66 protein-coding genes (1 of these 66 cut by a window edge) are annotated in these 54,555 nt (G+C 38.5%); 43 read left to right on the forward strand and 23 right to left on the reverse strand.

Translation table 11 applies throughout. From position 1 onward, the window contains the following. From ACRPLQ_RS05145 to ACRPLQ_RS05155, 3 genes are all read left to right on the forward strand, one after another. A protein-coding gene (locus tag ACRPLQ_RS05145; protein WP_013058211.1) for a FadR/GntR family transcriptional regulator crosses the window boundary here: on the forward strand, nt 1-36 show its end. 660 nt of this gene lie to the left of the window's left edge; only the last 36 of its 696 coding nucleotides appear in the window; the start codon falls outside the window, past its left edge; its stop codon occupies nt 34-36. 278 nt (nt 37-314) lie between these two features. Further along, on the forward strand, nt 315-1,874 hold the full coding sequence (locus ACRPLQ_RS05150) for a sodium:solute symporter family protein (RefSeq protein ID WP_154991918.1): 1,560 nt from the start codon (nt 315-317) through the stop codon (nt 1,872-1,874). Continuing rightward, nucleotides 1,849-2,094, forward strand: coding sequence for a hypothetical protein (locus ACRPLQ_RS05155; protein WP_050690391.1), 246 nt, complete (start codon nt 1,849-1,851; stop codon nt 2,092-2,094). The genes ACRPLQ_RS05150 and ACRPLQ_RS05155 overlap by 26 nt, the downstream gene beginning before the upstream one ends. 58 nt (nt 2,095-2,152) lie before the next feature. Here the strand turns inward: ACRPLQ_RS05155 and ACRPLQ_RS05160 are convergent, their stop codons facing one another. Both ACRPLQ_RS05160 and ACRPLQ_RS05165 read right to left on the reverse strand, forming a co-directional pair. After that, on the reverse strand, nt 2,153-2,623 hold the full coding sequence (locus tag ACRPLQ_RS05160; RefSeq protein WP_165636364.1) for a hypothetical protein: 471 nt from the start codon (nt 2,621-2,623) through the stop codon (nt 2,153-2,155). Between the two features lie 74 nt (nt 2,624-2,697). After that, nucleotides 2,698-3,828 carry a GerAB/ArcD/ProY family transporter gene (locus ACRPLQ_RS05165; RefSeq protein WP_367076967.1) on the reverse strand — a complete coding sequence of 377 codons (1,131 nt, stop codon included), beginning with the start codon at nt 3,826-3,828 and terminating at the stop codon, nt 2,698-2,700. Nucleotides 3,829-4,155: 327 nt separating this feature from the next. Between ACRPLQ_RS05165 and ACRPLQ_RS05170 the strand changes: the two genes are divergently transcribed. From ACRPLQ_RS05170 to ACRPLQ_RS05185, 4 genes are all read left to right on the forward strand, one after another. Beyond that, the gene (locus ACRPLQ_RS05170; protein ID WP_098113644.1) at nt 4,156-4,638 is read left to right on the forward strand and encodes a GNAT family N-acetyltransferase; all 483 of its coding nucleotides are present in this window, start codon (nt 4,156-4,158) and stop codon (nt 4,636-4,638) included. A 2-nt stretch (nt 4,639-4,640) separates the two neighbouring features. Then, complete coding sequence (locus tag ACRPLQ_RS05175) at nt 4,641-5,720, forward strand: DNA alkylation repair protein (protein ID WP_224980381.1); 1,080 nt, start codon at nt 4,641-4,643, stop codon at nt 5,718-5,720. Nucleotides 5,721-5,876: 156 nt separating this feature from the next. Beyond that, nucleotides 5,877-6,461, forward strand: a complete 585-nt coding sequence (locus tag ACRPLQ_RS05180; protein WP_165636367.1) for a hypothetical protein — start codon at nt 5,877-5,879, stop codon at nt 6,459-6,461. A 583-nt stretch (nt 6,462-7,044) separates the two neighbouring features. Further along, entirely contained in the window at nt 7,045-8,700 is a 1,656-nt protein-coding gene (locus ACRPLQ_RS05185; RefSeq protein WP_325077069.1) for a M14 family metallopeptidase, read from the forward strand. A 22-nt stretch (nt 8,701-8,722) separates the two neighbouring features. On the opposite strand, the gene ACRPLQ_RS05190 is transcribed toward ACRPLQ_RS05185, so the two are convergent. Together ACRPLQ_RS05190 and ACRPLQ_RS05195 are read right to left on the reverse strand one after the other, a co-directional pair. Then, entirely contained in the window at nt 8,723-8,878 is a 156-nt protein-coding gene (locus ACRPLQ_RS05190) for a hypothetical protein (protein WP_168761077.1), read from the reverse strand. Nucleotides 8,879-8,959: 81 nt separating this feature from the next. Next, nucleotides 8,960-9,298, reverse strand: coding sequence for a general stress protein (locus ACRPLQ_RS05195; RefSeq protein ID WP_033580172.1), 339 nt, complete (start codon nt 9,296-9,298; stop codon nt 8,960-8,962). Between the two features lie 222 nt (nt 9,299-9,520). Here ACRPLQ_RS05195 and ACRPLQ_RS05200 point away from each other — a divergent pair, with 222 nt between their 5' ends. Together ACRPLQ_RS05200 and ACRPLQ_RS05205 are read left to right on the forward strand one after the other, a co-directional pair. After that, nucleotides 9,521-10,390, forward strand: coding sequence for an SDR family oxidoreductase (locus ACRPLQ_RS05200; RefSeq protein WP_028414695.1), 870 nt, complete (start codon nt 9,521-9,523; stop codon nt 10,388-10,390). Between the two features lie 32 nt (nt 10,391-10,422). Beyond that, nucleotides 10,423-10,647 carry a hypothetical protein gene (locus tag ACRPLQ_RS05205; protein WP_028414694.1) on the forward strand — a complete coding sequence of 75 codons (225 nt, stop codon included), beginning with the start codon at nt 10,423-10,425 and terminating at the stop codon, nt 10,645-10,647. Between the two features lie 42 nt (nt 10,648-10,689). On the opposite strand, the gene ACRPLQ_RS05210 is transcribed toward ACRPLQ_RS05205, so the two are convergent. Next, nucleotides 10,690-11,547, reverse strand: coding sequence for an STAS domain-containing protein (locus ACRPLQ_RS05210; RefSeq protein WP_165636369.1), 858 nt, complete (start codon nt 11,545-11,547; stop codon nt 10,690-10,692). A 165-nt stretch (nt 11,548-11,712) separates the two neighbouring features. Between ACRPLQ_RS05210 and ACRPLQ_RS05215 the strand changes: the two genes are divergently transcribed. Beyond that, on the forward strand, nt 11,713-12,654 hold the full coding sequence (locus tag ACRPLQ_RS05215; protein WP_165636370.1) for a magnesium transporter CorA family protein: 942 nt from the start codon (nt 11,713-11,715) through the stop codon (nt 12,652-12,654). A gap of 177 nt (nt 12,655-12,831) precedes the next feature. Here the strand turns inward: ACRPLQ_RS05215 and ACRPLQ_RS05220 are convergent, their stop codons facing one another. The 3 genes from ACRPLQ_RS05220 to ACRPLQ_RS05230 all read right to left on the reverse strand — a co-directional run bounded on the left by ACRPLQ_RS05220 (nt 12,832) and on the right by ACRPLQ_RS05230 (nt 14,799). Continuing rightward, entirely contained in the window at nt 12,832-13,134 is a 303-nt protein-coding gene (locus tag ACRPLQ_RS05220) for a hypothetical protein (protein ID WP_016764991.1), read from the reverse strand. Between the two features lie 17 nt (nt 13,135-13,151). Beyond that, complete coding sequence (locus tag ACRPLQ_RS05225) at nt 13,152-13,454, reverse strand: hypothetical protein (protein ID WP_048019436.1); 303 nt, start codon at nt 13,452-13,454, stop codon at nt 13,152-13,154. A 133-nt stretch (nt 13,455-13,587) separates the two neighbouring features. Continuing rightward, complete coding sequence (locus ACRPLQ_RS05230; RefSeq protein ID WP_034264455.1) at nt 13,588-14,799, reverse strand: AGE family epimerase/isomerase; 1,212 nt, start codon at nt 14,797-14,799, stop codon at nt 13,588-13,590. A 347-nt stretch (nt 14,800-15,146) separates the two neighbouring features. Between ACRPLQ_RS05230 and ACRPLQ_RS05235 the strand changes: the two genes are divergently transcribed. The 3 genes from ACRPLQ_RS05235 to ACRPLQ_RS05245 all read left to right on the forward strand — a co-directional run bounded on the left by ACRPLQ_RS05235 (nt 15,147) and on the right by ACRPLQ_RS05245 (nt 19,991). Then, nucleotides 15,147-16,481 carry an SH3 domain-containing protein gene (locus tag ACRPLQ_RS05235; RefSeq protein ID WP_165636372.1) on the forward strand — a complete coding sequence of 445 codons (1,335 nt, stop codon included), beginning with the start codon at nt 15,147-15,149 and terminating at the stop codon, nt 16,479-16,481. A gap of 338 nt (nt 16,482-16,819) precedes the next feature. Further along, nucleotides 16,820-18,463, forward strand: a complete 1,644-nt coding sequence (locus ACRPLQ_RS05240) for a sensor domain-containing diguanylate cyclase (RefSeq protein ID WP_165636373.1) — start codon at nt 16,820-16,822, stop codon at nt 18,461-18,463. Between the two features lie 16 nt (nt 18,464-18,479). After that, nucleotides 18,480-19,991, forward strand: a complete 1,512-nt coding sequence (locus ACRPLQ_RS05245; RefSeq protein ID WP_432235753.1) for a methyl-accepting chemotaxis protein — start codon at nt 18,480-18,482, stop codon at nt 19,989-19,991. A 208-nt stretch (nt 19,992-20,199) separates the two neighbouring features. Here ACRPLQ_RS05245 and ACRPLQ_RS05250 read toward each other — a convergent pair whose 3' ends face one another. Continuing rightward, nucleotides 20,200-20,922: a hypothetical protein gene (locus tag ACRPLQ_RS05250; RefSeq protein ID WP_154992123.1), complete on the reverse strand. Its 723-nt coding sequence runs from the start codon at nt 20,920-20,922 to the stop codon at nt 20,200-20,202. A gap of 231 nt (nt 20,923-21,153) precedes the next feature. Further along, complete coding sequence (locus tag ACRPLQ_RS05255; RefSeq protein WP_432235754.1) at nt 21,154-21,366, reverse strand: cold-shock protein; 213 nt, start codon at nt 21,364-21,366, stop codon at nt 21,154-21,156. A gap of 231 nt (nt 21,367-21,597) precedes the next feature. On the opposite strand from ACRPLQ_RS05255, the gene ACRPLQ_RS05260 reads away from it, so the two are divergent. The 4 genes from ACRPLQ_RS05260 (at nt 21,598) to ACRPLQ_RS05275 (ending at nt 24,965) form a co-directional block, all read left to right on the forward strand. Then, nucleotides 21,598-22,470: an STAS domain-containing protein gene (locus ACRPLQ_RS05260; RefSeq protein WP_432235755.1), complete on the forward strand. Its 873-nt coding sequence runs from the start codon at nt 21,598-21,600 to the stop codon at nt 22,468-22,470. Nucleotides 22,471-22,614: 144 nt separating this feature from the next. Next, nucleotides 22,615-22,749, forward strand: a complete 135-nt coding sequence (locus tag ACRPLQ_RS05265; RefSeq protein ID WP_255256570.1) for a hypothetical protein — start codon at nt 22,615-22,617, stop codon at nt 22,747-22,749. A 338-nt stretch (nt 22,750-23,087) separates the two neighbouring features. Then, complete coding sequence (locus ACRPLQ_RS05270) at nt 23,088-24,245, forward strand: ParM/StbA family protein (RefSeq protein WP_033580180.1); 1,158 nt, start codon at nt 23,088-23,090, stop codon at nt 24,243-24,245. A 15-nt stretch (nt 24,246-24,260) separates the two neighbouring features. Continuing rightward, nucleotides 24,261-24,965 carry a hypothetical protein gene (locus tag ACRPLQ_RS05275; protein WP_430077894.1) on the forward strand — a complete coding sequence of 235 codons (705 nt, stop codon included), beginning with the start codon at nt 24,261-24,263 and terminating at the stop codon, nt 24,963-24,965. A 172-nt stretch (nt 24,966-25,137) separates the two neighbouring features. On the opposite strand, the gene ACRPLQ_RS05280 is transcribed toward ACRPLQ_RS05275, so the two are convergent. Beyond that, complete coding sequence (locus ACRPLQ_RS05280; RefSeq protein ID WP_028414682.1) at nt 25,138-25,449, reverse strand: hypothetical protein; 312 nt, start codon at nt 25,447-25,449, stop codon at nt 25,138-25,140. 152 nt (nt 25,450-25,601) lie between these two features. Continuing rightward, nucleotides 25,602-26,129: a cupin domain-containing protein gene (locus tag ACRPLQ_RS05285; RefSeq protein WP_049165744.1), complete on the reverse strand. Its 528-nt coding sequence runs from the start codon at nt 26,127-26,129 to the stop codon at nt 25,602-25,604. A 275-nt stretch (nt 26,130-26,404) separates the two neighbouring features. Here ACRPLQ_RS05285 and ACRPLQ_RS05290 point away from each other — a divergent pair, with 275 nt between their 5' ends. The 3 genes from ACRPLQ_RS05290 to ACRPLQ_RS05300 all read left to right on the forward strand — a co-directional run bounded on the left by ACRPLQ_RS05290 (nt 26,405) and on the right by ACRPLQ_RS05300 (nt 27,650). Then, nucleotides 26,405-26,593, forward strand: coding sequence for a hypothetical protein (locus tag ACRPLQ_RS05290; protein ID WP_028414680.1), 189 nt, complete (start codon nt 26,405-26,407; stop codon nt 26,591-26,593). Between the two features lie 242 nt (nt 26,594-26,835). Continuing rightward, nucleotides 26,836-27,012, forward strand: a complete 177-nt coding sequence (locus ACRPLQ_RS05295) for an aspartyl-phosphate phosphatase Spo0E family protein (protein ID WP_223260221.1) — start codon at nt 26,836-26,838, stop codon at nt 27,010-27,012. A 248-nt stretch (nt 27,013-27,260) separates the two neighbouring features. Then, on the forward strand, nt 27,261-27,650 hold the full coding sequence (locus tag ACRPLQ_RS05300; RefSeq protein WP_033580184.1) for a MerR family transcriptional regulator: 390 nt from the start codon (nt 27,261-27,263) through the stop codon (nt 27,648-27,650). A gap of 77 nt (nt 27,651-27,727) precedes the next feature. Here ACRPLQ_RS05300 and ACRPLQ_RS05305 read toward each other — a convergent pair whose 3' ends face one another. Together ACRPLQ_RS05305 and ACRPLQ_RS05310 are read right to left on the reverse strand one after the other, a co-directional pair. Next, on the reverse strand, nt 27,728-28,789 hold the full coding sequence (locus tag ACRPLQ_RS05305) for an NAD(P)-dependent alcohol dehydrogenase (RefSeq protein WP_028414678.1): 1,062 nt from the start codon (nt 28,787-28,789) through the stop codon (nt 27,728-27,730). A 197-nt stretch (nt 28,790-28,986) separates the two neighbouring features. Next, complete coding sequence (locus ACRPLQ_RS05310) at nt 28,987-29,247, reverse strand: HPr family phosphocarrier protein (RefSeq protein WP_028414677.1); 261 nt, start codon at nt 29,245-29,247, stop codon at nt 28,987-28,989. 222 nt (nt 29,248-29,469) lie between these two features. Between ACRPLQ_RS05310 and ACRPLQ_RS05315 the strand changes: the two genes are divergently transcribed. After that, nucleotides 29,470-30,201 (forward strand): nucleotidyltransferase domain-containing protein, encoded by a 732-nt coding sequence (locus ACRPLQ_RS05315; protein WP_432235756.1) that lies wholly within the window; start codon nt 29,470-29,472, stop codon nt 30,199-30,201. A 75-nt stretch (nt 30,202-30,276) separates the two neighbouring features. Here ACRPLQ_RS05315 and ACRPLQ_RS05320 read toward each other — a convergent pair whose 3' ends face one another. Then, the gene (locus tag ACRPLQ_RS05320) at nt 30,277-31,020 is read right to left on the reverse strand and encodes an SDR family NAD(P)-dependent oxidoreductase (RefSeq protein WP_432235757.1); all 744 of its coding nucleotides are present in this window, start codon (nt 31,018-31,020) and stop codon (nt 30,277-30,279) included. Between the two features lie 117 nt (nt 31,021-31,137). On the opposite strand from ACRPLQ_RS05320, the gene ACRPLQ_RS05325 reads away from it, so the two are divergent. Beyond that, the gene (locus tag ACRPLQ_RS05325) at nt 31,138-31,974 is read left to right on the forward strand and encodes a LysR family transcriptional regulator (protein ID WP_432235758.1); all 837 of its coding nucleotides are present in this window, start codon (nt 31,138-31,140) and stop codon (nt 31,972-31,974) included. A gap of 83 nt (nt 31,975-32,057) precedes the next feature. Here ACRPLQ_RS05325 and ACRPLQ_RS05330 read toward each other — a convergent pair whose 3' ends face one another. Next, a complete protein-coding gene (locus ACRPLQ_RS05330) occupies nt 32,058-32,387 on the reverse strand; it encodes a four-helix bundle copper-binding protein (protein WP_165636383.1) in 330 nt (109 codons plus the stop codon). Between the two features lie 184 nt (nt 32,388-32,571). Here ACRPLQ_RS05330 and ACRPLQ_RS05335 point away from each other — a divergent pair, with 184 nt between their 5' ends. From ACRPLQ_RS05335 to ACRPLQ_RS05345, 3 genes are all read left to right on the forward strand, one after another. Beyond that, a complete protein-coding gene (locus ACRPLQ_RS05335; RefSeq protein ID WP_165636384.1) occupies nt 32,572-33,288 on the forward strand; it encodes a DUF4396 domain-containing protein in 717 nt (238 codons plus the stop codon). 125 nt (nt 33,289-33,413) lie between these two features. Further along, a complete protein-coding gene (locus ACRPLQ_RS05340; RefSeq protein ID WP_028414671.1) occupies nt 33,414-33,797 on the forward strand; it encodes a DUF302 domain-containing protein in 384 nt (127 codons plus the stop codon). A gap of 175 nt (nt 33,798-33,972) precedes the next feature. Next, nucleotides 33,973-34,584, forward strand: coding sequence for a DUF421 domain-containing protein (locus ACRPLQ_RS05345; RefSeq protein ID WP_301862249.1), 612 nt, complete (start codon nt 33,973-33,975; stop codon nt 34,582-34,584). A gap of 62 nt (nt 34,585-34,646) precedes the next feature. Here ACRPLQ_RS05345 and ACRPLQ_RS05350 read toward each other — a convergent pair whose 3' ends face one another. Next, nucleotides 34,647-35,189, reverse strand: a complete 543-nt coding sequence (locus ACRPLQ_RS05350; RefSeq protein ID WP_165636386.1) for a recombinase family protein — start codon at nt 35,187-35,189, stop codon at nt 34,647-34,649. A 232-nt stretch (nt 35,190-35,421) separates the two neighbouring features. Here ACRPLQ_RS05350 and ACRPLQ_RS05355 point away from each other — a divergent pair, with 232 nt between their 5' ends. The 13 genes from ACRPLQ_RS05355 (at nt 35,422) to ACRPLQ_RS05415 (ending at nt 44,591) form a co-directional block, all read left to right on the forward strand. Then, a complete protein-coding gene (locus ACRPLQ_RS05355; RefSeq protein ID WP_028414668.1) occupies nt 35,422-35,625 on the forward strand; it encodes a helix-turn-helix domain-containing protein in 204 nt (67 codons plus the stop codon). A 208-nt stretch (nt 35,626-35,833) separates the two neighbouring features. Next, nucleotides 35,834-37,300, forward strand: a complete 1,467-nt coding sequence (locus ACRPLQ_RS05360) for a SulP family inorganic anion transporter (protein ID WP_432235759.1) — start codon at nt 35,834-35,836, stop codon at nt 37,298-37,300. Nucleotides 37,301-37,314: 14 nt separating this feature from the next. Further along, nucleotides 37,315-37,722, forward strand: coding sequence for a universal stress protein (locus ACRPLQ_RS05365; protein WP_028409472.1), 408 nt, complete (start codon nt 37,315-37,317; stop codon nt 37,720-37,722). A 196-nt stretch (nt 37,723-37,918) separates the two neighbouring features. After that, entirely contained in the window at nt 37,919-38,338 is a 420-nt protein-coding gene (locus ACRPLQ_RS05370; RefSeq protein ID WP_165636388.1) for a GNAT family N-acetyltransferase, read from the forward strand. Nucleotides 38,339-38,529: 191 nt separating this feature from the next. Beyond that, nucleotides 38,530-39,087 (forward strand): DUF2975 domain-containing protein, encoded by a 558-nt coding sequence (locus ACRPLQ_RS05375; RefSeq protein WP_432235760.1) that lies wholly within the window; start codon nt 38,530-38,532, stop codon nt 39,085-39,087. A gap of 10 nt (nt 39,088-39,097) precedes the next feature. Next, nucleotides 39,098-39,304 (forward strand): helix-turn-helix domain-containing protein, encoded by a 207-nt coding sequence (locus ACRPLQ_RS05380; protein WP_045290861.1) that lies wholly within the window; start codon nt 39,098-39,100, stop codon nt 39,302-39,304. Between the two features lie 122 nt (nt 39,305-39,426). Beyond that, entirely contained in the window at nt 39,427-39,738 is a 312-nt protein-coding gene (locus ACRPLQ_RS05385) for a hypothetical protein (protein WP_301862261.1), read from the forward strand. A gap of 53 nt (nt 39,739-39,791) precedes the next feature. Then, nucleotides 39,792-40,055: a YesK family protein gene (locus tag ACRPLQ_RS05390; protein ID WP_154991944.1), complete on the forward strand. Its 264-nt coding sequence runs from the start codon at nt 39,792-39,794 to the stop codon at nt 40,053-40,055. 63 nt (nt 40,056-40,118) lie between these two features. After that, complete coding sequence (locus ACRPLQ_RS05395) at nt 40,119-40,844, forward strand: ABC transporter ATP-binding protein (protein WP_432235761.1); 726 nt, start codon at nt 40,119-40,121, stop codon at nt 40,842-40,844. Further along, entirely contained in the window at nt 40,841-41,668 is an 828-nt protein-coding gene (locus ACRPLQ_RS05400; protein ID WP_432235762.1) for an ABC transporter permease subunit, read from the forward strand. The genes ACRPLQ_RS05395 and ACRPLQ_RS05400 overlap by 4 nt, the downstream gene beginning before the upstream one ends. Nucleotides 41,669-41,681: 13 nt before the next feature. After that, entirely contained in the window at nt 41,682-42,455 is a 774-nt protein-coding gene (locus tag ACRPLQ_RS05405) for an ABC transporter permease (RefSeq protein WP_376185361.1), read from the forward strand. A gap of 7 nt (nt 42,456-42,462) precedes the next feature. Then, entirely contained in the window at nt 42,463-43,140 is a 678-nt protein-coding gene (locus ACRPLQ_RS05410) for a response regulator transcription factor (protein ID WP_432235763.1), read from the forward strand. Then, complete coding sequence (locus ACRPLQ_RS05415; RefSeq protein ID WP_165636395.1) at nt 43,128-44,591, forward strand: sensor histidine kinase; 1,464 nt, start codon at nt 43,128-43,130, stop codon at nt 44,589-44,591. Before ACRPLQ_RS05410 ends, ACRPLQ_RS05415 begins: the two co-directional genes overlap by 13 nt. A gap of 234 nt (nt 44,592-44,825) precedes the next feature. On the opposite strand, the gene ACRPLQ_RS05420 is transcribed toward ACRPLQ_RS05415, so the two are convergent. After that, on the reverse strand, nt 44,826-45,692 hold the full coding sequence (locus ACRPLQ_RS05420; protein ID WP_432235764.1) for an alpha/beta fold hydrolase: 867 nt from the start codon (nt 45,690-45,692) through the stop codon (nt 44,826-44,828). Between the two features lie 257 nt (nt 45,693-45,949). Between ACRPLQ_RS05420 and ACRPLQ_RS05425 the strand changes: the two genes are divergently transcribed. After that, nucleotides 45,950-47,407, forward strand: coding sequence for a S8 family serine peptidase (locus ACRPLQ_RS05425; protein ID WP_432235765.1), 1,458 nt, complete (start codon nt 45,950-45,952; stop codon nt 47,405-47,407). 92 nt (nt 47,408-47,499) lie between these two features. Here the strand turns inward: ACRPLQ_RS05425 and ACRPLQ_RS05430 are convergent, their stop codons facing one another. Beyond that, nucleotides 47,500-48,324 (reverse strand): hypothetical protein, encoded by an 825-nt coding sequence (locus ACRPLQ_RS05430; protein WP_325078087.1) that lies wholly within the window; start codon nt 48,322-48,324, stop codon nt 47,500-47,502. A 232-nt stretch (nt 48,325-48,556) separates the two neighbouring features. On the opposite strand from ACRPLQ_RS05430, the gene ACRPLQ_RS05435 reads away from it, so the two are divergent. Further along, nucleotides 48,557-48,883 (forward strand): antibiotic biosynthesis monooxygenase family protein, encoded by a 327-nt coding sequence (locus ACRPLQ_RS05435; RefSeq protein WP_432235766.1) that lies wholly within the window; start codon nt 48,557-48,559, stop codon nt 48,881-48,883. Between the two features lie 431 nt (nt 48,884-49,314). On the opposite strand, the gene ACRPLQ_RS05440 is transcribed toward ACRPLQ_RS05435, so the two are convergent. Continuing rightward, nucleotides 49,315-49,617 carry a hypothetical protein gene (locus ACRPLQ_RS05440; protein ID WP_432235767.1) on the reverse strand — a complete coding sequence of 101 codons (303 nt, stop codon included), beginning with the start codon at nt 49,615-49,617 and terminating at the stop codon, nt 49,315-49,317. 189 nt (nt 49,618-49,806) lie between these two features. Between ACRPLQ_RS05440 and ACRPLQ_RS05445 the strand changes: the two genes are divergently transcribed. Then, nucleotides 49,807-50,871 carry a beta-carotene 15,15'-monooxygenase gene (locus ACRPLQ_RS05445; protein WP_165636400.1) on the forward strand — a complete coding sequence of 355 codons (1,065 nt, stop codon included), beginning with the start codon at nt 49,807-49,809 and terminating at the stop codon, nt 50,869-50,871. A 152-nt stretch (nt 50,872-51,023) separates the two neighbouring features. Here ACRPLQ_RS05445 and ACRPLQ_RS05450 read toward each other — a convergent pair whose 3' ends face one another. After that, on the reverse strand, nt 51,024-51,407 hold the full coding sequence (locus tag ACRPLQ_RS05450) for a hypothetical protein (protein WP_432235768.1): 384 nt from the start codon (nt 51,405-51,407) through the stop codon (nt 51,024-51,026). 93 nt (nt 51,408-51,500) lie between these two features. Here ACRPLQ_RS05450 and ACRPLQ_RS05455 point away from each other — a divergent pair, with 93 nt between their 5' ends. Together ACRPLQ_RS05455 and ACRPLQ_RS05460 are read left to right on the forward strand one after the other, a co-directional pair. Further along, on the forward strand, nt 51,501-52,595 hold the full coding sequence (locus tag ACRPLQ_RS05455; RefSeq protein WP_165636401.1) for a hypothetical protein: 1,095 nt from the start codon (nt 51,501-51,503) through the stop codon (nt 52,593-52,595). A gap of 510 nt (nt 52,596-53,105) precedes the next feature. Continuing rightward, the gene (locus tag ACRPLQ_RS05460; protein ID WP_432235769.1) at nt 53,106-53,471 is read left to right on the forward strand and encodes a cupin domain-containing protein; all 366 of its coding nucleotides are present in this window, start codon (nt 53,106-53,108) and stop codon (nt 53,469-53,471) included. 27 nt (nt 53,472-53,498) lie between these two features. On the opposite strand, the gene ACRPLQ_RS05465 is transcribed toward ACRPLQ_RS05460, so the two are convergent. Next, nucleotides 53,499-54,272: a Cof-type HAD-IIB family hydrolase gene (locus tag ACRPLQ_RS05465; protein WP_165636402.1), complete on the reverse strand. Its 774-nt coding sequence runs from the start codon at nt 54,270-54,272 to the stop codon at nt 53,499-53,501. A gap of 14 nt (nt 54,273-54,286) precedes the next feature. Then, nucleotides 54,287-54,457, reverse strand: a complete 171-nt coding sequence (locus ACRPLQ_RS05470) for a hypothetical protein (protein WP_165636403.1) — start codon at nt 54,455-54,457, stop codon at nt 54,287-54,289. Nucleotides 54,458-54,555: the final 98 nt, after the last annotated feature.

The raw sequence follows: 54,555 nt of genomic DNA on the forward strand, positions 1-54,555 counted from the left end.
GAGCACGTTCGCCAAAAAGTAATGGTATCTCAATAATAAAAAAACGACAGCCCGAGTGGCTGTCGTTTTTTATTAATCAGACCATTCATGTGAGGAAATAGCACACGATGAAAACGGAAATTTATGCTTAAGCCGGTGCAAATGTGCCGGCTTTTTTGTGTGTGAAAGGAGAAAATATCTAATTATACTCTTTAATCATCAGAAAATACAGTATTGTTAATAATTTTACGACGTGGTATTTTATTAACAAATGTTACTTTTATTTACATACTTATGTTAGTAAATCTAACATTTATAGAAAGAGGAGGGATAAGATGCTTTCATCAAGCGTCGGATATTTGATTTTACTGATTTTTGGAGGAGGATTTACGGCCGTTACAATTATGATGCAGCGCCGTCAAGGAAAGGAAATGACGGCTGAGCAGTTTAGTACAGCCGGAAGAAATGTAGGCGTTGGGCTGGCGAGTGCGTCCATTATTGCCGCGTGGACATGGGCCGCTACGTTAATGATGTCTTCTTCCACAGGGTATCAGTACGGCATTAGCGGACCGTATTGGTACGCAGCGGGAGCAAGCATTCAAATTTTGCTGTTTGCCATTGTAGCGATTAACCTGAAGAAAAAAGCACCGAACGCTCATACGTTTTTAGAATTTATTGCACAGCGTTTCGACGTGAAAAATCATCGTTTAATGCTTGGCTTTGCTCTTATGACAAATATTATTGTGACCGCCATGGTTATTTTAGGAGGAGCCATTGCTTTAAACTCTCTTACTGGGATGAATATTTTTGTTGCCGCTTTTTTAATTCCTCTTACGTTTACCATCTACACCATGATTGGCGGTTTAAAAGCCTCATTTGTTGCTGATTATTTTAACACTGTTTTTATTTTCATTATTTTATTTATTTTTGCTGCTGCCGTCTATTATAAGTTCGGCGTAACAAGCGTGTACGAAGGGCTGAAAAATCTGCCTTCGTCACAGCATATGCTTACGATGGCATCGGTGCCGGGCCTTTTGTTTGGGATGATTAATATTATCGGGAACTTCGGTACGGTCTTTGTGGATCAAGCTTACTGGCAGCGTGCCATCGCAAGTAAAAACAGCGCTGCTTCAAAAGCGTATATTTACGGCGGAATTGCCTGGTTTTCGATTCCCTTTGCCGTTGCCACTTTCCTTGGCGTAAGTGCCGCTGGTCTTGGAATTGCGGTTGATTCACCAGATTCCATTGCACCCGTTATGGCGTCACACGTGCTTGGAAATCTAGGTTCTATTTTGTTTTTAACGATGCTGTTTATGGCAGTAATGTCGACAGGAGCGGCTGAATTAACGGCAATCACGAATATTATCGTAACGGACATTTACCTGCGTTCTATCAACCCGAAAGCAAGCAGTAAAAAAATCTTAAGCACGTCGCGAAAAGTGACGCTTGGCTTTGGGCTGGCGATGGGCGTGTTTTCCATTTTACTGTTTTACTTAGGAATTAGCCTTGGGTTTGTGTATATGGCCATGGGTATTTTCGTCAGCGGAGCCGTTATTCCCGTCACGCTTGGACTGATGTGGAAAAAAGCGACGAACACAGGTGCATTTTACGGCGCGCTGTTAGGAATGATCGGAGGCGTTATCGCATGGAACACATCTGCTTACGTGATTAATGGTCACATTAATGTGGAAGCCCTTGGCGGACTGTATCCAATGCTTATTGGAAATTCTACCGTTTTTATCATCAGTGGGGTCATATCAATTGGACACGGCTTGCTTGCTAAAAAAGAATTTGACTTTGATGAACTAAAAGACAAATTCAAAAGCTTTGATGAACATGGAGATGAACCATTAAGGGAGGAAGTGGCGTATGGATCCACAACAACAGTTAAATAAAGACGCAAAGCTATGTACGCGCTGGGCGCTGGGACTTACATTCTTATTTGTCCTCTTGTTTCCAGGCGTGATGTTTTTAACGGGCTATCAATATACGCTTTCCTTTTTTAAAGGTTGGACGTATCTGGCGTTTGGCTGGCTGATTATCGCAGGGATTTGTATTATTGTCGGGCCTGTGGTGGAGTTCGTGAGGGAGAAGAAGGATAGCGCTTTAAAATAATAGATTTCATCAAAGAACAGCTTTTCTTTTGCAGAAAAGCTGTTCTTTCATTAATTACTTATATTGGTCTAGAATTCCTCTCCAACTTACACACCCACCGGTAATACTGCACCACCATCCAAAACAACAGTGGATTTAGCAGAAGCGAATACCACCACGTCCACCATCCGTAGTGAAAATAACCCCAAGGAGCAGGGAGAAGAGCCACTACTTCATAAAGTAAAACAGCAACCGACCAAAATAAAATATAGGCGGCTTTTTTTGTGAGTTTCCCGGCAAGGGGATAGTAGGTAAGAAAAAGCATGTTTACAGGCGGAATGAGAACAGTATAGGCAAAAATACCTTGCCAGTCCGTCTCTTGTGTAAAATACCAGTAGCCGTGAAATTTGAAATTAATGAAGACGTCAAAGATATGCTGAGCAGCAATGGTGAACATCCAAATGTGTACAATTTGATTTGCTGTGAAGCGCTTGTTTGTTTTAAAAGCAAGAACGTTAAATACTAAAATAGAAAGAATTAATCCAATCATATTGGTTCTCCTTTTGGCTTCTTGACTATATTGTATAATTTTAGGAGATTAAATCCAATAGAGAAATGGACATACTACGAATTTTCTGCGGTCTTTTTCACAGTGACGGACTGTACTTTTTTTCGATTTCTTAAAAATGCGATCACTAGTAAAAAAGCAGGAATGACAATTTGAAACGGAAGGTGTAAAGTGAACGGAATGATGTTTAACCCTTCATATATATGTTCGAAATAGTTTTGAGCAAGAGACAATGAATAAAACAAAATGACCAAGCCGATTGGAAATACAAGCGGTGACGGGTTTTTAAGCTCAAACACGTGAGAAAGACCTAGCACGGTGGCGTAGAAAAACAGACCGATTTTAAAGAAGCCGCCAGTAATTAAAGCCACCATGAAAAATACATCAAGCCGCTCTAAAAACCCTGCAAATTGAATGCTTTGAACGGTGCTTAAAAGTGGAAAAGCAGACCTCGACGTTAAGGTAACGCCCAGCACACCTATATTCACAATCATTGTGATCATAAGATTAATACCGTTTAACGTGATTGCGCTGAATACAATCAGAGCGGTCTTTTTCACATTTTTTGTATACGGGAAAATCATGGAAAATACAATCACTTCACCAAAAGGAAAATAAAGCGTTTGGCTGTAGGCAACTTTCAGTACCGGCACAATGCCGTTTTCAAGCATGGGCTTTAAGTTTGAAAAATCAAGAAGGCCAGAAACAAAGATAAGAATAAAGCCAGCGACGGCGAGTATATAAATGAAGAAAAACAGCAGTTCTGCCGAACGTGCCATTACTTCAATTCCTTTATGAATCGTATAGATAATTCCGAGCATCAGTAAAGCGTTCACCATAAAAAGCGGCGTATCGGGATAGACGAAAGTGAGAAGCATCGCACCGAAATCGCGCAGCACCCGCGCGGCTCCATTCGCAAAATATAATACATAAAGAAAAGCAAGTATGCGTCCCGGCACTTTTCCAATAATTTTTTCGATATACTCCGTCAGCGCTAAATGCGGATAATAGCGGTGCAAGCGATAATACATAAAAATGAGTGCGTAGCTGCTGATCATACCAACTAAAATAGCAATCCAAGCATCTTGCTTAGCGTCCATAGCTAAGCCGACTAAAAAGGCACTGCCAATCTCAAAGAGCGTAATTAACACAAACAGCTGCCATCCGCTGATTCGAGCTTTTTCCACTATCCATCCGCCTCCTTTTCTACAGCTAGTATGCGCTTTTTAACGTGGAGCATATGCATCATGTAAGTAAAGAGTTGGAAAGAAAATAGGGATATTTTGTTAAAAAATAAGTACGCTAGCCGAAGATATAAGAGAAAAGTGCGTAAAAGGAGAGAGAGCGTTGGATTTATTTGCAGTCCGCTTATTTACATAGTGGGAAGACGCTATCGAAAAAATCCTTCGGTTTCCAAAAAAATATCATACTAACGAAAAAAGCCTTTTCTCTGCAAAAGGCTTTTTTCTATAGCGAACATTTGTGCTATGATAGAGAAGCAAGGAGGATACAGCATGAAAGAAAATCATCAGTTTACCATACATACAGATAAAGAAAAGCTTGATATAGATGTCATCTACTCGTACCTTCATCATGAATCATACTGGGCAAAAGGAATTCCGCTTCATCTTGTTCAAACATCTATTGAACATTCCGTTTGTTTTGGCGTCTATGATGAGTGCGATAAACAAGTAGGGTTTGGACGGATTATTTCAGATTTTGCGACGTTTGCTTACTTGGCGGATGTGTTTATTCTTCCGCACGCGCGAGGCAACGGCCTTGGAAAAGCATTGGTACAAGAAATGATTCGCTATCAGCCGATTCAACACGTACGAAAAATTTTACTAGCGACAAAAGATGCTCACGGTTTGTACAGTCAGTACGGATTCAAAGAAGTCAAAAACAAACAGCTGTTTATGCAAATTTTTAAAAAAGGCATGTACGAGCGGGCGCTTTATTCAAAAGAAAATAAAATACTGCCTGGAAAAGAGGGATAGGTATGGCTGAAGAGTTACGTAAAAGCGTATTTAATGAAGAATTGATTACCCACTTAGGCGACGCTTTTTCACGTGAAATGAGTTCATTTGATAAAAAAGCGTTTCATGAGCTGGTTTTTCAACAGGACTGGGAAAACTTAGCGCTGAAAGAGCGCATGAGAAGAATTACGCTTTCCATGCATGAAGTGCTGCCGGATGATTATGAAGAAGCGCTTCATATTTTATATAAAGCGGCTCCAACGGTAGGAGGGCTTCAAGGCACGATTTTTCCAGATTACGTGGAACTTTACGGATTGAACGCTTGGGAAGCTTCCATAAAAGCACTTGCGTTTTTTACACCGTTTTCCACCTCAGAATTTGCGGTGCGTCCATTTTTGATTCAAGATCAAAAACGAATGCTCCAGCAAATGATTGAGTGGGCAGGAGATGAAAACCATCATATTCGCAGATTAGCAAGCGAAGGGAGCCGACCTAGACTTCCGTGGGGACAATCAGTACCTGCGTTAAAGCAGGATCCAAAACAAACGCTGCCGATTTTAGAGCAGTTAAAACGCGATGAATCGCTCTATGTCCGCAAAAGCGTAGCCAATCATTTAAACGATATTTCGTACATAGAAAAAGATTGGATGCTTGATGTGATGAAAAGCTGGTACGGAAAAGACGCTAAAACCGACTGGATTGTTAAACACGCGTGCCGTTCACTGCTGAAAAAAGGCGATTCTGAAGCTCTGTCTCTTTTTGGCTATGGAGATGACCCAGGCGTAACTGTCACAGGTCTTGGCTTACATCCACATACGATTACAATCGGTGATAGCATTGACTTTTCATTTGAGCTATCCGTGGAAAAAACCATGCCGCTTCGCATAGAGTATGGAATTCATTACGTAAAAGCAAAAGGAAACCGCACTCAAAAAGTGTTTATGCTAAAAAATGTTCAAGCAAAAGCAGGCCAAACGCTTACCGTCACAAAAAAGCATGCATTTAAAGATTTAAGTACAAGAAAACATTACAGCGGTACGCATACGCTTTCTGTTATTGTAAACGGAGTGGTAAAAGCAGAAGCGGACTTTGTGATCGAGTAGCTCTTTCCTTATGGAGAGAGTTTTTTTATGTTTCTATAGAGTTGATAAGGAAACTTAAATCAATAGGTTGCTGCCTCTTTACTTATTTACAAAATCGACCGAGAAACATCCATTTAAATTCCTTTTATGGTATATTAATCCTCGAGGAGTGGTAAAGTGAAGAAATTTATGGTGGGCACATTGAGTGCTTTTTTGGCAATGTCATTGGTAGCGTGCTCAAACTCTGCTAGCAAAGAAGAGAGCGGCTATAGCATTCAAAAAGTGAAAGTCAAGATAACAGATGATGCCAATTTAATTGGAAAAGTTGGTATACAAGATAGCAAAGGAAAAATGGTCGATGTAAAACCAAAAGCGCTGTATTACGAGTTTAAAATGAAGCAGCAAGGCAAGCATAAATTCTATCAAAATGATAAAGACGAAATAGAAGCTAAAATTATCCCGAATGAAGATTTAAAGAAGGCATCTATCAATACAGTGGGTGTTAATGTATTTGATGAAGGGCATGAGCAGTTCGGTACAGGTATGGGAATTGAAGAGTTTAACTATATGAAAAAAGGGAAGGTCGATGTGCACTACGATCTGGGTGCGACTGTTAAAAACAAAGAAATGCCTCTCGCTCCTTCCGATCAGAAATTAAAAAACCTCCAAAAAGTTGCGAGGCATGGAAAGCTCGTCATTACAAGAAATAACAAAGAAATTGGTCGATATGATTTAGAGACGTTAGAATCTGTAAAGAAATGATCGATAGCTGCATGGAGTATGGCAGCTAAATTACGGACAGTGGGGGCTCAATGAAGGGCTAAAGTTTATAGCAGTTCATACATAAAAGAGAGGCTGGACCAAATGTATTTTAGCCGAAGGGAAAAATGAACCATTGATCAACATGTTTGATTAGGGGTTCGTTGTTTTGTTAGGGTGAATGAACGTATATTTCATGTGTTTCATTCTTTCTAGCAGTTGATTGGAGGGTAAGGCGAAGACTCCTGCGGGAAAAGCGGGACAGGTGAGACCCCGCAGGAACGCAAGCGACGAGGAGGCTCATCGGCCGCCCGCGGAAAGCGAAGCCTTGCACGGAAATCAACTGCGGTTGAACAAGAAGTCCGAATTGTTAATCCAGATTATTTGTCTTCAGATTGAATTGATTCTGCTATGTCTCAATCCTTTTTTATATAAATGCACTCATTTGATACATTAAAAATAGTCAAAAAGGTTCAGCTCCCTTATCTTGAAGTTATTTCCTTAAACGGTATAATTATTTATGTAACATTTTAAATATTTTAAAAATTTAAAATGTCTAATCAAGGGGATGGGGAGGAGTAAATGAATGAAAAAAACTGTAAAACGAACGGCCGTGCCGACGATTTTGTCAATTGGATTATTGCTGTCGCCGCTTGCGGTACAAGCTGAGATGCCTTACTACGGAAAAGACTACAGTCAGCCGGAAAAAATTAAAGCGCTTTATCCAGAAATAAAGGTGGATGAAGCAACGCCGGCATTTCTGAAAGGGCAAGACGCATTTACGACTCAAGAAGAAATGATGAGGTATGTTCAAACGCTTGCTCGTAAAAGTCCGTACGTAAAGCTAAAGATTATCGGTAAATCACAGCAAGGGCGAGACATTCCAGCTCTATATTTTTCGAAGGAAAAGAAGTTTGCTGATGGAAAGACATCTAAAAAGCCAACGATTTGGCTTCAAAGTCAAATTCATGGTAATGAACCGGCAAGCGGTGAATCCGTACTCGCCGTTGCAACGCGTTTGACACAAGACTTTGGAAAAGATGTGTTAAATAAAGTCAACATTGTCATTGTGCCACGCATTAATCCTGACGGATCTTATGCATTTAAACGTCAGCTAGCAAATAATTTAGACGGAAACCGCGACTACATAAAGCTTGAAAGCCCGGAAGTACAGAGCGTACGAGCTGAATTTAACCGTTTTTCACCAGAAGTCGTCATCGACGCTCATGAATATACGCCTTACAGCAGCGGATTTAAAAATATCGGTAAAGAAGGCGTGTGGAAGTATCACGACATTTTACTGCAGTCCGGTCGAAACTTAAATATTCCGCAGAACATTCGCGACGTGTCGGATGAGCTGTTTGTGAACAGTACGCTTACAGCCATTGAAAAGCAGGGCTATTCAGGAGAAGTATACTATACGTCTCAAGTGAATAAACAAGGGCAGCTGGAAGTAGAAGAAGGCTCAGTTGAACCGCGAATCGGCCGAAACTCACTAGGCTTGTATCCATCGTTTTCATTTTTAGTCGAAAGCAGAGGAATCGGCATTGGTCGAGAAGATTTTCCGCGGCGAGTGAGTGCGCAAATTGCTACACAAGAAAAGCTGATTACACAAACAGCCAATCACGCCAAACAAATTAAAGCGCTGATTGCCAAAGAAAAAGCGGCGCTTGTCAAAAAAGGCAAAAATGCAAATGATCATGATCCAATTGTGGTGAACAGCGAAAATAAAAAAATACCAAACTCGACGTTAGAAATGGTTGATGTGGAAAGCGCGTCTGTTAAAGAGATTCCTGTGACGTACTACAGTGCAAAGAAAGCAACGCCGACGCTTGTACGCGAACGTCCGACTGCTTACCTTTTAAAACCGGGACATGAAGAGTTAGCAGAAAAACTGCAGGGACAAGGCGTAAAAGGCTTCAAGTTAACGAAAGAAACGGCTCTTTCAGTAGAAGCATATAATGTCAGCAGCCGCATTGAAAATGAAGTCTACGAAAATAAACCAAATGTGGACGTGCAAACAATCGTCAAGTCAAAAACGGTGACGTTCCCAAAAGGAAGCTACGTCTTTTTAACGTCTCAGCCGCAAAACAATTTATTGTCTCTATCGCTTGAGCCAGAATCTGTGGACAGCTTCACAACGTTTGGTTATTTGCCTTCAGAAGTAGGACAAGAACTTGATGTTTACCGGTTTACGCGTTCCATTGAAAAATCGCCTTTGCAAAAAGAATCCCGTAAATAATGAAAAAGCGTGGAGCTTGGCTTCACGCTTTTTCATTATGATCACGTGACTGCTGTCGTTTTTTTCTTCTTCTAGAAAAGAAATAAATAAAAAAGCCGGCTAATACAAGAAGTGTAATAAGAAGAATACTAGTAGGAAAGTAAAGAGAGCCTATCTGAATGCCTAAGTAGTTTAACATTATCATAACTTCCTTTCTTGATAAAAAATGGTTTATTTTACTAAATACCCTTATGAGCTAATAGAAAACGTTTCAGCTGTTTTAGTAGGGAATGGATTGACTCTGTGCGCCAACAACCACGACATGACCTTGTCTCATCTCTTCTATATACCGGTTTGCCTCCCTGTTAGATAAGCCGAGTGAAGCCATCTTTGAAAGAAGCTCATCTTCTCTTGAAAGAAGCATATTGACCGCCGTTTCAAAAATACCTTGCTCTGCCATTCTGTACTTTTTTGTATGTGTTGCCTCCGTTAAATGCTGAGCCCATTCTTTATCGTAGGCCAGCAGATAAATCTCTTTGCTTGTAAATCCTTTCTTTAAAAAAGAACGGATGACGCAGACTGCCTCCTCTTGGTTTTCTGCTACTTGAATGTGTTTCATACACGAACCAAACCTCCTGATAAAAGATATTTCCGAAATACATCTTCTACTCATCATGTAGCCTTTGTTTCCAACTTTAAACTTGTTTTCTATGAATTTTCTCAGATAGTAAAAGAGAATAGAAACATCATAAATTTTCAAAAAAAGATGTTTGAACTTCAAAACAGAAGGCTAAACCTAGACTATATTAAAAAGTTCCATCAAAAATAGGAGGAGATTAAAATGAATTTACAAGATCAACAAACACAAGGCCAGCCCGAGCAAACGCAAGACCGCCAGCCGGGTATCGAAAGTGAGATGAATCCTCTCCCTATTTATGAGGATGACAATTACATTGGTACAGGAAAATTAAAAGGAAAAGTAGCGCTGGTTACCGGGGGAGACAGCGGAATTGGACGAGCTGTATCCATTGCTTATGCGAAAGAAGGAGCGGACGTAGCCATCGTTTACTTAAACGAACATAGCGACGCCGAGGAAACAAAAGCCCGCATTGAAGAAGAAGGTGTAAGATGCTTGCTAATTGCAGGAGACGTAGGAGACGAATCATTCTGTAACGAAGCGGTAGAAAAAACGGTGAGTGAGCTTGGAAAGCTTGATATCCTTGTGAACAATGCAGGAGAGCAACATCCAAAAGAAAGCATTAAAGAAATTACGAGTGAACAGCTTGAACGAACGTTCAAAACGAACTTTTATTCATACTTTTATTTTACGAAAAAAGCGCTTGATTATTTAGGAAAAGGCAGTGCCATCATTAATACAACGTCCATTAATCCTTACCGCGGGAATCCTCAGCTGATCGATTATACGGCGACAAAAGGTGCAATCAACGGCTTTACGCGCAGTATGGCGCAAGCGCTTGTCAAAGACGGTATTCGTGTGAACGGCGTAGCGCCGGGACCAATCTGGACACCGCTTATCCCGTCTACTTTCTCAAGTGATAAAGTAGGAGAATTCGGTACAGATACACCAATGGGCAGACCTGGACATCCTGTAGAACACGTGGGCTGTTATGTGCTGCTAGCTTCAAATGATTCATCTTATATGACGGGTCAAACGCTTCATGTCAACGGCGGAGATTTCATGAACACATAATTGCTTCACCTATTATAGAGGAGGAGAAAACGATGGGAGAGCGCCAGAAAAGATCTATTTCAAATACACCAAAAAAACGAGATGAAACGGAGCAGCGTGTAACAGATCAAGACGAAACGTTGTTTGAACGTTTCAAAGAAGAAGAAACAGTGGATCCTATGCCAATGGAAGATATAAGACTTGAACAAAAAGAAGAGAAAAATAAAACGAAAACAAAGGATGAATCGGGTTCTGAAAACATTCATCATCGAAAATAAAAAACAGCCTTCTAAGGCTGTTTTTTTATCTGTGTTTCTATATTAATGAGCATTAGAAGCAATGACAATTTTTGAATCATCTTCTAATGCCTGAGCAAGATTCGATTTAATTCGTATATGGTCAAAATTTAAACCAAGCTGCATCGCAGTAGTGGCTAATTCAGGACGAATGCCCGATAAAATCGATTTAACGCCAATTAAATCAAGCGCATTTATCAGCTGAAACAGCTCGTGCGCGACCATTGTATCGATCATCACCACGCCTGACAAATCAATATACAAATGAGAGATTTGCTTCTCGGCACACTGTTTTAACGTGCTTTCTAGGATCATTCTAGCCCTTGCCGTATCAATATCTCCGACTAACGGTAAAAGAGCCACGTCTTTTTTAATCACAATAACAGGTGAACTTAATTCATGAATCATTTCCTGCTGAGAGCGAAGGCGGTTTGAGGCATATTCCTGCGCTTCTGTGATGAATTTCAAAATAATAATATCAAATACCCGTACTACTTTTTCATTCCACATATCGATATGCTGCTGAGTGATGTCATCATGAAGTTCTGCAAATCGGCGAATATACTCACAGTATTGTTTGCGGACGTTCATAAATTCTTTAATAATACTTTGAATGGGGGTTCTGAGATGCTGTTGGTCTTTGGCAACTTTATTTAGCCACGTGTTAAAAGAGTCAAAAAAGCTTTTTTCATCTTCTATAAAGACGTTGCTAATATATAAATGAAATTCATAGTTTTGCGCTTTTAAGCGTTGAATGACGTCAGGATCATTAGAGGTATATACGCCTTCAGAAGATGTTTTATCCAAAGATTCATACCATTCTTCCGTCATAGTTGGTGCGCTTTCTAGCAGATAAGAACGTAAAGCGATATCTTTCTTCACTGTTATTCTCCTCTCAAACTGATAAAACATGCGCAGGTGCGCAACGTATTTATTATAGCATCTTTTTTATAAAGATGGATATGAAATGTATGTTTATTTTGCGTGTGAGGTTTTAAGTGATTGTATATAGGGAAAAATTTTAATAAAAGGGGAAAGAGGGAAAGTATGAATACCGTGACGAGCGATCAGTGGAAATGGTATCAGTTTGATTTAGAAGAAGCCGATGGAATAGCTGATATAATCAAAGACTATCAGTATCCAAGAGATGAATGGTTTTGCCATCAGCTTCAAAAGAAAAACTCTAATCATATTCAAGTAGATGTAATAGGAGAAAGTGAGCTCATTTATGGTTCACTCATTTATCATAAGAAGTCATTTGATCAAAGGGATTACGATTCGTTTCATTTTTATATTACCGAGGAGTTTATTATAACGGCAGGAATCGATTTGAAAATCCTTGAGGACACCAAACATGAACGAATGATTGAACGCATGAAGCAGTCTGCTAATACGGCGGAAAGTTTTTTTATTCTTTTAGGTGAAATTATGAAAAAGCACTTAAATGGGTTTGATCAGTTTGAAAGTCATTTCAGAGAGCTTCTGTGGGAAGTGCGCCATAATAATAACATCGACGTGTTAGATGACATTCATAAAGCGCGCTATGACCTGCTTATATGGACAAATTTAATCAGTTCTGTTCGAGAAGTTACCATGGGAATCGAAGAAGCGTTTCATAAAAAAATTAACCAAACGATTCAATATCAGCGGATGTGTAAAAAAATAGAAATTGGCCTCACGCTAATTGAACAATATCAAAAAGAATTTGACGCGTTAATTAAATTAGAAGAAGTTGTGTCTACTCACAGAGGAAATGAGATTATGAAAGCTTTAACGCTGCTGACAGCAATTAGTACGCCTTTAACGGCTTTTGGAGCCCTTTGGGGAATGAACTTTAAAGGGATGCCGGAGCTTGATTGGAAGTTTGGCTATATCTATGCACTCATTTTAATCGTTCTTTCGACCATTGCCATTTATCTCTATTTACGAATGAAAGGGTGGACGGGCGATCTGTTAAAAGGAAGAAAAAAGAACTCATTTTTTAAATAAGCTTTAATAAAAGAGGTTGAGACATAACGAAATGAATCCAATCAACTGCTAGAAGGAACAAAATAGATCAAACTATATTCACCATCACAAAAAACGAACCACTCATCAAACATGTTGATTAATGGTTCGTTTTTCACTTTGGCTAAACTATTTTTGTTCCAGCCTCTTTGTTGTTTGTTATCCTCGCCTCCACGTCGTAGGCTCACCTGAACGAAGGCATCTTGGGAATAAATCGTTTTCTTTTAGCTTTACTTGATTGCCGTTTTCGTCGGTATAGCGACCGGTTTGCGGAACCAATTCTCCGGTTGAAAAGGCATCATCTACGGGCTTCCACGTCGTTGATTCACGTGTGTGCGGGCAAGGTGTAAAAAGATCATCTTTTTGAAAAAGTTTAATTTCACCTTCCGCACAAATGTAAGCGCCCGATTCTGGTACAGCTTCACTCGTTCGATAAATGTTCTGTACAGTCTTCACACGCATCCAACCTTTCTTTTTGATTAGTTGTATTTTAATGTTCCTGTCGTGGCGTCCATGTACGTGCGGTCTTCTATAATATCCGAGTCATCTAGCTTTCTAAAAGGAGCGCAGTAGCAGACAACACCCGTCTCGATTTCAATTTCTTGAAATCCGTATGCACGGCAAAGGTATTCGCCGACCTCGCTTGGAGCTGGATGGGTATCAAGCTCATCTAACGCTTCATTAAACATCTCTAAAAATTCTTTTTTTGAAAATTTTTTCTCATGATGCAGTGTTACTGGATCTCCAGAATCTGTTCCTTGTGCTAACGCGTAAAAATACATCGCCCTCACTCCTTACATATATATAGTCGTGCTTTTGCTGAAATGTAGAAACATTGATTGTTAGTAAGTAAATTCCCTTAAATAAACAAAATAAACGCATCTGGAAGAAAACGGTTTCTTTATGGTTGTGATCTTAGAGAGAATTCAGCGCTATCAGCGTTTGATAGCAAGCTGCCACAGGGTGATAATCGGCTTTAGGAGCCGGGCTTTTTTTCGAGCTGTAGCGTTCGTTTTGCTGATTTAACAGCTGATACCAGCCTCCATATGTGTGATCGATAAAGTGTTTCTGACAGTAGGAGAACAGGGCGTCGTATGCTTTCCAATATCCGCTGTCTCCGGTTTTTACCCCGAGCAGTGAAGCCGCAGAAATGGCTTCGGCCATCACCCAGTAGTTTTTATCGGGGTCAATGACCTCTTCTTGAGGAGACAGCGCAAAGTAAAGACCTCCGTACTTAGCATCCCAGCCTCTGTTCCAGCCCTTATCAAACAAATATTTTGCACGTTCTGTCATCCAGTTTTCCGAACGGTGCCGATCAAGCCATAAAAGCAGCTTGCTCCATTCAAACTGATGTCCTGGTATAAAGCCGTACGGACGAAATTCATCTTTTGTATTGTTTTTATTGTAGTCCCAATCCGGCTGCCAGTCTGTATCATAATGCTCCCAAATCATGCCGCCAGATCGTTCAGCAAGCTGCTGAGTAACGCCTTTTGCAAGCGTGTACGCTCGGTCTACGTATTTTTTATCTCTTGTTGCTTCAAAGGCAGAAAGCATCGCTTCACACATATGCATATTTGCATTTTGGCCGCGGTACAAAGAAGAAGCTGACCACGATGCGTCCCATTCGTCTCGGTAAAAGCCGTGCGCATCTTCCCAAAAGTACTTTTCCATCACGTCATATACCTGTTCAATTGTTTCTTTTGCTTCTAAAATTCCGGCTTGGTATGCGATGGAAGAAGCTAAAAGAGCAAAAGCGTGGCCATATGCTTGTTTAGAATCATCTTTGACTTCTCCGTCATCGGCTATTTCAAAAAAATACCCGCCGTTCTCTCTATCATAATGGTTGTTTTGTAGAAAACGAATGCCGTGCTGAGCTGCTTCTTTGCACCAATCCGGTCCGTCTAAAAGAGCCCCTACACTGAAGATATAAATAAAGCGCGCCGTACTTACTAAGTGCTTTGAATGCGTGTTGTTGACGGTGCCGTCGTCGTAGTATTCATGGATATACCCGCCGTTTTTTTGGTCAATACAAGCGGGGTAGTAGAAATGAAGCGTATCAAAAATATGCTGTTTTAATGTGTGAGGTTTTCGAAACGCAGTTGAGGAAAAATCCGTTGCCGTGTTCATTTTATCACCATCTCAATCTTTGTTTTTAATTGTTTTTTACCCTAAGCCATTGGTAGTAAACGTAAGGGTTTTTTTGCTGTTTTTGCTCTATTATTCTATTTTTGTTGAAAATGTATCAGTTTGGAAACAAGTTTGAAATATTTTGATATACTTTTGACACGATTATCCGGTATTCTAAAAGTACGTGCTAGCTGGAACGAACAAATGTACAGAGCCTCTAGACGTCAAATGATTTTATTTAGTGTGGCTAGTTTAAGATTGAGCTTAAACATCGGATCCTGTTTTCACTTAATCTATTAAACTGGCAACATGTATTTCTATTATATTTTGCAAATGAGGTATAAAAAATGACAGAAGTGAACAAACAAAGATTTTACAAAAAATTAGCGGTAACAGGTCTTGCTTTTACACTTGTAGGAGCTGGAACTCTAGGTCTTCATTCCTTACATTTTACGGGTGAGCCAACTGTCGCAAGCGCAGCAGCGGAAACATATACAACCACGGCGAATTTAAATATTCGAAGCGGTCCATCGACGTCCAACGCGATTATTGCGACAGTTAAACAAGGCACACAGCTAACGGTAGTTGGACAAGCAGCAAGCGGCTGGCTGAAAGTAAGCTATCAAGGCAAAACGGGCTACGTAAGCAGTGAGTATGTTAAAAAGTCAGCGAGTTCAACAACTAAAACTTATGTAACAACGGCAAATTTAAATATTCGAAGCGCTCCATCGACGTCAAGCGCGATTGTTGTAACGGTCAAACAAGGCACGCAGCTAACGTCGACAGCACAAGCAGCGAACGGCTGGCTAAAAGTAAGCTATCAAGGCAAAACGGGTTACGTGAGCACGCAGTACGTAAAAGAATCAACGGGTTCTTCTGAACCGGCTCCAGCTCCAGCTCCGGAGGCTTCTGTCTATGTGGCAACGGCGAATTTAAATGTTCGAACAACAGCTTCAACTTCTGGTGCGGTTATGGCAACACTGAAAGCCGGCACACAGCTCGACGTAACGGCTAAAGCAGCAAACGGCTGGCTGAAAATTACGTATCAAGGGAAGGTTGGCTATGTAAGCGGTCAATACGTACGAGCATTAGCTGGGATGAAAGTGGTTTCGAACCCTGAAAGTATACAAGTTGTTGTGAATAAACAAAACAAGCTTCCGGAAAACTACGTTCCGAAAGATTTAGTATATACAACGATTCCGTTTACATTCAAAGAACAAACAGAAAAGAAAAAAATGCGCAGTGAAGCAGCCGCTGCTATTGCACAGTTATTTGCGGGTGCGAAAAAACAAGGCGTTACGCTTCTTGGCGTATCAGCTTACCGTTCACATGCAACGCAAAGCGCGCTTTTTAGTTCGTATGTTCAACGAGACGGTTATGATAAAGCGGCAACTTATAGCGCACTGCCAGGCACGAGTGAACATGAAACGGGTCTTGGAATTGATGTAACAAAAGGAGACGGCACATGTGCTGCTCAAGACTGCTTTGGCGGAACAAAAGAAGCAGCTTGGCTCGATGCCTACGCAGCCGAATATGGATTTATTATTCGTTATCCAAAAGGGAAAGACGCGGTAACCGGCTATAAATATGAGCCGTGGCATTTACGCTATGTAGGCAAACCAGTGGCGCAGGCGATTAAGAGTAAAGGCATTACGCTTGAAGAATATTACGGAATTAAGTAGGTTTAAAAAAGAGGCTGGAATAAAAGTAGCTTAGTTGACGGAAGATCCGAACGCGTTTGATTTAGAATCAAACGCGTTCGGATCTTTTTATTGTTGTGGTAAAGATAGCTTTCATGTATGTAGGTGTTTCTAGTGGTTTGTTATGCCTCAATCTCTTTTATTTTTGTTCATCATGTTTACCTTTCTTGTGAAGGAGGGTAGGTAGTGATACAAAAGAACTACTGTTTGTACATTTAAAGTTGATTTTGTGTGAGAAAAGATCTAGTGTATATTTCATACAGAAGTGTAAAGTACAGGGGGCGTTCATCTGTGAAAAAACGAAGGAGATGCATCCTATCATGTTGAAAGATCATATGTTTGAATTTTATTTTGATCAAATGAATGAGCTGGTTTTTTTGGCGGAAGTAAAGAACCAGCATCTTTATTATAAAAAAATGAATAAAGCGGCTGCTAAGCTTGTACGGTACCAAGGAGAAGCGGGCATGCGGCTAGAAAGCGTACTCCCTGAGCGGGCGTATCACTCCCTTTACCCTTACTATATAAAAGCGATGGAAACAAAAAAGCCAGTTACCTACCATGACATAAATACCTTCTCAGATGCAGCTGAAGCGTTTGAAACAACGCTTACCCCCATTTTTGATGATACCGACAATAGTACGCACTTATTAGTGATGAGTAAAAATATCCAAAAGTTAAAAAAAGATTTAGCCCAAAGTATGGAGCGGTATAAGTCGCTTTTTATGAACCATGAAAACGCCATATGTATGATGGATTTAAGCGGTAAAATTGTTCAAGCAAATCCTGCCTGTGAGCAAATGTTCGGCTACGATACGCAAGAGATCATCAATAGTTCTTACATGCAGCTTCTAAAAGAGCTGAAGATTGATGTCCGTGCTTTGCCTTTGCATCACATCATATACGACCAAAGCTACAGCAAAGAAATCCAAGCGTGGCACAAAGAAAAAGGAATGATTTATTTATATGTTACAAACGTGCCCATCATCGTGGAAAATGAATGGATGGGTATTTACTTGATTGCTCAGGACGTTACGAAAGAAAAGGTAGCTGAAATAAAGCTGGAAAACACGGTGAAAGATTTAGCAAACATGAAGTATGCCCTTGATGAGTCCGCAATCGTAAGCGTCCTGGATCCATATGGAACGATTAGGTATGTCAATGATATGTTCTGTACAATATTTGGCTATGAAAAAGAAGAGCTAATCGGACAATCATACGAGTTATTTGATGTAAGCTATGACCTTCGTGTTCTTGAAAGTATTGGCCAAGGAAAGGTTTGGAGAGGGCAAGTCAAAAGCATAACAAAAGAAGGCGTCATCGTGTGGAGCCATAAGACCATTGTTCCGCTGACCGATATTCATCACCGAATCTCAAGCTACGTGCTGATTCAAACTGATATTACTGCGCAAAAAAACCTAGAAAATCAGCTGAAGTTTAAGGCGTTTCATGACAGTTTGACGGGGGTGCCGAATCGAATGATGCTGCAAAAACAAGTGCAGGCTGCGATCGAGCAAAAGGAAAGATTTGGCCTGCTGTTTTTAGACTGTGATAATTTTAAAGAAGTGAACGATCAATTTGGTCATGATATCGGCGATGCATTTTTAATCCAGTACGCACATCGCTTAACGTCTTGCATTCGCACATGTGACGAAGCTTATCGCCTCGGAGGGGATGAATTTGTTATCTTGCTTCGGCACATTGAAAGGCGCGAGGAAATCCAGCAGATCATGGAACGAATTCACCGAGAGCTTCAAAAAGAATGGAGTATTGAATCCTGCATTTTTACAGCTACATCGACCATTGGAGCCGCTTATTATCCAGAAAACGGAGAGTCGTTTCAAGAACTGCTAAAACAGGCGGATCAAGCGCTGTACGAAGGAAAACGACAGGGGAAAAATAACGTGAATTTCTATAAAAAAAACCAATCTGTAGCCGATTCTATAGATAAAGAAAGTATTGTTTAATATAGAAAGGATAAATATGAATAAACATAAATTAATGGTTGTTTTATCAAGCGGAGCAGTGATACTTTCTCTGCTCATACATATCATTCATCGTATTTGGCCGATAGAGATGTCCGGCATGTCGATGGAACATAATTCAGCGCCAGGCGAAGTGTCATTGATCTTTTTGATGCTTCCTATTGTTTTTCTTGGTGTGCTGCTTGTACTGTATGTTAAAAAGCATGAGCTAGTACCTGCGTTTGTGACGCTAACGCTCACGTTTTCAAGCATCAGCACGGTTATAGGCGGAGGAGGAATGGTTGAGTATCACTTTTCAATTTTTATGGTGATAGCCATTCTTTCCTACTATGAAAATGTAAAGCTTTTATTGTTAATGACGGGTATTTTTGTCATCGAGCATCTAGTGGGATTTTTTGTTCCATTTTTCACGCCGATTATTTTCGGAACGTCTTCTTATTCCTTTTCGATGGTGTGCCTTCACGCGGCGTATTTGCTTTTTACATCAGGGGCGACCGCTTGGCAAATTACTTCAAAGAAAAATTATACAAAACAGCTTCAGCAGCAAAATAAACAAAAGCAGCATATCATTTATGACATGATGAAAAAACTGCATGAAACGAATGGTCAGGTAAGACAAACGGTTGCTGACTTAAAGGAAAGCTTAGAAGAGTCGCAAGCAGCGAGTCATCATACGACGGCTTCAATGCAAGAGCTAGCGGCAGGAGCGGACCAGCAGGTAATAATGGCTCAAAAAAGCAGTGAGTTTCTAGAAGAGATGACGCAAGGCGTAACCAAAATAGCCGAGGCTTCAGCGGCAGTCAGCGAAGCTTCTGATCAAACAGCAAATGAAGCCGTGCAGGGAAAAGAAAAAATTCAAGAAGCCATTCAACAAATTCATACAATCGATTCTTCTGTTCAGCATGCAGCTAGCGTTATTCATCAGTTAAAAGAACGTTCTGCAGAAATCAACGATATTATGAGTGTGATTTCAGGCATTGCTGCACAAACAAATCTACTGGCGCTAAATGCTGCAATTGAAGCAGCGCGCGCAGGCGAACATGGTAAAGGGTTTGCGGTCGTAGCAGCGGAGGTTCGCAAACTTGCAGAACAATCCAATCAGTCAGCCGAACAAGTAGCAAGACTCATTCAGCATATTCAGCAAGAAACGTCTCAAGCCGTAGCATTCATTCAATCAGGAACTTCTGATGTAAAAAACGGTATTTTACTAGCCAACGAAGCGGAAAATGTTTTTAATCGAATCGCCGACGCATCTACGTACGTTCACGAACAAATTCAGCAAACGGCTGCTTCCGCACAGCAAATAGCAGCCGGATCTACGCAGGTGCTCCATGCCGTCAGCGATATGACCGCTTTTGCCAACCAATCGGCTGCAAGCAGTACCAGCATTTCTTCTGCTTCCGTCCGTCAGCTGCAATCGCTGCAGGTCATTGACCAAACGGCGGAATTTTTAAGCGGGTTAGTTGAAGAGCTTGGCAGCGTAACGGAAAAGTTAGCGAAGCAAGCGTGAGTGAAGCAGAGTAGTGGACTACTACATAGAAGTACATGGTTTTATACACTGGATTAATGTTATAAATCTACTAAAGAATTATGTACATACAAACGCTTAAAAAGTTTCTACGGACCTTTAGACCACTAATATTCATATCAATCCCCTCCTTTAGAGAAATGAAGCGATCTAAAAAGAGGGGATTGATGCTTTTGTCTAAAAGCTAGTGTTAGTTATTTGTTGGAGAAGGAAATCTTGCTGCTTCAAAATGTGAGCCATCTTCGGATGTGACGATTGTACCGGCTATGCTGCTTTGAACAAAAACTTCAACGCGGTCTCCAGCTTCTAAATTATAAATAGTAGACACGGATACCGCATTAACAAACGGTGTGTTCCCGCCAAAGAAATCGTTATCGATAGCGATAGCGGTTGTCCCATTTACACGTATTTCAATGCGAGTTCTATAATCTAGCATCTGGTCGTTAGGAGAGAATCCAATTGTAGCAATGATAGAATATACGCCATCTTTTTTGGGGCGGAAGGTAGAAGTAATCGGGTTATATTCATTTGCTAAATCAAATTGTTCAGTTGGGAAAACGGCTTTTACAAACGTATTTGCAGGAACATTTTGAGGCATCGTTAAATTGAGCGCTCTAAATGCTGACTCCCGCGTGCTTCCTTTTTTGTCTTTATCTTCTTTACATTTAGAAGCACAATCATGTGATTCCTCATAGAAATCTTCTGCGCGTCCATAAGTCCAAACTTGTGATTCTTCAGAGCTATCTTCTTCGAGACCATAAGCCCAGCCGCGTGCTTCCTCAGGAGCATCTTCTTGATGTTGCTCTTTCTTATTGTTAAGGGAAGCTTTCTTCTTGTGAGGATAAGATTTTTCTACATAATATTTATCATCTTTATCATTGTAATGGAAATAATACTTTTTTATAATAATCACCCTTTCTTTGCAGTACTCTATACTATATTCACTCATAGAGGAAATGTTTGGATACTTGTCCGACAACTTTAGAACTGTTTTTTTAATAGCTACTAGTAACTAATTTTGAATGTAGAATTAGTTGCATTATATAAAAAACACCTCGTTCGAACGAAAGTCGAAGAGGTGTTTTTATTCGAAGAGTATTCGATTCGAGAGTCTACTCATAACCTGTATGTAAACATCACTCTATCAGTCAACTGGGTGTACTTTTGTAGCGCTGGGTCCTTTAGCTCCTTCTTGGATTTCAAACTCTACTTTTTGTCCTTCTGACAGATTTTTATATTCCTCACGGTCGATTGCATTAGAGTGAACGAACACTTCTTTTGATCCGTCCTCGGGTTTGATAAATCCAGATCCTTTTGATTCGTTGAACGATTTAACGGTTCCTTTATGTTTGCTCATTGATAAATCCCCCTTATAAGTATAGAAATAATTTCTTAATAGGTTTTTACCCAAACGCTGAAATCTCAATCATTTTTATGGTCGTTATACCGATTAGAAGAGTAGGGAAGAGCAAATAGGGAGGGCTTAACAATTTTTTCATTTCGGTTATATTTTTATATTGTCTGTGACATAACTATTGTTATAAAATGTAATCGTTAATTCTGCTAACTAAAGGAGATAAAGAAAAAAATGAGGGATGAGTTGTTATATATAGGGAAGAAAATTATCGATAATAAACAGGAATTAGCGATACAATTTTCTGATCTGATGGACTCTGAATATAAGCGGAAGCTTGTTTACCATGAAGAAAGCGACGTTTTAAAATGGAGAGCAGAACTCATTGAGTATTTAGGCGAGTCGCTATTCGAAGAGCACTCGGTCGTTTTAAAGAAAATCATTCAGTGGGGTACAGATATAGGAAAAGTGGCTGTGGAAAACGGACTTTCGTTGAGTCAAACGTTAAAATCACTCGCGCTGTTTCGAACAGTGATATGGGGCGTTTTTACAGAAGAGCTGCAGCAGAAGCAGTTTGCTCCTATTACGATGCTTGATGTAAGTAAAAAAATTGATCCGATGCTTGATCAGCTTAATCATATATTTGTCGAAATTTACGAAGAACATAATACCGAAACCATAAAACGCGCTTATGCAGCGCTAGAAGAATTATCAGTTCCCATCGTTCCTCTTTCTGAAGGAATCGCTGTGATGCCAATCGTTGGACAAATTGATACGCATCGTTCGCAGCTTATTATGGAAACGGCTTTAGAAAAAAGTGCTCAGCTGCAGCTGAGTTATTTAATATTTGATATTTCAGGTGTTTTGATCGTCGATACGATGGTAGCGGACAATATTTTTCAAATTGTAAAAGCTTTACAGCTTATCGGTACTAAAACGATGATTACCGGAATACGTCCGGAAATCGCGCAAACCGTTGTTGATTTAGGCGTCGATTTTGGAACAATCAAAACAAGAGCGACGTTAGAAAAAGGTCTTGAAGAAATAGGCTTCAGTAAACTGCCAGAAAATCCGCAAAGAAAACCAAACAAATGGCCTTTTCAATAAATAAAAAAAGTAAGAAGCTTAGACAAAGTATGTTAGTTGAAGTCAAACCCGAACCATTAATTTGATTGATGGTTCGGTTTTTTTTGTTGTTATGGTTGTTGTTATGGTGAACGTAGGTTTCATGTATGTAACTGCTTCTAGCTGGTGATTGGAGGGCAAGACGAAGACTCCTGCGGGAAAAGCGGAACAGGTGAGACCCCGCAGGAGCATAAGCGACGAGGAGGCTCACCGGCCGCCCGCGGAAAGCGAAGTCCTGCACGGAAATCACCAGCGGTGTAAAAAGCAGTCCAACTCATTTATCTCATTTGTTCGTCTTTCGATTGGGTTGATTTAATTATGTTTCCACCTCTTTATTTTCTCGTGTCTCTAAAAAATAAAAGAACGGCTTATATTACGAAAAATTTAAGGGGAAGTCACAGCGTCACATGTTACATTCTTTGTAAAAAGGGGTACTGGTAAAAAGAAGCATTTCAAGCGCTTTTCAATTACAGTAGCCGTCTAAAATTAATTAATTGTCAATTTCGAATAACATAAATTATTTAAATACTTAGACAAACAAATGAGGAAAATATATACTTATTAGTGTTGTCACGAAAAGATAAAGGGGAGAAACAAGGATGGATATCAAACGTCAAAACGTTGATTTTGGTAACTCAATTTTTCAAACGCTAGTGGATGGTTATTACTATGAAATTCCTACAAACGTAGTAGAAATCACAAAAGATCAGGCAGAGGGGCATTTTCCTTCAAGTGTAAATGAACCGGAATTACTTCTTCAAAATTTACTGATTTCTACCACAATTGAAGGAGTAGAAAAGTATTATTTAGTAGGAGACGCCGCTGAGAAACACGTGCTAGGCAATATCCATATTAATAAGTTACATAATAAAACTGAATCTGATATTCCTTATGTGATGTTTTTAGCTTCAGTTGCTTATTACAACATACTTAAAGGAAAAGACAAAGAGGATAATCATGTGACGATTAATTTTTTCTCGACTATGCTTCCGATTTGGCTGCTTAAGAAAACAAATAAATTCAGTGAAATGCAGCAGAAGATGGCCGAACGTTTTCAAGGAGAGCATACGGTTACAGTATTGACTCCTGGATTAGAAAAAACGCTCACTGTGAACATTGAAACGAGCAAATGCCGTATTGAAAGCGAAGTGGCTCGCTGGGCGATCAAAAAAGATTTTGAATTACAAGATAGAGAAGAAGCAAATGCATTCAAACATTTTGAAACACTAATTGTAGATTTGGGCGGAGGTACGGTTGACCTGGCACTGCTTCCTGCAGGACTTCAAGCTCCTAAAAGCAGAAATTCGTTGAAGTGTCTTACGGATATTTCATATTTGAAGCATATTGAAAAGCTAAGAAATGAAAAGCTGCTTGAGTATTTTGATGATGTTCGTTCATTAGAAGAATTTATTATTGCCAATATCCATAAAGCAAAAATGGAGCAAAGAGACGGCAACAGCGGGAAAAAAGTAGATCTCACGGAGCCTATTCACGCTTCGCTTAGAGAATACACGCAAATTTTATTAACAAAAGTTGAAAATCTATTTCCATCGCCAAAAGATAAAGTCTATAAATATATTTATATTGGAGGACTGGCTCCTATCCTTCAACAGTTTATTGCAGAGCAGATTGATAACATGTACGGGGAAGAAATCAGAGAAGAAAACCATCTTTTCTTGCCGGAGACACGAAAGTTAAATTTATACGGTCTTGAAATTTTAAGCAGACATGAAACAAACGCAGCGGTTCACGCTTAAAAAGGGGGAGCATACATGAGTCATCAACACACTCGCCTTAAGGAAGCACTAGACGATTGGTACGGTCAGCTAAGCTCCCAGGTGGCTGCACCATTTTACTTATTATCAAATGCGTTTCTAACAGCTGGGAATCTATCAGCAGATATGATGGGAGCAAGGGGAAAAACCGTAAGTAATAGAGATGAACATGCAAGTTTTACAATTGAAACTGCTGACATTCCGTCAGAAGTGTCTTCATTTCTAAAAGAAAAACAGCAGGCAAACGAGCTGCAGGACTATATAGTGAGACTCATACAGCAAGACTTGCAAAAAATGAATAAAAAAGATGAAGTCGAGTCGCTCGTTCATTCACTTCGAAAAGAGCTGTTGGGCGAAATTGACTTGCTAAAACAAGAAATGAATTCACGTTTTGCTGCAAATCGTGAGGAGTATGAGTCTAAGCAGTCAAATGAACTTCAGGATTATGTAGCGAAGCTTGTGGAACAAAACGGGCAGAAAGACAGCCGCGAAGAAGATTTTCAATCGTTAGTTCATTCATTGAGAAGCGAGCTGTTAGGAGAAATTCACTTGCTTAAAAAAGAGCTTGGCTCTGCGTCAGTTCCTTCTTATAAGCAGCTGAAGCCCGTTACAGATGAGGAAGAAACGTTTAAAGAAGGTCAATTAATTAAAAGTGAAAAAGTGACCGGAACCATTCAAGAAGATATCGATGTAGATTTTTAAACAGAAAGTAGAGGCGTGATATGCCTCTACTTTTATTATTTTTCTATTAAAAATGGAGCTGGGGCAAAAGTATTTTTGCTAAAGGAAGATCCGAACGAGTTTGATTCTTGATTGTGAATCCAACTTGTACGGAAATTAACAGCGGTCCGATGTAAAAGCTTTAGCGGATACATCATAAATCTTTTTGGTTTCTTTTTAGCTTTTTTTGAAAATATAAGCAAATATCAAATGTAACGATGGTACAAATACTGCATTTTATCATAAACCAAAATAGAGCTTCGTTTATGCCAAATCCGCCAATCGAAGCTTTTAGTTCATTTAGCTGCCTGAGAATTAAATTTATGTCGTTTTCATAGGCCACAGTAAAAGATTTAATCACAAGCATGGTCATAATGACTGCTTCTACCGATATATATAGAACTTTTCTTGCTAGTTTAAGGGAAGGATTTACGTTTGATTTAGGAATTTTATAAAATAATTTCATCGCCCGTTTGCCTTTCAGTTATTTTAAGCTGTTTAAAAAGGTTCGTTTATTCTATAATTCTTTCTTTGGCTATAAAATCCTTTATGTATAGCAAGTTAAAAAAAGCTCGCTAGAAAAGGTAGTACACCGATTTTCTAGCGAGCTTATGTTAGTTAATGTTCTTCAGCTAAGGCATTTGCTTTTGTCACATGAACTGTGCCAAACGGATGGTTTGGAGGAGCGTAGATGGAGTAAAGCTTTAGCGGAGTGGTACCCGTATTAGTGAGATCATGCCACGTTCCGGCAGGGATAAATATCGCATCATCATCGTAGACTTTTCGTTTAAAGGTTAGGTTGTTTTTACTTTTGCCCATTTGAACAACGCCTTGCCCTTGTTCAATGCGCAGGAATTGATCAACGTTAGGGTGGATTTCTAAGCCGATATCTTCACCGGGCTTGAGACTCATTAGCGTCACTTGTAAATGTGTTCCCGTCCATAAAGCAGTGCGGTACGTATTGTTTTGCTTTGACGCTTCATTAATGTTAATAACAAATGGCCTTGGTCCGTAGTCCTTTAATTTACCGTTTCTTTGTTGAAACTGTTCGCTGGTGTGATAGTGATTCGGCACATAATAACTATATGGCTGCCAGCCATAGTACACTGGGGTCTGCCACTGATGATAATAAGGTGCATAGTGCATACTCATTCTCCTTTTCTCGTTTCATTTTTCTTTTCATCCTATGCTTTTGTCAAAACGGTTGATACCATTTGCCTTTTTGTCCGCGGTCTTTATCCACTTATTTTTTGCCCAAATCATGTAATTAATGATTTCTCTGAGCTCTTTGATTGTTTTTCGGTGGTTAAAAAATACTTTCATCACTTTAATACGATAATTCAGTAAAAAATATATCGTATGAAAACGTTTTATTTGATATAATTTTAGAAGATGAAAATTATTTTAAAGGGTGACGTTCATTGAAAGAAAAAAAACTTCAAGAATTAACTGAACATCTTAATAATTTATTCAACAATTTAATTCATGGATCTATCACAGAAGGTGAATTTAATGAGCTGTCCGAAGAGCTTTACAGGAAGCAAACGAGGCTGCGCTATGAGATAGAGTGTGAGAAAGGTTCGTATTACCGAGAATATTTTAAAGGCTAAGGCTTTGTATTAGACTGCTTTATAAGAAATAAGAAAAGACCTCCATTTAGGGGGCCTTTTCTTCACTTCTAGTAGTAAGTGGAGTGATACTTTCTATTTCAATAAGTATATTAGTATATTTACTTCATAAAAAATACAGCTGTTGAAGGTCTAAAACTCGCTATTCACCCCCAAAAACCTGTATGATAGGTTTAAGATTGCCGCATATGAGATATATGTATAGTAAAAAGGGGTGATGAGCTGTGAAGTGGTATAAAGGAGTTGTCATGCAAGTCTTAATGACAGAAATCGAAACAGCAAGAGAGCACATGGTTATGTTGGGACTTACAGAAGGTCTTACAAGTCGTAATACAGTTCGAATCAGTCAAACCCTGGATTATTTATTAAATGAACTAAGTAAAGTGATGGCCGCAGATTAATCGTATTTTATATATAAATGAAAAGAGCTGCTGATTTCACGGCAGCTCTTTATAAGTTGCCTTCACGTTTGCTTTAATGTTTATGATACTATTTATACAGTTATCTCATAGCAAAGAAAATAGCGGATTTGATTATATATATCGTATAGTAGAAACCTAGAAGATGAGTTGAAAGCGCCCGTGAAAAGGGAAGCTTAGATACGTAAAGCAAACGCCGTACTAAGAATGGCGATGGAGGGTATAGTGGAATGGAATATCATATTAAAGAGGCCGCTGCAAAGGTAGGGCTGCCTACGCATACGCTTCGATACTACGAGCAGCAAGGGCTTTTGCCTTTTATAAAAAGAGACGAAAACGGAAATCGTATTTTTAGCGAGTCGGATATCGAGTGGCTGGAATTTATTATTTGCTTACGAAAAACAGACATCTCTCTTTTAGAGTTACGTAAAATTGTTGAATTAACACAAGAAGGTGATGATACAATCGGTTTGCGCAAGCAGATATTTGAAAAGCATAGAGAGAAAATGATGGAAAAACAAAGAGAGCTGGACGCAGCTTTTAGAAAAGTGGAAACGAAAATTGACTACTATGATAAATTAGAGCAAAAGTATCAGGAAGAGCTTTCATCTAAAGCCTAATTTACCGTTTGTTTTTTATTTTATAAAAAAATAAAAAGCGGGCAGCTAATCCAATTAGCTGCCCGCTTTTTTAAAACTTATAGTGTAGAAATGTCAATAACAAATCGATAGCGAACGTCGCTGCGAAGAACGCGCTCGTACGCTTCGTCTACTTGATTTGCATCAATGACTTCAATCATAGGAGCAACGCCGTGTTCAGCCGCAAAATCAAGCATTTCTTGTGTTTCACGAATGCCGCCTACAAGTGAACCCGCAATGCTGCGACGTCCCATGATAAGGGAGAATACGCTGTATTGATCTGGATTAGCCGGTGCGCCCACGTTAACAAGCGTTCCATCTACGCGAAGTAAAGATAAATATTGATCCACGTTTAAGTTAGCCGATACCGTGTTTAAGATAAGATCAAAACGACCAGCTAATTCAGTAAATGTCGCTTCATCACTTGTTGCAAAATAATGATCTGCACCAAAGCTTAGTGCTTCTTCTTTTTTATTGTTAGAACGGCTCAATACCGTCACTTCAGCACCCATTGCATGTGCAAATTGAATCGCTACATGTCCAAGGCCGCCCATTCCCACGATCGCCACTTTTTTGCCAGGGCCAGCATTCCAGTGCTTTAATGGAGAAAATGTTGTAATCCCTGCGCATAGAAGCGGACTTGCTGCATCCATACTTAAGTTATCAGGAATACGAACAACGAATCCTTCTTTTACGACGATTTTTTGGCTGTAGCCGCCGTATGTACGGTTTCCGTCGTAATCCAATGAATTGTACGTTTGAACAACGCCTTTTGTACAGTATTGCTCGTCACCGTTCACACAGTACTCGCACTCTCCGCAAGAGTCAACGAAACATCCAACGCCTACGCGATCGCCAACCTTGTATTTTGTTACGTTTTCGCCAACTGCTTCAACTACTCCTGCGATTTCGTGACCAGGAACCATCGGGAACATCCCGCCGCCCCACTCATCAAATGCACTATGAATATCAGAGTGACAGATACCGCTAAACTTAATATCAATTAAAACGTCGTCTGCTCGCAGTTCTCTGCGTTCAATTGTCGTATTTTCAAATTTTGCCTTTGCGTGCGGTGCACTTAAAACACGTGATGTTGTTGTATGTTGATGATTATTACACATAAGTAAAAACACAATCCTTTCGTATTAAACATAACCAGTTGCTACTAAACGTGCATTCACTGACTACGCTTGATGTATTTAAAAACTACAATACTAGCTTAAACGTTAAAGTCGACTTTAAAGCAAGAGTTTTTTGAAAAAAATTTCGTTCTATGACTTTATGAAAAAAGGAAAGGAAGGAATAGCATGGCAGCTTTCTATCTATGTTTAGTTAAAAGAAATTCTTCAAGGGTGCGAGCGGCAGCTTGTTCATCAACTCCATTTGTCAGCAGTGTTATTTCATCTCCTTTCTTAACAGCCAAAGCCATTACCTTCATGATGCTTTTTCCACTTACACATTTTCCATCTTTCGCAAGAAAAATATCACTTTGAAACGAACACGCTTCGCGTACAAACAAAGCTGTATGTCTAGCTAGAAGTCCACCGGAAAGTTGCACCGTTATTCTTTTAATTAGCATAGTGTTTCCCCTTTTTTGTATTTTAAAAACTATAAAACTAGCTTAAACGTTAAAGTTAACTTTAAGGCAAGGGGGAATTTGGATAAAAGAGTCATTTAAATGACGGTAACTAAAAGTAAATACAGTAGACATGTTCAGAAAGGTTAAATAAGAACTTATTGTTAAAGGAATTTCCACGTTCTAACCAGAAAAACAATATATATCATTTTCTGGAGGAATACGATGAAAGAGCTAAAAAGGTTAGAACCGCTGCAAGCAGCTACACAATTTATTTCTAAGCATTATCCTAATTGTCAAGGCGCATTACTCGCCGGAAGCGTAGTAAGAGGAGAGGCTACACACACGTCTGACCTTGATCTTGTTATTTTTGATGATGATTTTCCTTCTTCTTTTAGAGAGTCACTCATTGAATTTGGATGGGCCATTGAAGTTTTTGCTCATAATTTGACTTCATACCAAGCCTTTTTTAAAAGCGACTGTAAGAGGGCTAGACCTTCACTGCCAAGAATGATTTCCGAGGGAATTATTTTAGCGGATAAAGGAGTAATCCAGTCTATAAAAAAAGAAGCGAAACAATTACTAGAAAAAGGCCCGGAAAAATGGTCGGAAGAGACGATTATCTTAAAAAGATATTTTATAAGTGATGCCTTGGATGATTTAATCGGTTCTTCAAATACAGGTGAAGCCCTTTTTATTGCCAACACGCTCGCTTATATAACGCATGAATTTGTGTTAAGAACAAACGGTCATTGGATTGGGGATTCTAAATGGATTGTCCGGTCTTTGAATCACTATAATGAACGATTTAGTAAAGAGTTTGTGGAGGCATTCGAAATCTTTTATAAAACAGGGAGTAAAGATAAAGTGATTCAACTGGTTGATAAAGTGTTAGAACCATACGGAGGCAGGCTGTTTGAAGGATTTTCACTGGAGAAAGAGAGAGCCAATCAGTAGCATAGTGCTTATTATAACCCCACTACTATTTCTTGCTAGTAGTGGGGGGTGTTTTTTAGGAATATTTTCATATACTTAAAGAGTTTGTCCGTTATCAATCGTAAACACTTGGCCCGTCACGGACTTTTGTTTTAACTGAAAAAGAATAGCATCTGCGATATCTTCAGAAGAAGAAATGCGCTGAAGAGGCAGATTTCCTGCAAGCTGATACATTTTATCTTCGTTGCCAGACCACCACCTTGTGTCGACTGCACCAGGAGAGATGCAGTTTACTCGAATATGGGGGGCTAAGGCAATCGCTAACGACTTCGTCATCGTATGAATCGCTGCTTTTGTTGCTGCATAGGGAATGGAAGAGCCAATTCCAGTTGTGCCGGCAACACTTCCTACATTAACAATCGCTCCTGACTTTTGTTTTTTCATATGTGGAACGGCTGCTTTTACACAGTGAAACATGCCTTTTACGTTTATATCATATAAAGAGTCCCATACGTCATCCGTTGCAGACTCTAAGTCATGCATCGGGATTTGAGCAGTAATACTAGCGTTATTCACTAATCCATCTAACCGTCCGAATTGTGCAATCGTTTGATGAATCATTTCATTCACTTCATTCTCGTTGGCTACATTCGCTTTAAAAGCAAAAGCCATACTTCCTTTTTCTAAAATTTCTTCCACAGCTTTTTTAGCTTCCTTTTCTGAGTTGCTGTAGTTTATCACAAGTTTCGCGCCCATGTCAGCTAGCTTTAAAGCCGTTGCTTTGCCTACACCAGTGCCTCCGCCTGTGATAATAAATACTTTATTTTTAAAATCGTTCATTTCTATAAACCTTCCTTTCTCTCAACATCTTTTATTATATCTTCGATGAAAAAAAGGATATAATAGGTAATACTAAGAGAGGTATCATTTAAAATGATATCAGCGGAGGAATTGAAATTGGAAAGCCAAGACTTACGAATTTTCAAATGTGTGGCAGAAACAAAATCACTATCAAAAGCCGCCGAGGTATTAGGATATGTTCAACCGCATATCAGCCAGCGCATAAAAAAATTAGAGGAAGAGTTAGATACTAAATTACTGACACGCACAAATAGAGGAGTCACGTTAACGGATGAAGGGGAAGCTTTGTTTAACTATGCCCAGCGTATTCTACGTTTAATGGAGGAAGCTAAAGCAGAAGTTAATCCGAATAAGTTTAGAACATCTTTAATTATTGGTGCTTCGCAGACAGTTTCTGCTAGTAAAGTTCCAGCTTTATTTTCGTCTTTTTTGAAAGAACATCGGGATATTGAAGTTAAAATCAAAACAGATAGAAAACAAGTCTTGCAAGAAATGCTTTCGTACGGGGAAATTGATGGACTTTTTCTTAGCGGTACCTATAACGGGGCTCAGTTTGAAAGAGTTTATCACTATGCAGAAAAAATGGTGCTTATCTCATCTCTATATGAAGCTAGAGAAGAAAAAGACCAACCAACGCTGCTCATTAATAGTGATGCGAACTGCATCTATAGAAACAGACTATTAGCGTTTTCAAAGGAACATCATATACCCAGCATCATGGAATTTGATTCATTAGAAGCTATTTTACAAGGCGTCCGCGATGGACTAGGTATAAGTGTAGTCCCGGCTAGCGTAGTAAATTCTCGTGGTGATATGAAAAGAATTGAATACCAAGAGCTTGCAGAAGACGTTCAAATTGATTTTATAGTAAAGAAAGGGAAGCAGCGCTCGCAAAGTCTTAAAAAGTTTATTCGTTTTTTAGAAAGCCTATAGATTCTCTCCTCCCGTATCACTAAAAAGAACCCTTAATGCCTGAAATGCGCTTCAAGGGTTCTAGCTTTCTTATGTTCCAAAGATTAGGCAGCTAATTTTCTACATTCATCCGCGCATTTCAAGCAAGCCTCTGCACATCTTTGACAGTGATCGTGATCGTGTTTCTTACACTCATTTCCGCATTTTTCGCAAATTTCGGCGCAAACTCCAGCCAGTTCAGCAACGAAAGGCGTTCCTCTTTCTAAAGCTTGTTCCAAATATCCGCACATATCTGCACACTCTCTGTCAAAGCGAATACAGTCCACCATCATACCCACATTTTCTTCTTTTAAGCAAGCATCAAAACATTGGTTGCAGGCACTCATACATTCATGCAGCGTTTGAATAACAGTTTGATAATTTTCGTTAGACATTGTCAAATTCCTCCTTATTTTTTCTTCTCCCTATTACATTAGACTATCGTTTAGTTTATTAAACCTAATAAAAGATAACAGTATTGTAAAACTTATTAAGTAATGAGCAGTTTCTCTTTTTTACGTTTAGATATAGGGGTAGAGGGTATGTAGGTGATAGATAAATCTTAAAGGAGTGTAGCACATGAGCTGGCTAGAAATACTTTCTTATATAGCTATTACAATCGGAATTATTCAATTTTTAGTTATTACAATCGACGTGATCAAGCATCCGCAGATGATGTTTGTGATGAATATTGTGTGGCCTATCACCGGGCTATATTTTCCTGTCGTCGGGATATGGTTTTACTTTAAATTAGGTCGTAAAGATCGAAAAAAACACGATCATGCTCATCATTCCTCTGATCATATGCATGATAACCATGAGGGGCATCATCACGAGCACCATCATAGTGAGAAGCCTTTTTGGCAAAGTGTTTTTGTATCTACGACCCACTGCAGCAGCGGGTGCTCGGTCGGAGATTTAATTGGCGCACCAATCGTATTTTTAACGGGATGGACGATTGCCGGAAGCGTACTTTTTGCAGATTACGTAGTGGAATTTATACTTGCTTATATAGCGGGAATTGCTTTTCAATACTACGGCATGAGTATGAAAGATAATAGCTCAAAAGAGGAGCTGAAAAACGCGGTGAAAGCAGATACATGGTCGCTTATTGCGTTTGAAATAGGGATGTTCGGCTGGATGGCTTTATCACATTATGTCTTTTTTACAGAAGCACCGAAACCAGACAGCGCGGTCTTTTGGTTTATGATGCAAATCGCCATGATCATTGGCTTTTGTACAAGCTATCCAGCGAACTGGGTACTTGTTAAAAAAGGGGTAAAGCATGCGATGTAGATTTTATTTGGAGCTGCTGCCGTTGATATTCTATAGATTTAAACTTTAAGGATGGGGCAGAATAACATGAACTTCAAGTTTCGTAGAAGAAAGGAATTCATTCTAACTTAACAGGAGGAGATTGGATGTTTGATTACACGGTAAAAACCTCGAAAAGCCTAGAAGAAGCGATTAGTTCTCTAGAAGAAAACTTAAAAAGCGAAGGGTTCGGTGTGTTGTGGAATTTCGATTTAACTGCAAAGCTACAGGAAAAAGGGCAGGATTTTCATACACCGTTTACAGTATTAGAAGTGTGTAATCCGAAAGAAGCTCAGCGTGTTCTTTCGCAAAATCTTTTAGTAGGATATTTTCTCCCTTGTAAAATGGTTGTATATCAAGATGAAAGTGAAACAAAGATTGGCATGCCTAGGCCTACGGCTATGATTAATATGCTTCATAATGAAGAGCTCCAAACACTAGCAGAAGACATCGAAACAAGATTAATACGCTGCATTGATCAATCTGTATAAGTCCTGTGATTCCGAGAAAGAAAATAACAAAACAAAAAGATACCTTTACGTAAGGTATCTTTTTGTTTTCTAACTTTATTAGGGTATGAGGAGTGGAAACGAAATTTTTGATACATGAATAATTTGCTTTCAGATGCCTAATCTAAAAGCAGACTGTAATAAAAAGGATGATATTATGAATTTTATTTGGCAATCTGTAATCTTGATTTTATCGGGAATATTATTACTAAGAATAGCGGGGAGGAAATCGATTGCTCAAATGACGCTCGCTCAGACGGTCGTTATGATTTCCTTAGGTACCATCATTGTACAACCTATTGTTGAGAAAAGTATGCTAAAAGCCATTGGCGGGGCAGCTATTTTTGTTCTTGCTATTTTAGTTTTAGAGTACTTACAATTAAAATTTAATGGGTTTGAAAAATTTCTGACAGGTAAATCTAAAATCGTTATAAATAATGGTCAATTAGATACTAAGCAGCTTAAAAAATTACGTTTAACCGCCGATCAATTAGAAATGAGATTACGAAATGCAGGCATATCAAACATAAAAGATGTTAAAACCGCCACAATTGAACCAAATGGACAGTTAGGATACGAACTTCAAGAGGATGCAAAACCTTTGACTGTAGGTGACTTTAAACAGTTGATGGAATTATATATGTCATCTTTTTCTCAAACCAGCGCGCCTGCGCAAGATTTACATAACAAAGTGTCGTCTAAACCTTCTTCAGATATATTTGAAGAAATTAATCACCATTCTAAACCGAATCCTAAATACCTTCAGTGATATAGTCACTAAAAAAAGACGGCCTTTTTACCGAATAAAAGGACGTCTTTTTTACATCTGCTTTAGTTATCTAAGTAACGGTACAAAGTCGTCTTGCTTATACCTGTAGCTTCTGTAATTTGAGCAATCGTATAGTTTTTACTCCAGTACATATCAAGCGCTCGGTGGACGTTATAGTCAGGTTTTTTTGGCCGGCCGCCGCTTTTTCCTTTTGATTTTGCTTCTTGAAGACCGGCTTTTGTGCGTTCACTGATGACGTCATGTTGAAATTCACCAATACGTTTAATGGTACTGAAAAAGGCTTTTCCTTGTTCGGTGGATGTATCAACGTCATCCAAAATCGATACAAAGTGAATATGATTATCTGAAAGATATTCAATTAATTCAATGAGGTGCCGAGTGGAGTCTGCAATGCAGTAAAATTTATATACAACGACTGTATCGCCTGGCTGAAGTGAAACTACCATCTCATCGAATTCTACTCTTTTTTTTATGGAATTTGTTTTTTCATGATAAATTTTATCGCAATTAAAAGGCTGCAACGCCTGTAACTGTTTGTCCAAGTTTTCATCTTCGCTATATGGACGGGTATAACCAATAATCACTACACCATCTCCTGCATGGATTGTTTATTTATATTTACCTATTGTACCAAATTCCTTCCACTCATAACATTTCTTTTCAGTATAGAAAGAAGTATAGTTCCAAAAAAGATCGTTTTTGGAACAAAAAGTGATAGACATTTTGGTTTAGGTCTGCTAGAGTTTTAGTTGTTAACAACGTCTCGGCTTCTATGAGAGTTGGAAGCCACTTATATAAAAAAAGCGAGGTGACAATATGGATAAAGACACCATCAAATTGATTCGGAAAAGCTACAATTTGAATCAGCGGAATTTCGCTGAAAGAGTAAACTGCAGTTTTTCACTCATTGCATTAGTGGAAGTTGGGAAGAGGAGGATTACAGAGGACTTAGAAAATAAAGTGAAAGAAGCGTTTGGATTAAATGAGGAAAAAATAAAGAAGCTGACTTCATCGTTTTAATAAACGTGTTTCATGTACGTAAATATAATACTTGAGGAAGATGGGATATGTTGGGCTGTTTTCACTCATTTTTTTATGCATTGAAAGTACCATAAACGTTCCATTTAGGTTCTATTTATTTTCTATTTTACTACTTTTATAGTTCAAAATCTAGACGAGCGTACAGTAAACGTTTATGACTATAGAGAGAAAGGTGTTTTTAGTTATCATGTTCAATAAATTAAAAATGGAGTGGTTTGGCAACGTGAAAGGAGATATTCTTTCAGGTATTGTCGTAGCACTTGCGCTCATCCCTGAAGCTATTGCTTTTTCCATTATTGCCGGAGTAGATCCGATGGTGGGCTTACACGCATCTTTTTGTATCGCCGTTGTGATGGCCTTTGTAGGAGGGCGTCCTGCGATGATTTCTGCAGCTACCGGCGCGATGGCCCTGCTGATGGTGACACTCGTAAAAGAGCATGGAATGGAGTATTTATGGGCAACGACTATTTTAACGGGTGTGATTCAACTTCTGTTTGGCATCTTTAAAATTGCTCGCTTTATGAAATTCATTCCTCGATCCGTGATGGTAGGATTTGTGAATGCATTAGCGATTTTAATTTTTATGGCACAAGTTCCGCATTTTGTAGGAATCTCAACGATGACGTATGTGTTTGTGGCGTTAACTCTTGTTATTATTTACGTTTTACCGCGCTTTACAAAAGCAGTGCCTTCGCCATTAGTAGCGATTGTCGTCATGACAATTGTAGCTATTTTTGGAGGATTTAATTTGCGTACAGTAGGAGACTTAGGAGAAATTACAAAATCACTGCCGGTGTTTTCTATTCCTAACGTTCCTTGGAATATGGAAACACTGTCTATCATTTTTCCAACAGCGCTAGGATTATCTATTGTCGGATTAACGGAATCGCTGCTAACGGCATCGATTGTGGATGATATGACAGATACGTCTAGTAATAAAAACCAAGAAAGCAGAGGGCAAGGAATTGCGAACATGGTCGTTGGTTTCTTTGGCGGCATGGCTGGCTGTGCGATGATCGGTCAAACCGTTATTAATGTAAAATCAGGCGGACGCGGTCGTTTATCAACGTTTGTAGCGGGGATATTTCTCATGTTTCTCATCTTGGTGCTAGGGGACTGGGTTGTTAAAATCCCAATGGCTGCACTAGCCGGGGTCATGATTATGGTATCCATCGGAACATTCGACTGGTCTTCGCTTCGTACATTAACGAAAGTTCCTTTAACAGATACCGTTGTGATGCTTGTTACGGTGATTACGGTTGTAGCAACGCATGATTTATCAAAAGGAGTTATTGCGGGTGTTATTTTAAGTGCAGTGTTCTTTGCGGCTAAAATTTCAAAGCTAGACGTATCAGCAAAAGAATCCGAACATCGAACAGTTTACGAAGTAAAAGGTCAGCTGTTCTTTGCCTCTGTAGAAGACTTTGTTAACTCGTTTTCGTTTACAGAAAAACAAGATTTAATTTTAATTGATTTTTCAGAAGCGCATATTTGGGATGACTCAGCCGTAGCGGCTATTGATAAAGTCGTATTAAAGTTAAAAGAACAAACGTCTGCTGAAGTGAAGCTGACAGGTTTAAATGATGTAAGTGAGGAGCTGCTTCAAAGGTTAGCGACTTACAACAAGTCAAATGCAAGAGCATCAGCTCATTGATAGGGGGACAATGAATGTATCAAAAAATCTTGTTAGCTGTAGATGGATCAGAACATTCAAAAAGAGCCGCGGAGCATGCGATACAAGTTGCTTCTTTCATACCGCAATCAAAAGTAGAAATTATTTCGGTTATTGACTTATCAAAGGCGAAAACCGAAATTTTACACGGAGAGTTGAAACAAAAAAGACAGCAAGCGCTCGAAGAAATAAAGAGCTGCTTTGAAAAGAAGCAGATAGCGCATCAGCTTAAAATAGAACGCGGCGACCCGGGGCCAACCATTGTAGCCTACGCCAATAAAAACAACTTTGATCTGGTGGTAATAGGAAGCCGAGGCTTAAATTCTCTTCAAGAAATGGTGCTAGGCAGCGTCAGTCATAAAGTAGCTAAACGAGTACACTGTCCGGTTATGATTATTAAGTAAACGAACGTAGTTATTGTAGGTGCAAATCGCAGATGATTTGTACCTTTTTTGCGGTTAAATATAGAAGTTAACGTTTATAAATCATCACTGACATGTATGATGCTTTTTATCGTATACACATACTCGTAATAATCTACCAAGGACTTTTGTTTTTGAAAAAAGAAATAGTTTATAAAAAATAAAAGGAGTAGATTCTATGAAAATTTCCTTTTCACATTCTATAGAAAACGTTGAGTGGTCGAGAATGAAAGAAATTTATCACTCGGTAGGATGGACGAACCATAATGAAGAAAAAATTAAAAAAGTATTTCAATCAAGCAACGTAGTAGCTATTGCTTATGATGAAGATAACATAGCAGGGTTTGGCAGAGCTCTTTCAGACGGGGTGTTTAATGCTGCGATTTATGATGTTGTGATTGATGAGCACTATCAGAACAAAGGAATTGGCCAGCAAATTATAGAAAATCTGCTGGCTCAGCTTGACGATATTTCCTGCATTCACCTTGTTTCCACAGCGGGTAATGAAGAGTTTTATAAAAAAGCAGGATTTCGTAAAATGAAAACCGGAATGGCTCGTTATTTAAATCCTTCTTTAGCGGAAGAATATTTAGAATAAGCTATGGCTAAGACTGCTGTTTATATAAATTAAGTCTATATGTCATTACAATAGAATCTCTTATTTTTATCTAAAACGACTATTATTTATCAAAAAAAATATAAAATTTATTGTTTTTCGATAAATAATCATTGATTTCCTTATATATACATGGTAAATTAATCCTAACAACAGTTATGGAGGATGTTTACATGAAACGAACAAATGGTTATCGAATTCTTTTTTATCTGGTCAACACTTTATTTTGGTTTAATATTTTTGTAGCAGGTATTATGGGAATAATGGTTATTTACCTTCAGTTTGACGACTCGATCTTACAGAACTCATCTTTTAATTTATCATTAGGAAAAGGATTGTTTGATGTTAAGCTGAACGAAATTCCGGATACAACATTAGTCCAAATTTGGATTGTAGCCTTATTGATTTCTTGTTTTTTATCGATTGCAATGCTTTGGAATTTTAAAGTATTATTTAAAAATGCAGCTAAGGGAATTATCTTTGTTTCAAGCAACACAAAAGCTATTTTTGCAACAGGTATTATCTTTTTAATAGGATCGTTTGCGGCTGGAATTCCCAAGTTTTTTATTGCTGCTAAATTAGCTCCTTTATTAAATCTTAAACATGGAACTATTACTATTTCGTACTCAATAGATGGTATTCTGTTTATAGCAGCCGTTTTTATCCTTCTTTTAGGGGCATTCTTTAAAAAAGCAGTTGCAATTGCCCAGGAAAGTGAACTTACTATATAGGAGGTCAGAGATGATTAGAGTCAATTTAGACGTCATGATGGCCAAAAGGAAAATATCTTTAAATGAGCTAGCAGATCGAGTTGGGATTACCAAAAGCAATCTCTCTATCTTAAAAACTGAAAAAGCGAAGGCCATACGCTTCACTACGCTGGAAGCCATTTGTGAAGTGCTAGACTGTCAGCCAGGGGACATTTTAGAATATGTACCAGATGAATAAAAAAAGAGGACGTAGATAAAATCTATGTCCTCTTTTTCTTTCTGGTGTTGAGAATTTATAATTTGTATATTTCAATTTAGTACTATATGGTATTATTTTCTTTAGTTAGGAGGGTATTTGAAATGAGTGTTTCCAAAGAAAATAAGCCGATTTTATTAACCGTTATTTTGCTGGCAGCTGCGTTTGTAGTGTTTTTTGCGAATCGGATATTCCCATCAAATTCAATTTTTCCAAGTAGAAGCGGTGATTTGACTATTCCGCTGTGGCTGTTTTTTGCCATAGACGTTGGTTTTATTGTGGCGTTAGTTTTAGGAGTTCGAACGAAAAAGCAGAGGGTTGTGTGGTTTAGCATTATCGCAAACAGCATCTTTTTTGTGTTGCTTTCTGCTTTGATGTTTTTATTAGCGATTGCAAATGGAATTTCTGAGCCGTAAGTTTATTATTTTTATTATAGGTGAATGATTAGGATTTAGAGAGGTTGATAGATATGATGATAGGCGGTCCTTTACTGATTGCCCTGCTGCCAGGTGTACTTATACTCATGTTAACTTGGCTATTCAGAAAAATGAAATGGAACAAGGTCATTAGAATGATTCCTTCCATGCTAACCGTTATTGCTGCCGCTGTTCTTCTTTATATTGGCTATGTAGAGGTAAGAGGCTTTGAAGGCGCTAGCTATTTGTTTTTATCTGTATTTTTGCTTTTATTCGCAGTGGTATCCTATATCTTAGCTAAAAAACCTGTACAATAATTTTTATAAACTTTATAAATTCTTTATAAATCCCTCCTATACTACGTGTAGGGGGGATTTAAGATGAAAAATATTATTTTAGAGGTAAAGAGCGTTTCAAAAAAAGTGAGACGTCGTCACTTAGTAAAAGAAGTATCGTTTCAAATTGAGGAAGGAGAAATATGCGGACTGCTAGGGCCAAACGGAGCTGGTAAAACGACGTTAATTCGTTTATTGACGGGGTTGATTAAACCAACCGGTGGAGAAGTTTTTATTACTAATAAACCTATTGTTTCACAAAGAAAAGAAGCACTGCAAAGCGTTGGTGCAATTGTAGAGTCACCCATCTTTTTTCCTTATATGACGGGAAAAGAAAACCTGACAAACTTAGCTCGACTGCATCCATTTTCGACGAAACAAGAAAGGCAGCAAAAAGTGAAAGAAGTGCTTGATATTGTGGGATTAACCGGCAGAGAAAATGATAAAGTTCGAACGTATTCTCTTGGGATGAAGCAAAGACTCGGTATTGCTCAAGCCCTCCTAGGAGACCCGGACTTATTAATACTAGATGAGCCAGCCAACGGCTTAGATCCAATGGGCGTACGTGAACTGCGCGAGCTGCTTTTTACCTTAAAATGTGACTATAACAAAACGATTCTAATCTCTAGTCATTTACTGGATGAATTACAGCGAGTATGTGATCAAATTGTGGTGATGAGAGAAGGAGAGCTAATGTGGGACGGCGCTTTAGATCAGTTAGCATCCGGTAAAAATCTTGAAGATGCGTTTGTAGAGCTGGTGTCGCAATGAAGGAGCTGTTAGTAGCGGAGTGGGAAAGACTTTGGAAACGAAAAGTGGCGTGGCTGACCTTTTTATTAGTTCCTGTTGTGCTGTTAGTTGCTTCTTCTTATCTCCAAAAACAAAATGGAGCACTCACAGTCGATTTACCACAGTATACGTTTGCGGGAAACTTCCCTGTACTGAGCTTAGCCGAAATGTTATTTACCGTTTTTAATGCCATGTTCTTAGTTTTTATTACACTCGTTGTTACTGAAGAGTACCGGTCAGGACAGCTGCGAATGGTCATGATCCGCTCGTATTCGTTTAAAGAAATCATCCTCGCAAAAGCCATAGCGCTTCTGCTGTTTAATTTACTGTTTTTTATCACGTATTTTTGTATGAGCTATGTAATAGGGTTTCTAATGTTTGAACACCCGCAAAGCTACTTTGTATTTTATCACAGCCATGTCTTCAACATAAAAGAAGCGCTAGTATATAATCTTGCATTCTATGGGTATGCCTATTTAACGACGATTGCAATATGCTGTGTGCTGTTTTTTATCTCTGTTATCAGCAAAACGACTACTACGGCTGTTGGAATTGGGGTTGCTTTTATACTAATATCATTTTCGTATCCTACTTTATTAAGAGGGTTTAGGCAGTGGATGAGTGAAGAGCTCTTTGGACAGCTTTTTTTTACTTCCGTACCGATGATTCAATGGCAGGGCATTACAGTCATGATGGCAGAAAACCCGCAGTTTGTAGGGTGGAATGTCGGCGTTTTAGGTTTTTATATTTTATTTTTTGGCGGTTTAACGTATGTAGCTATTCGAAAAAAAGAATCGTTTCTATAAAAGGAGAGAAGACATGATGACAGGACTTTTTGTCAGTGAATTAGAGCGAACGTTTAAACGGAAAAAGACAGCAGTGATACTAGGTGTGTACATAGGATTACTTGCTTTTAGTTGGTTCTTTTTCTTTCAAAGGGGAGGCATTTCATTTTTTGATGCGGCTCATGACGTAAAAATTGATTCTTTAAATTCAGCACCACTGCTTCTTCGAGACCTATCGTTTGTGATTACGTTTATTGTTATTCCTATGTTTGTGGCAGATAGTTTTAACGGCGAGTATACGTCGGGAGCGCTGCGCATGGTACTAATTCGACCGCATCATCGTTTGAAGCTGTTTTTTGTAAAGTGGACCGTTCAATGTTTACTAGTTTTTATTATTCTTTGTATTACGTGGGTAGTGGGGACATGCCTTGGGAAAATGGTTATGCCTCATGTAAATGAAACCACATTTTTAGGCGGACATACGCTAGGGACTTTAGGGGCGTTACTATATTCGTTGAAATTTTACGGCATTTGTTTTTGCATCTTTATAGCAGTTATTAGTATCGGGAGTATCCTGAGTGTTCTTATGCCTAATTCCATTTTATCTTACGTCGCAACCATTGGTGCTTTAATTGGAAGTGTGTATGTGTCAGATAAACTAAGCTTCTTTTTCTCCGTAACCGATTCTGTTTTTCATGAATTAAGCAGACCAAACTCTGAATTTTTAGTGAACCTATTATTTCCAATTTTACTTATTAGCCTTATAATAAACCTATTCGTATGGAAAAAGAAGGAATGGGTAGGGTGAGATGGAGATGAAGCAAACAATTTTACTAGTGGACGACGAAAAAGACATTATTTCCTTTATGAAAGATGCGCTCCAAGATCAAGGGTATGAGGTGGTGTTTGCTTACGAAGGGCAAGAAGCGTTAACAAAGTTAAAAATAAATCCAGACTTAATTGTGCTGGATGTGATGATGCCAGGCATGGACGGCTTTGCACTTTGTGAAATGATCCGAAAAAGCATATCATGCCCCATTATCTTTTTAAGCGCTAAACAAACGGAGCAGGACCGAGTAAAAGGACTATTAGTGGGTGGAGATGATTACTTAGTTAAGCCTTTTAGCATGAAAGAACTAAAAGCCCGCATTTACGCCCATCTGCGCCGGGAGCAGAGAATTAACAGTAACTCCTATAACAGGCTTCACTTTGGAGAGTTAACCATTGATTTAAATGGCTATCAAATTTTACATAGCAATGAAGTGATTCCGTTTACTTCAAGAGAATTTGAGATGATTCATTTCCTTGCTCTTCATCCAGGTCAGGTTTTTACACGTGAGCAGCTGTATGAAAAAGTGTGGGGCTACGACGCGGAAGGAGATTCGTCTACGATTACAGAACACGTGAAAAAAATTAGAGCAAAACTATTAAAATATGACGAAACGCCTTACATCTCAACCGTTTGGGGCATTGGCTACAAATGGGTAAAATAAAAAAATGGATGAACCGAGCAACATTAAAAGCGCAGTTTGTGTTATCGTTTCATTTGATCTTGGTGTACAGCCTGCTTGCGACGCTTTTAACGTGGGGCATTGTGATTGCAGTAAACTGGTTTCTTATGCCCGGAGCACTGAATCCCGCAAATTATTATGAAAAACAAATTCCTGATATTCTTCAGTTCGTAAAAGAAAAAGAAGATGCGCTCCTTTCAAAAGATGCTAAAAACCAAGTAGAAGCGGTGATTCCGCTAGAAGGAATGGATTATCAAATTATAAATAAAAAAGGGCAAATTGTGTATGGGTCCATGTCCACTTCATACATAAAAAATAAACGGGATTTTTACTCTCAGGTCAATACCAATATCCGCTCAGGTAAATATATTATAAAAGTTTATCCGCTTTTTAATTCAAAAGACGAAGTAAACGGGGCGATTGCGCTAAGATATCAATTAAATATGGCTTCTGCTAATCCGAATATTAAATGGATCGTTGCGCTTGTCACATTTGTATCGCTAGCCAGCCCGTTTCTTTACTTTTATTTGTTTGCTTATTTGTTTGGAAGACGATTTAGCAAAAAAATTGAACGGCCTTTTAATGAGCTGATGACCGCAGCTAAAAATATTCAGCATAATAATTTAGATTTTTCGCTGTCCGTCACTCAAGACGCCAAAGAATTAAGTCAGCTGCTTCATGCCTTTGAAGAAATGCGAAAAGAATTAAAGCAATCGTTAGCTAAACAGTGGCAGCTAGAAGAAGACCGCAAAGATATGACGGCTGCGATTGCGCATGATTTACGAACGCCTCTTACGATTATTCATGGACATACGGAAATTTTAGTAGAAGGAAGCAAAAGAGACCCGGAGAGGCTTAATCGATATTTACATACGATCTACACAAATACACAGCGTTCGATTCAACTGTTAAATCAGCTGCAAGAAGTATCTGTGATCGAAAATCCGGGCTTTACTGTAAAAAGTGAGCCAATTGATATAATTTCATTTGTTCACGAGAAAGCAGACGAGTTTCAGCTTTTATGTCAAAAAAAAGAGATTGCCTTTTTATCTTCGGTTAGTGAAACAGAAGCATCAAGTCAATTTTACGGAGATCCTCAGCGTATTTCTCAAGTGCTAGATAATATCATTACAAACTGTATTCGCTATACGCCTGAACGAGGGGAGATAGGGTGGAATACCGTCATTCATCATAACGAAGTAATCTTTGAAATACATGATACGGGTCCCGGTTTTGCGTTATCGAACAAAGAGCAGGTGTTTAAAAAGTTTTACAGAGAAGATGCGTCGAGAACAAGCGGCCACGGAAACTTAGGGCTAGGTCTTTATATTGCTCATTCCATTGTGAAAAACCACGGAGGAAGCATCACGGTCGATAATAAAGAGACGGGAGGGGCATTATTTAAGATTGTTCTTCCGATAAGGAAAGAGTAAATGCGTAAAAAAAGAACCCTCAAAAAAGAGAGTTCCAAAAAGGGTAAGTAAGAAAGAAATGTACATGTTCCTTTGGGGGGACTGCATCTGTACAGTAAAATTTATACCCGGTATGCACTTGTTAAAACGTTGAAAAATAAACCAATCATGTAAAAAATAGATGAAATCAGCTTTTAGCATTTAAAAAAAGACTGCAAAACGGCGGTATACCGTATTCTGCAGTCTTTCTCTCGTTTATTTGCTTAAAAACTCTCTCATAAATTCATTCACTTTTTCTGGCTGCTCATGTTGAGGAGCATGTCCTACACCATCTAAGCGGTGAATCGTTACGTTTGGAACGTACTCTTCAATTCCATCTAAATTACTATTTTCAAACGCTTCGTCCGCATTTCCCCATACAATTAAAGTTGGAGATTCGAATACTTTATGCGGCAGTGCTACAGGTTTATGAACGCGCTCTTCAAACGGGTAATGTGAAGACGCACGGTAGTAGTTAAGCATGGATTTCATTGCATTCGGCTGGTTCCACGCCTCTACGTATTTAGCTTCTTCTTCTTTTGTTAAATAGCCTTTTTTGATACCGGGCTCCGTTAGCATGTTTCTTAATTTTTCACTATGATTTGCAAGTAGCTCATCCTGAGAGTTTGGCTTTTGGAAAAAGCTCATATAGCTGCTTGCTTCTCGTTGAGCAGGATTTTCAGCAAGCTCTCTTATAAATGTGTAAGGGTGCGGTGCATCAAACATCACTAACTTTTTGACATACTGCGGATATGTATAAGCAAATGCCCATGCTACAGCGCCGCCCCAATCATGCGCCACTAGCACACACTCTTTTTCACCAAATGCTTCAATTAGTTGCTTTACATCTTCCATTAGAATGGGCATGCTGTAAGAAGAAATTTCTTCTGGCTTATCTGATAAGTTATAGCCTCGCATATCTACAGCTACCACGCGATAATCTTTCGAAAACTCTTCTAACTGATGGTGCCACGTGTACCAAAAGTAAGGGAATCCGTGTAAAAACAGCATAAGCTCGCCTTCACCTTTTGTTACATAATGAAGATTTACATCATTTACTTTTACATAACCGTCTTTAAACATCTTACTCATCCTTTCGCTTTTAACCTTTATTATAGAAAAACTTTACTCTTTATTAGTTGATGTATCAAACAATAAGGTTTCCTTACGCGGTAAATGAGCTATAAAGCTCTCTTAAAACCCTTATTTTGGTTATTATTTGTGAAATATAACCCCAGTTTTATTTTGAATAATCCTAATCTATTAGAAAAACTTGGAATTTAAAAGAGTATGTAATAAGATAGTATATGATAAATATTTCCATATATAGGAGGAGACATATGCAAAAGAAAATTCTACATACGGTGCTTTCACTGGCAGTAGGAGCAGGAATATTTGCTGTTGGCGGAGTTCCTACTCAAGCTAAGAGTCAAGATCAAAAGGTAAGTAACACATACACAATCGCTTTTAAAAATGGATTGCCAGACAACTATCAAGAGATTATTCAAAAAGCTGGTGGCAAAGTGACTAAAGCGCTTCCTGAAGTAGGAGGGATAGAAGCTCAATCTGAACAGGCTTCTTTTCTTAATAATTTAAAAGGGAATTCTTCGATCGAAGCTGCTAATAGGGAAATTCCTCTAAGCTTGGACAAAACATCAGGTAGTCCTTATAACTATCAGTCTAATATTATCAGTTCACAGAATGCAGATAATTATTGGGACTCTCAGTGGGATATTCAACGAGTGACAAATGGCGGAAAATCTTATGATGTAGAAACAGGCGGATATAAAAATAAAGACGGTAGTACAACTCATAAAGCAGTGGTGGGAGTAATTGATACGGGTATTGATGCATCTCATCCTGATTTAAAAAATAATATACTAGGTGGACGTAATCTTGTTCCGGCTGGAATGGACGAATCTGAAACTGGAGATCCCGCAGATATAAAAGATCGCAATGGACACGGTACGCATGTTGCCGGGATCATTGGAGCGAATGGAAAAGTAAAAGGAGTAGGACCAGAACTTGGAATACGTTCTTATCGCGTACTGTATTCAGAGCAAGCTCTTGGAATGCCTGCTTGGATTATAGACGGAATTATTGCCGCAACCAATGATAAAGTCGATGTGATTAATATGTCTCTTCGTTTCTATAATAATAACAAGATGACTATTGAAGGAGAAAGCTATAAATCAATTGCGGAAACACTGCTTTGGAAAAGAGCCATTCAGTACGCCGTGAAAAATGGCGTAACGGTCGTAGCCGGTAGTGGAAACGAAAGTTTAAATTTAGATAATAAAAAGGAAGTAAACGACTTTTTAAATACCTTGTATGAACCATATGGTATAAGTGTCAAAGGGCCAGCAACTGTCGTACCGGCGCAAATGCCAGGAGTAATTAATGTTTCGGCTTCCACAAAATGGTCGACTCAGCAGCTTGCTTTCTACTCTAATTATGGAAACAGCGCCATTGACGTGGCGGCTCCAGGAGGAGATTTCGGAAAGAAATATGCAAAAACTAATGATCCTGCAACAGCTGATCCAAACAATTTAATCCTAAGTACATGGCCGACTTATTTAGGGACTTCCTATGAGTTAAACGCCGGTACTTCCATGGCAACTCCTCAAGTAGCTGGAATTGCAGGAGTTCTTAAAGCAGCTCATCCTGAGTATAAACCTGCTCAAGTAACAGCACGTATTAAGCAAACAGCTGTTGACTACGGAAAAAAAGGACACGACGCTTTATTTGGTTCAGGAGAAGCAAATGCTTATAGAGCGTTAGAAGATATAAAGAATTAGTACTTGTAATGGATACAGTAAAAAGTCTCCCTAAAACATTGCTTTTAGGGAGACTTTTTTGAAAAATTATCATCTTGAGCATTAGTGCTTTCTTAAAAATCACCGGCCTTGGCAATTCCTAAATTAGATTCAAAGTCAGTAATGTACACACAGGCATTTGTATATTTATCATAGGAATTATAGCGAAAGTTTCTGCTTATATTATAATCTCCACTTATAGGTTTATAGGATTGAATCGATTTAATTTGATCGTTAAGAGATAAATCAAAATTATGAGTGGCTTTTTTTAATTGTTCGAGCTGGAGCTTGGTGAAACTATCGCGGTGCTTTTGGATTTCGTCTTGCATGAGCTCTATTTTATATTTAGATGTGGTGTTGATATGATTAATCGCAGGCCCCATATCTTTTTTTATTTGTGCTTCGGAAGAATGAAAGTGTTTATCATCAAATGAGTCTAACACGTTACTGCTTTCTTCCGAAGTTTTTGTTGCATCTATAACGTCATGCATATTGTTCATGAGCGTAACTTCATAGATCGTCTTGCTTGAATTGAATTTTTTATAGGATGTTACATACTCTTTTTCTGTTAAAGTATCTACGTCTTTTGCTAAGTGGGCTATGCTTTTTTTTAGCTCGCTATCACTTTGTGTTTCTACTTTTGACGTACTATTAATAGACGCAGACAGCAGGTTAAAATCATTTTTGTAGCTTTGAAACGTTTTATCTTCTATCTTTCCGTCATTATTAATTAAGCGTTCGGACTCGTTTTGCAGAAATTTCAGCTCTATGGCCAGCTCTTTTTTTGCCTCGCTTCCATCTATGCTCTCATTGTTTGAAGTTGTGTGACTGCACCCCATTAATCCAAGCGCCAAAGCTATCGTAATGGTCCCAGTTGTTATCTTGCTTATGTTCCTCATGTTGAAACTCCATTTCTCTTTGTTTATTACTTACTTATAAAGACTATATCATATAAATGGAATATTTATCTTTATATACTATTAAATGTTACATTTTGTATAGGTAAACTTAAAAAAGTATTATAATGGAATTTATAAAAATAGTACTAAAAGAAGATAAAGGTAATAGAAAAATTAATTATGCATTTATACTTTTTTACTATTAATATGACGTCTAAAGGAGGAAATCAATATGAGTGGAATTGCTAAAACCCCCGAACCGCCTTATTATGCCGTTATTTTTGCTTCTGAAAGAACGGAAGGCGAGAAGGGTTACGGAATCATGGCAGACAAAATGGTAGAGCTTGCATCTAATCAAAAAGGCTTTTTAGGAATAGAAAGTGCCAGAGATCAAGACTTAGGCATTACCATTTCGTACGGGGATTCTTTAGAATCAATCAAAATGTGGAAAGAAAACTCAGCCCACCGTGCAGCCCAGCACAAAGGAAAAACAGAATGGTATCAAACGTTTTCGCTTAGAGTGTGCAAAGTGGAAAGGCATAGCTTTTTTAAGATGTAGAGCGTATATGCTTAATTGCTTTAAAAAGGGGAGAAGCCGCTATGTTTTATGGCGTTATAGGATTTATAGCCGTTTTTATCACTTTGTGTTCGATAGAAGCAAAGCTAAGAACGATTGTTAAACAAAATGATCGAGTGATTGAATTACTTGAGAAACAGAATAGAGAGTAAGAAAACGCTAATGAACTCACCGTTTATAGTGTCATCTCCTGAGTTTAGTTAAGGGAGATGTTTTATTTTAAGAGTGCATAAAAAAAACCTCAGTAGGAGGTCTAGTTATTACTTTTTAAAAAAGCACTTATAACAAGCTCACTTACTGTCGTATGTCATCTAGAGGCTGTATTAAAAGCTAATTATAAGGTAAGGTTATATCTATCGTTTCACCAGGAAAGACGAGCTGAACTTCTTTATTTGTTACTTATGATCGTTCAATTAATCACCGTATTTTTTTCTGTAGGTAAGAAACGTTATCAAATATATAACTGAAATCATCGTTAGAAATATTAGCGGCGAAATGCCAATGCCATCATAAGAACTTTTCCCTTGAAAAGTCCGATAAATGGACTCTATAACTTCTAAAATCAGCATACCTATAACTACCACAAATGCGTATGATTGAGCCTTCGTGCTGATAAACTTCTTCCTTTCATCACCTTTTCGAGAAGATGATGTAACAAAAATCAAAATACCGCAAACTAACAGGATGAATGAATACACAATTCTAACCCAATCCATTCTTACTCCTCCTTACAATAAATGTAAAACTTTTTTTACATTGTAAATTATTTGTATAGAAGAATTGGTAAATAAAAAATGATTTTATAACACAATGTCACGCTACAAAGTGACTTAAATCAACTCCATTGGTAAAATGGAAGTAACAGGAATTTTTGTGTTTCACCAACTAAAAGTGAGGTGGGTTATTTGGTTCTTCATAAAAAAACGGTGTCTCTGGTCGCTCTTTTTTTACTGCTGTTAGTAATAAGTTCAAATTACGTGTTATATCATTCTTCTTTTGGACTTCAGTCGTTGCCTGGTAATTTCAACGGAGTAGTAGTAGGTTCTATTTTAGACTTAAGCCTTGTGGCTCCGCTCTTATTTCTAGCTTGGCAGCGTAAGTTCAGTCTAAAATACTTTATTGTATTAATGGCTACAGGCCTTATTGCTGCGCGTTTTATCATTCCGAGTGAATACTTGGCTTCTTTTCAGTCGGTTATGTGGCTAGGAGTTGGCATAGAAGGACTACTTATTTTGTTTGAACTTTCACTGCTATTTATGCTAGTCAAAAACGTACCGCCTATTTTAAGAAGGATCAAATCAAGCTCTTTACCGCTGTTATTTTCCTTTTCACGGGCTGTAAACGAAAAGTTCTCCAAACAACCGTTTATACACGTACTGTGTTCAGAAATGCTGATGTTTTACTATGTGTTTGGAACGTGGAAGAAGCAGCCGAGTACTGAAGAGAATACGTTTACTCTGTATAAACGCTCAAGTTTTATCACATTTCAAATTATGATTATTCACGCGATTGTTATTGAAACATTAGGACTTCACTGGCTGCTGCACAATACGTCTATAATTCTTTCAATCGTTTTACTGATCCTTAATATTTATAGCATTATTTTCTTTATAGGAGATATTCAAGCATTAAGGCTTAACCCTTTACGAGTGGAAGAGGATCGCATATACATTTCGTTTGGTTTAGCTAAGCGTATGGAAATCTCTTTTAAAGATATTGAAGAAATAATAGAAGACACTCACATCCTGAAACAAAAAATACCCAGCACCACGATTGAATTTATCGCACGCGATTTTGAAACCGTTCATCCTGATCTTTTACTAACATTAAAATCTCCAGTAGAGGCGACGCTTTTTATGGGAATTAAAAAGAAATACCAGCAGGTCGCCATTCGCGTAGATGATCCACATGCGTTTAAGAAAATAGTCAAAGAACGTTTGGAGAAAGCTAAGCGGGATGAGCTGATCTAGAATTCTAGAAAGATAAGACCTTATAGAGATATCTATAAGGTCTTTTTGCTACTCATTATTGTAATAGTGAAATATGAAAAGAACTTTAAATAGTATTTATATATATAATAGGTCATTCTTCTTGAAAATGGACGAGCACACAGACAAAAAATTCAGATTTTAATATAAATATAGTATGTTACGAATAAAGGAGGTAAATTCTTTGTCTTCATGTGGAAATAAGATTGTTCTTGCTGTCCTCGAACACCGAAAACATCCATCACGTTGGTCTCCGCTTCACCCACTGTATGTACGTTAAACACTGGAAATAATTCAACGGTTCTTTCAGGACAAGTACTTATTAATAGTAGACCTGTTGCTGAAGCAGTAGTCGAATTTTCCATTACACCTAACTTGGGTAGCGTAATTCCTCTTGCTACGCTTACTAACTCTTCAGGTAATTTTACAGCTGTATTTCTGTCTAATGACGGTCCCGGAGTGATTATTGTTAAGGCTACAGTTCTTAAGTGTAGTGAAGCAACTGCTAGTATGCCCATTTCTATTATTCAGTGTTCGTAAGCATTCTTATGTACCCCTTTCATTGTGATAAGCATAAGCTGTATATAGTCTTGTGAAAGGGTGAAATAAAAATGAAGCGTCGAACACATTATAAAAAAACAGTACATGATAGTACTGCCGGTTCATCTTATTATAAATCTCATTTAGTTCAAAGTTCATCTTATCATTCTTCTGATTCTTCAAGTAGGAAAAAAAGTTGTTCATCTTGTCATTCTGATCCTTGTTGTTGTTTCAAAGGCGAAAAAACGACTATTACATTAGCTGCTGACCAATATACAGTATGTACCCAAGATCAGGGAAACAACACGTTATTTCTTTCAGGTCAAGTGCTGGTTGATGGAAAACCTGCTGCTGGGGTAATCGTTGAATTCTCCGTGAATCCTAGTCTCGCCACTATCATTCCTCTTGCTACGCTTACTAATTCTTCAGGTAACTTTACAGCTGTGTTTGTAGCCAATGATGGTCCTGGAGTGGTTCTTCTTACTGCAAAGGTTCTCGGTTGTGATGAAGCAACTGCGAGTGTCCCTATTTCTATTGTTAATTGCCAGTCTTCTTCTGCCAACGTGAATATAGGAGCTACTCCATCTACAGTATGTACTGTGGGTACAGGTAGTAATATTTCGACTGTTTCAGGTCAAGTACTGGTAAATGGGACTGCTACTGCAGGAGTAAAAGTTAATTTATCAGTAAACAATCCTAATCTCGGTGTTTTAAATACTTCTACCGTAACAACGGATGCTTCAGGTAAATTTTCCGCAACATTTACAGCAACGAGTGAAACAGGAACTGTAAACATAACGGCCTCTCTTCCTGAATTTTCAGGAGCAACAGCTAATACCTCTATTTCCATTAACAATTGTAGGTCTACAGCTAGTGTTACGTTAGCAGCTAGTCCACCTGAAATATGTAACGAAAGGGGCACTTCAAACCTTTCAGGTCAAGTGTTAGTAAATGGTATCCCTACTGAAGGAGTAGAGGTTGATTTATCAGTAAGTGATCCTAAGCTTGGTAGTGTGACTCCTTCTGTAGTGACAACGGATGCTTCAGGTAAATTTTCCGCAACATTTACAGCAACGGACGAATCAGGAACTGTAATCATTAAAGCTCTTCTTCCAAAATTTTCTGAAACAACGACCACTACATCGGTTAGAATTGATGATTGCTAAAAGAAAAGCTATTTATACTAGATCTTTGTGATAGGAGTCTTTTGTCTGGAAATAGTAATATTAATAATGAATCTTTAAAGTATCAATCTATATATATAAATTGAACAATTGAGAGATTTACAGCTTGGAATCTGTATCATAAAGGCAACCCATTATCTAAAGAAATGTAGAAAATAGGACAGGTGATGTTGTGTTGCCAAGGAGTTTTTAAGGCCTGAACGTAATATACCAACGTACTCAGGCCTTTTAGTTTTACCTCTATTTGTTTGTAATTGTTACAATGGATACAACAGGTAAATGAAAGGACTGGTAAAGGAGCAGCTGGCCACTTCTTACCATAAGGGTGGTTATTAATTAAATCGTATAATACATAATGATTACCTTCGTTTAAAATTAGAAATAATAAGAACAATTACTTTCAATACCTATGGTGAAGTCTCTTCCTTAATCGTCTAAAACTCAATGAAATAGGTTTAAAGATTTAATTATAAATAAAAGAGGTCACGCATATTGAAAATCTATACATGCAGCAAAAAAAACGGCAAAAAAGTAGAAAAATATCAGTCGCATTTAGCTACTTACGTAAAAATGATTCAAACAAACGAAGCGGCTACGATTGGCTATATGTATATAGATGGAGAAGGAACAGTAGGACATCACCCAGCGCCTATACCTCAGCTGTTTATCGTAGTCGAAGGTGAAGGATGGGTAACAGGAGGAGATCAAAAACGAGTATCCATTAAACGTGGAGAAGCGGCGATGTGGGAAAAAGGAGAGTGGCATACGTCGGGAAGTGAAGAAGGCATGGCGGCCATTGTCATTCAATCCGAGGCTTTACAACCCGAAGAATTTATGGAGGTAAAAGAGCATGCTTAGATAGAGTTATCCAAGCATGCTGATTTTTTATAGAACTTTAAACTTTTTAAGAGCAAATTCAATACCGTCTTCACCCGATTTCTTCGTGACAAAATCAGCGGCGTTTTTTAACTTATCAGATCCGTTGCCCATCGCAATTCCAAGGCCGGCTAATTCTATCATATCAATATCATTTTCTCCGTCTCCGAATGCAATAGCCTCGGATTGATGGATGTTAAAATAGTCTAAGACCTTCAGGATAGCTACCGATTTTGTAATTTCTTCTTGAAGCACACTTACGATAAAAGGGTGCCACCTTTTAAATAGTAACTGAGGAAACTGCTGTGCATAGTGCTCGGCGGTTCTATCATCGGCATATAAGCACATTAAATAAATATCTTCATCATAAATACGCTCATTCATTTGAGGATAATCACTGAGCGATAGCGTTTCCTTCAGGGCTTTTAAAATATTATCATCTTTAATCCCGTTCATGCTGAGCTCTTTTGTATAAAACGAAAGACCGTGATTTTGCGAGGCTGCGTATTCAAAGACTTCGCGCGCAACGTCCTTATCCATGGACAGCTTATGAATAACTTTTTCATCGTGTACAGTAAACGCTCCGTTCGCGGTAATGAGCGTATCTATACCTAATTCTCTAATTTCTTCACAGAGAGATAAAGGCCTTCCGGTAGCGGCTACGATTTTTAATCCTTTGTGCTTTAAACTTTTTACAATCTCTCGAGTTTTGGTGGAAATAGTCCCGTTTTCGTGATGCGTAAGGGTTCCATCTACGTCAAAGAATACAATTTTATAACTCATAGTAATCTCCTTGTTTAAACAGCTTTATCTTTTTTTACATTTACAAATAATAGCGCACAGACTAAAATAGCTGCTGCATATAAAAACGCTGAAACAACCGGTTTATGTAAAAAAGCAGTATGATTGTATGACGAGTCATACAAATAAAGAGCCGCTAGAAATAGAAAAGGCAATAGTTTTTTCATGTTGTCACCTCCTGGTTTTATTATACATATTTTCCTTGTATTTGTATGTAATCTTAATAAGAGTGATAGAATAATAGTATTTTACATAAGCAAAGAGA

Source organism: Priestia sp. TRN 1309, assembly GCF_050846875.1.
In the GTDB taxonomy this organism is placed as follows: domain Bacteria; phylum Bacillota; class Bacilli; order Bacillales; family Bacillaceae_H; genus Priestia; species Priestia zanthoxyli.

Bases quoted from the DNA above. Each gene is read 5' to 3' on its own strand.
- ACRPLQ_RS05385 (WP_301862261.1), top strand. From the start codon at position 39,427: ATGAGTGTTTCCAAAGAAAATAAGCCGATTTTATTAACCGTTATTTTG.
- ACRPLQ_RS05410 (WP_432235763.1), top strand. From the start codon at position 42,463: ATGAAGCAAACAATTTTACTAGTGGACGACGAAAAAGACATTATTTCC.
- ACRPLQ_RS05200 (WP_028414695.1), top strand. From the start codon at position 9,521: ATGAATTTACAAGATCAACAAACACAAGGCCAGCCCGAGCAAACGCAA.
- ACRPLQ_RS05415 (WP_165636395.1), top strand. From the start codon at position 43,128: ATGGGTAAAATAAAAAAATGGATGAACCGAGCAACATTAAAAGCGCAG.
- ACRPLQ_RS05280 (WP_028414682.1), bottom strand. From the start codon at position 25,449: ATGAAATTATTTTATAAAATTCCTAAATCAAACGTAAATCCTTCCCTT.
- ACRPLQ_RS05405 (WP_376185361.1), top strand. From the start codon at position 41,682: ATGATGACAGGACTTTTTGTCAGTGAATTAGAGCGAACGTTTAAACGG.
- ACRPLQ_RS05245 (WP_432235753.1), top strand. From the start codon at position 18,480: ATGAATAAACATAAATTAATGGTTGTTTTATCAAGCGGAGCAGTGATA.
- ACRPLQ_RS05435 (WP_432235766.1), top strand. From the start codon at position 48,557: ATGAGTGGAATTGCTAAAACCCCCGAACCGCCTTATTATGCCGTTATT.
- ACRPLQ_RS05355 (WP_028414668.1), top strand. From the start codon at position 35,422: ATGGATAAAGACACCATCAAATTGATTCGGAAAAGCTACAATTTGAAT.
- ACRPLQ_RS05305 (WP_028414678.1), bottom strand. From the start codon at position 28,789: ATGTGTAATAATCATCAACATACAACAACATCACGTGTTTTAAGTGCA.
- ACRPLQ_RS05155 (WP_050690391.1), top strand. From the start codon at position 1,849: ATGGATCCACAACAACAGTTAAATAAAGACGCAAAGCTATGTACGCGC.
- ACRPLQ_RS05240 (WP_165636373.1), top strand. From the start codon at position 16,820: ATGTTGAAAGATCATATGTTTGAATTTTATTTTGATCAAATGAATGAG.
- ACRPLQ_RS05375 (WP_432235760.1), top strand. From the start codon at position 38,530: ATGAAACGAACAAATGGTTATCGAATTCTTTTTTATCTGGTCAACACT.
- ACRPLQ_RS05320 (WP_432235757.1), bottom strand. From the start codon at position 31,020: ATGAACGATTTTAAAAATAAAGTATTTATTATCACAGGCGGAGGCACT.
- ACRPLQ_RS05345 (WP_301862249.1), top strand. From the start codon at position 33,973: ATGAATTTTATTTGGCAATCTGTAATCTTGATTTTATCGGGAATATTA.
- ACRPLQ_RS05275 (WP_430077894.1), top strand. From the start codon at position 24,261: ATGAGTCATCAACACACTCGCCTTAAGGAAGCACTAGACGATTGGTAC.
- ACRPLQ_RS05430 (WP_325078087.1), bottom strand. From the start codon at position 48,324: ATGAGGAACATAAGCAAGATAACAACTGGGACCATTACGATAGCTTTG.
- ACRPLQ_RS05235 (WP_165636372.1), top strand. From the start codon at position 15,147: ATGACAGAAGTGAACAAACAAAGATTTTACAAAAAATTAGCGGTAACA.
- ACRPLQ_RS05195 (WP_033580172.1), bottom strand. From the start codon at position 9,298: ATGAAACACATTCAAGTAGCAGAAAACCAAGAGGAGGCAGTCTGCGTC.
- ACRPLQ_RS05340 (WP_028414671.1), top strand. From the start codon at position 33,414: ATGTTTGATTACACGGTAAAAACCTCGAAAAGCCTAGAAGAAGCGATT.
- ACRPLQ_RS05225 (WP_048019436.1), bottom strand. From the start codon at position 13,454: ATGTATTTTTACGCGTTAGCACAAGGAACAGATTCTGGAGATCCAGTA.
- ACRPLQ_RS05310 (WP_028414677.1), bottom strand. From the start codon at position 29,247: ATGCTAATTAAAAGAATAACGGTGCAACTTTCCGGTGGACTTCTAGCT.
- ACRPLQ_RS05175 (WP_224980381.1), top strand. From the start codon at position 4,641: ATGGCTGAAGAGTTACGTAAAAGCGTATTTAATGAAGAATTGATTACC.
- ACRPLQ_RS05190 (WP_168761077.1), bottom strand. From the start codon at position 8,878: ATGTTAAACTACTTAGGCATTCAGATAGGCTCTCTTTACTTTCCTACT.
- ACRPLQ_RS05215 (WP_165636370.1), top strand. From the start codon at position 11,713: ATGAATACCGTGACGAGCGATCAGTGGAAATGGTATCAGTTTGATTTA.
- ACRPLQ_RS05260 (WP_432235755.1), top strand. From the start codon at position 21,598: ATGAGGGATGAGTTGTTATATATAGGGAAGAAAATTATCGATAATAAA.
- ACRPLQ_RS05220 (WP_016764991.1), bottom strand. From the start codon at position 13,134: ATGCGTGTGAAGACTGTACAGAACATTTATCGAACGAGTGAAGCTGTA.
- ACRPLQ_RS05465 (WP_165636402.1), bottom strand. From the start codon at position 54,272: ATGAGTTATAAAATTGTATTCTTTGACGTAGATGGAACCCTTACGCAT.
- ACRPLQ_RS05335 (WP_165636384.1), top strand. From the start codon at position 32,572: ATGAGCTGGCTAGAAATACTTTCTTATATAGCTATTACAATCGGAATT.
- ACRPLQ_RS05230 (WP_034264455.1), bottom strand. From the start codon at position 14,799: ATGAACACGGCAACGGATTTTTCCTCAACTGCGTTTCGAAAACCTCAC.
- ACRPLQ_RS05270 (WP_033580180.1), top strand. From the start codon at position 23,088: ATGGATATCAAACGTCAAAACGTTGATTTTGGTAACTCAATTTTTCAA.
- ACRPLQ_RS05150 (WP_154991918.1), top strand. From the start codon at position 315: ATGCTTTCATCAAGCGTCGGATATTTGATTTTACTGATTTTTGGAGGA.
- ACRPLQ_RS05315 (WP_432235756.1), top strand. From the start codon at position 29,470: ATGAAAGAGCTAAAAAGGTTAGAACCGCTGCAAGCAGCTACACAATTT.
- ACRPLQ_RS05330 (WP_165636383.1), bottom strand. From the start codon at position 32,387: ATGTCTAACGAAAATTATCAAACTGTTATTCAAACGCTGCATGAATGT.
- ACRPLQ_RS05450 (WP_432235768.1), bottom strand. From the start codon at position 51,407: ATGGGCATACTAGCAGTTGCTTCACTACACTTAAGAACTGTAGCCTTA.
- ACRPLQ_RS05360 (WP_432235759.1), top strand. From the start codon at position 35,834: ATGTTCAATAAATTAAAAATGGAGTGGTTTGGCAACGTGAAAGGAGAT.
- ACRPLQ_RS05470 (WP_165636403.1), bottom strand. From the start codon at position 54,457: ATGAAAAAACTATTGCCTTTTCTATTTCTAGCGGCTCTTTATTTGTAT.
- ACRPLQ_RS05390 (WP_154991944.1), top strand. From the start codon at position 39,792: ATGATGATAGGCGGTCCTTTACTGATTGCCCTGCTGCCAGGTGTACTT.
- ACRPLQ_RS05365 (WP_028409472.1), top strand. From the start codon at position 37,315: ATGTATCAAAAAATCTTGTTAGCTGTAGATGGATCAGAACATTCAAAA.
- ACRPLQ_RS05285 (WP_049165744.1), bottom strand. From the start codon at position 26,129: ATGCACTATGCACCTTATTATCATCAGTGGCAGACCCCAGTGTACTAT.
- ACRPLQ_RS05395 (WP_432235761.1), top strand. From the start codon at position 40,119: ATGAAAAATATTATTTTAGAGGTAAAGAGCGTTTCAAAAAAAGTGAGA.
- ACRPLQ_RS05370 (WP_165636388.1), top strand. From the start codon at position 37,919: ATGAAAATTTCCTTTTCACATTCTATAGAAAACGTTGAGTGGTCGAGA.
- ACRPLQ_RS05255 (WP_432235754.1), bottom strand. From the start codon at position 21,366: ATGAGCAAACATAAAGGAACCGTTAAATCGTTCAACGAATCAAAAGGA.
- ACRPLQ_RS05300 (WP_033580184.1), top strand. From the start codon at position 27,261: ATGGAATATCATATTAAAGAGGCCGCTGCAAAGGTAGGGCTGCCTACG.
- ACRPLQ_RS05380 (WP_045290861.1), top strand. From the start codon at position 39,098: ATGATTAGAGTCAATTTAGACGTCATGATGGCCAAAAGGAAAATATCT.
- ACRPLQ_RS05420 (WP_432235764.1), bottom strand. From the start codon at position 45,692: ATGTTTAAAGACGGTTATGTAAAAGTAAATGATGTAAATCTTCATTAT.
- ACRPLQ_RS05440 (WP_432235767.1), bottom strand. From the start codon at position 49,617: ATGGATTGGGTTAGAATTGTGTATTCATTCATCCTGTTAGTTTGCGGT.
- ACRPLQ_RS05160 (WP_165636364.1), bottom strand. From the start codon at position 2,623: ATGATTGGATTAATTCTTTCTATTTTAGTATTTAACGTTCTTGCTTTT.
- ACRPLQ_RS05185 (WP_325077069.1), top strand. From the start codon at position 7,045: ATGAAAAAAACTGTAAAACGAACGGCCGTGCCGACGATTTTGTCAATT.
- ACRPLQ_RS05425 (WP_432235765.1), top strand. From the start codon at position 45,950: ATGCAAAAGAAAATTCTACATACGGTGCTTTCACTGGCAGTAGGAGCA.
- ACRPLQ_RS05205 (WP_028414694.1), top strand. From the start codon at position 10,423: ATGGGAGAGCGCCAGAAAAGATCTATTTCAAATACACCAAAAAAACGA.
- ACRPLQ_RS05455 (WP_165636401.1), top strand. From the start codon at position 51,501: ATGAAGCGTCGAACACATTATAAAAAAACAGTACATGATAGTACTGCC.
- ACRPLQ_RS05400 (WP_432235762.1), top strand. From the start codon at position 40,841: ATGAAGGAGCTGTTAGTAGCGGAGTGGGAAAGACTTTGGAAACGAAAA.
- ACRPLQ_RS05170 (WP_098113644.1), top strand. From the start codon at position 4,156: ATGAAAGAAAATCATCAGTTTACCATACATACAGATAAAGAAAAGCTT.